Genomic DNA, 56813 nt, shown 5'->3' on the forward strand with positions numbered 1-56813 from the left:
TCGTGACCCCCAGTATGGTGGTGCGCGCCGGCGAGCCGACCGCGAGACAAAGGGCGGCGCATCCAACCGGGAGAACCTGCTTTGAGCCGAGATAACGACAGTTCGTCCTCCGGGTCCGAGGGGTACGGCCCCACGCCCCGCCCCTCGGGAACTGACCCCTTCGCGCGCGACCCGGCGCGAGGGCAGACGTCCGAGCCTTCCGGGGACGGCGCACCAGGAGCAGAAGTGAGTCAGGACGAGCCCAAGACCGAGACCACCCTGACGACCAAGATCAAGATCAACATTCCTGGTTCCCGGCCCATCCCACCCGTGGTGATGCGTACTCGCGTCGACGAGGAGGGCGAGGGCTCCCAGGAGGGCGCCGACCCCACGAAGGCCTCCGGCTCCGCCGCCGAGGAGGAGCCCGGCGAGGGGAACGCCGAGGGGGGCCAGGACTCGTCGCAGCCGGAGATAAGCGACTGGTTCGCCCCCCGGAAGATGCCCACCCGGGCCTCCGAGGCGGAACCGGGCCCCTCCCCGGAGCCGGCCGCCCCGGTCCCGGAACCGCAGGACAGGCCCGGCCTGCCCCGACGGCTGGACGGACGGCCCGGCGAGGAGCCGGCGCCCGAGCCCCCCTCGCGGATCAGCGGGCTCTCACCGAGGGCCGACACCCCGGCGGACGGCTCCCCGGCGTACGGGAGTTGGGGCGCGGACCCGCAGCAGACCGGTGGCGGTGTGGCCCCCGGGGTGCCCGGGGCCTACGACGCCGCCCAGCCCGGGTATCCCTCCGACCCGATGGGATCGGTCGGCGAACCCGGCCCGTCCACCCTGGACTTCGGCACCGGACCCCTGGTCTCCGAGCCCGGCGGTGACTATCCGCCCGCCGAGGAGATGCCGTACGAGGGGCCGTACGGTGCGACGCCCGAGCAACGGCCGGAGTACCCGGGCAGCCCGGAGCCCCCCGGTGGCCGGGTCAGCAGCGACACCCTGGTCAGCGGCATCCCGGCGGTGCCCGGGGAGCCGGAGGACGCGGTGCCGCAGGAGGCCGGGCCGGCCGACGCCGCCCCCGCGTCCGGGCCGCCCGCCGCCCCCGACCGTTCCGAGGGCGGGTCCGCGCCCCGGCCCAAGCGGGGGCGCTCGCTGGGCATGTTGGCCGGCGTCGGCGTGGTGGTCGTCCTGGCCGTCGCCTACGGGGCCGGGCTGATGCTGGACCACGCCGACGTACCGCGCGGCACCACCGCCCTGGGCGTCGACATCGGCGGGCTGGACCAGCGCACCGCCGTCAACCGGCTGGAGGACGTGGCCGACAAGCGGGCCACCGTGCCGCTCACGGTGAGCGCCGAGGGCAAGCGTTCCCCCCTCAAACCCGAGGTGGCGGGGCTGACCCTGGACGCCGAGGAGACGGTGCGCAAGGCCTCCGGGCGGGACTACAACCCGATCTCGGTGATCGGCTCCCTGTTCGGTCAGGAGCGCACCGCGGACCCGGTGGTGACCGTCGACGAGGAGAAGCTCCAGAACGCGCTGGGCAAGGTCGCCTCGGGTGGTGACGCCCAGGACGGCATGGTGAAGTTCGCGAACGGCCGGGCGGTGGGCGTACGGGGCAAGCCGCACCCGGCGGTGGACGTCTCCAGCGCCGCCGCCACCGTGGAGTCGGCGTTCCGGGAGCGGGCCGCGAGTGGGGAGAACGGCGCGGTCAGGCTGCCGATGAAGCAGCGGCAGCCGCAGGTCACCCAAAAGGAGATCGACCGCGCCATCCGGGAGTTCGGCAAGCCGGCGATGTCCGGGCTGGTGACGGTGAAGGCCGGGGACGCCTCCATCCAGTTCAGCCCGCAGAAGTCGTTGCCGAAGTTCCTGTCGATGAAGTCGGTCAACGGCAGGCTGGTGGACTCCTACGACCTGCCGGAGTTGAAGAAGCTGTACGGCTCGACCTTCGACGGGGTCCGGGTGCGGACCGCGAGCGGGACGCGCGGGGTGATGCCCCAGGACGTGGTGAGCGCCCTGCGGGTCGCCCTCAAGGAGACCGATCCGGCCAAGAGGGTCCAGGAGATCCCGCTCAACCCCAACTGACGGCAGCCGCCCGGAGCGTGACCGCGCCCGGGGCCGTACCTCTGACCGGGGTACGGCCCCGGGCGTCGTCGTGGCGGGTCAGTTGAGCCGTGCCCGCGCGCTACGGGCGCGTCGGCGGGCCGCTCCGGCGGCGGCGGGTTCCATGGCGGCGATGGCGTTGGCGTACTCCTCCATCTCGGCTGCGCCGTCCCGGAACTGGCCCCGGTCCACCAGGAGTTGGGCCCGTTCCAGCCGCAGTTGCGCGGGGTGGTGGGGGAGCCGTAGCGCCAGGTCGACCGCCCACAGCTGGACGTCGGAGTGCTCGGGCCGGGCCGCCGCCCAGGCGCGGATGTTGTTCAGTACGCGCAGCACGATCTCCACCGGGTCGGCGGGCAGCAGCAGGCTGGCCGCCGCTCTGGCCGAGGCCCGCTCACGGTCCCCGGTGGCCTCGGACACCAGCAGGTCGACCTCGCCCTCCGGCAGGGGGCGTCCTCCGGCGAAGGGGTCCACCAGCACGTGGTCCCCGTCCGGTTCGCCGACGCCCACCACGAAGTGGCCGGGCAGGGCCACCCCGTACATCGGGGCGCCGGCCCGACGGCCGACCTCCATCCACACCACCGACAGCAGGATGGGCAGGCCCCGGCGTCGGCGGAGCACCTGGTGCAGCAGCGAGGACTCCAGCCGTCGGTAGTCGGCCGGGCGTCCGGCGAAGCCCTCCCGTCGACCGAGCGCCTCGGCCAGTACCCGGGCCCAGTCGGCGGGGGAGCGGTCGCGGCCGTACGGCAGGGAGCCGGCCAGCCGGTCGAGTTCGATCTCGACCGCGTCCATGCCGTGCTGGTCCAGCTCGACGTCGGCCTCCGCGCAGATCAGCAGGCACAGTCGCACCAGGTCGGGCCGCTCGGAGCGGGCCGCCTCGGCGAACAGGTCCTGGTTGTCCATCGTGGCTCCGGTGTCCGGCTCGGTGTTCGGGCTGCTCAGGTCCTGGGTTGCACGCGGTAGTGGTAGCGGTGGTGTTCCACGAAGCCCAGGCCCTCGTACAGGGCCAGTGCCCCCTCATTGTCCGGCTCGACCTGGAGGTAGCCGGTGGTGGCCCCCTCGGACAGGGCGACCCGTGCCAGCGCGGCCATCACCGCCGTGGCCAGTCCGTGCCGTCGCCAGCGGGGGGAGACCTCGACGGCGTTGAACCCGGCCCACCGGCCCTCCACCACACAGCGGCCCCGGGCGGCCGGGGTGCCGTCACCCCGCGCGTCCGGCACGGTGACGAACCACACCGAGGGCCCACCGGTGAGGACGGCGCGGGCCTCGGGGCCGCTGGAGCGGTACCCGGTCAGCCACTCCTCGGTGAGCGCGCGCTCCACCCGTACCCGGGCGTCCTCCGGGGCGTCGGTCAGCGGGGGCAGGGGCGCCAGCGACAGCAGCGCCGCCGCGCGCACCGTCCAGCCCCGGTGCTCCAGCAGGGCGTCCAGGGCGGCGCCCTCGCCCCGGGGGTCGACCACCACCACGGTGCCCGGCAGTCCCCGGGCGTGGTACCAGTCGGCCACCTCGTCGACGGCCCGTTCGACGGGCACCCCGGGGTCGCCGAGGGCCAGCGTGGAGTTGGCCCGCCAGGTGAAGCCGTCGGCCGCCCGCAGCAGCCAGTCGCCCAGGGGTTCGCGGTCCACCGCCGGCCAGCCCCGGGCGGCGATCCGCTCCAGTTCGGCGGTGTCCGTGCCGGGGCCGCCGCGAAGGCGCCGCCCCCGTCGGGTGGCCGGTGGCACCACCTTGGCGGCGACCAGGTCCCGCTCGTCCAGCCGTACCGCCTCTCCGTCCCGACGGGTGACGAGGAGCACACCGTTCTCCCAGGAGGTGAGGTGGCCCAGGGTGTCGGTGAACCGGGCGCCGGGGGTGTCCTCCGGGAGCCGGGTGCGTATCGACACCCGCTTCCCCACGTCGTCGGGCGTGATGCGGACCGAGAGCTGTCCGCCCAGGGCGAATTCCATCCTTGGGTAGCCCCCTCGTTTCGTGTGTGATGCGGGAACGGCGATACTAGACGCGGGCATCGACGACGCCGCGCTCCCGCGCGCCCTGTGGTGGTACCACCTATCGGACCACCGGCCCTGAAGAGGAGGAACGACAGCGTGACCTACGTCATCGCGGAGCCTTGTGTCGACCTGAAGGACAAGGCCTGCATCGAGGAGTGCCCCGTCGACTGCATCTACGAGGGCCAGCGGTGCTTGTACATCCACCCCGACGAATGCGTCGACTGCGGGGCCTGTGAACCCGTCTGCCCCGTGGAAGCGATCTTCTACGAGGACGACACCCCGGAGGAGTGGAAGGACTACTACAAGGCCAACGTGGAGTTCTTCGACGAGTTGGGTTCGCCCGGCGGCGCCAGCAAGCTCGGCCTGATCGAGCGGGACCACCCGTTCGTCGCCGCCCTCCCGCCGATGGGCGACTGAACCGTCCCTCGCGCGTCCCCAGTCCCGTACGGCCGAGGGGTCGTACGGGCACATCCGGCAGGGCCCGGCAGCGGGCCCGGGCCGGTCGGCCGAAGGAAATGAGAACCACGTGCCCCCAGTGACCGAGCGCCTTCCCGTCTTTCCCTGGGACCGGCTGGAGCCGTACAAGAAGACCGCGGCCGGCCACGCGGACGGCATCGTGGACCTCTCCGTGGGCACCCCCGTCGACCCGGTGCCGCCGCTGGTGCGCCAGGCGTTGACCGAGGCCGCCGACAGCCCCGGGTACCCCACCGTGTGGGGCACCCCCGAGCTGCGGGACGCCCTGGTGGAGTGGTGTACGCGCAGGCTGGGCGCGGTCGGGCTGGGGCACCGGGGCGTGCTGCCGGTGGTGGGTTCCAAGGAGCTGGTTGCCTGGCTGCCCACCCAGCTGGGGCTGGGCCCCGGCGACCGGGTGGCCTACCCGGAACTCGCCTACCCCACCTACGAGGTGGGCGCCCGGCTGGCCCGTGCCGAGCCGGTCGCCTACCGCCACCCCACCGAGCTGGACCCCGCCGGCCTGAAGCTGTTGTGGCTCAACTCGCCCTCCAACCCGACCGGTCGGGTCCTGGACCGCGAGGAACTGCGGGAGACCGTGGTGTGGGCCCGCCAGCACGGGGTGCTGGTGGCCAGCGACGAGTGCTACCTGGAGCTGGGCTGGGAGGCGGAGCCGCACTCGGTGCTGAACCCGGAGGTGTGCGGCCCGGACCACAGGGGGCTGGTCACCGTCCACTCGCTGTCCAAGCGCTCCAACCTGGCCGGTTACCGCGCGGCCTTCCTGGCCGGTGACCCCGCCGTCCTGGACGAGCTGCTCCAGATCCGCAAGCACGGCGGGATGATGGTGCCCGCCCCGGTGCAGGCGGCCACCGTCGCGGCCCTGGGCGACGACGAGCACGTGGCCGAGCAGCGCGCCCGGTACGCCGCCCGCCGGTCCGCCCTGCGGGAGGCGCTGGAGAAGCAGGGCTTCCGTGTCGAGCACAGCGAGGCCTCGCTCTACCTGTGGGCCACCCGCGACGAGCCCTGCTGGCACACCGTCGCCGCCCTGGCCTCGCTGGGGGTCCTGGTGGCGCCCGGTGACTTCTACGGCCCGGCCGGGGACCACCACGTACGTATCGCCTTCACCGCCACCGACGAACGGGTACGGGCGGCGGTGCGCCGACTCTCCGAGGAACCGCTCCCCGCCTGAGCGCCCCTCGCGTCCCCCTACGCCAGGGCGCCCGGAGGCCGGTGTACGGAACCGGGCGCGCTCACACCCCCGAAAGCGGAACCCTCGGCGGGGGAGTCGGCCGGCCCGACAGCCCGCCGCCGCCCCACCGGTCACGTCCCCCGCCCTCGGCGCGGGGCCCCTTCCGTCCGAACCCCACACGAGGGGGGCCGGTGTCGGACACGACACCGGCCCCCCTCGTACGGGTCACGTGACAGGTCAGCCACCCAGCGGCAGACCGCCCACCAGCGGGGTGTTGCCGCTGCCGGGCAGCAGGTTGCCGACCTGCCGGGTCGGCTGGCCCTGGGTCTGGCCACCGTCGGCGGGCTGCTGCCCGCCCGACAGCAGTCGCGAAGTGGTGGGCAGCGTCTGGGGGTTGGGCAGCTTGGGGGTGTCCGGCAGGGTGCCCTCGCGGGCCATCTCGCCGACGGCCAGGCCGAGTTCGGTACCGGCGCGGCCGAGGGTCTTGTCCCCGTCCGGGATGTCGATCTTGTTGGCGGTGGGGGTGGCCGGGCCGCTGCCGGGGGTGACGGTGCCGTCGAGGACGCGGACCACCTTGGCTCCGGTCTCCTTGACCCGCTCGGGCAGGTTGCCGTCCAGGGGGGTGGCGTTGCGGTCGAGGTCCTGGGTGCCCTGGTCGACGACCTGCTTGGCGTCCTCACCGAGTCCGCCGGCGGTCTGGCCCAGGCTCCGCGCCTGGTCGACGGTGCCGTCCACGGTGCCGCCCAGGCCCGCGCCGTCCGGGCTGGTCAGGCTGCCCACGCCGGGGGTCTGAGACAGGTCGGCGGCGCTGGCGGCACCCGTGGCTCCGACCACGGAGGCGGCACCGGCGGCCGTCAACAACGCGGCTCGGGCGACCCGGCGGGAGAGGGGGAGGGACATGGCGCTCCTTTGACCAAACAGGTAGACGAAGACTGTGCGCGGGGCCGTGTCCACCGGTGAACGGTGAGGCCTCGGACGCAGTGCCTATCGTTCGGAGCGGTCCCGAGGTTGCGGCGGCGCGGGTAAAGGATTGGCAATGTGCCCTGGGTCAGCGGGGGTTGAGGCTCAGTCGCACCTCGGAACGCCCGGTCCCGCCACCGGTCCGCCAGCCCTCGTCACCCTTCTCCGCGCTCCACACCCGGCCGTCGTAGGCGATCTGCTCCATCCCCAGCGAGGTGGCGTGGGCCACCGCCCAGTGCGCCAACTCCCAGCCCCGTCGGCGGTCAGGGGCGCTCAGCACCACGGTGCGCTCCTCCGCCGAGGTACGCGCGCTCCCCTTGTTCCGCTGCCCCGGGCCGCCCCCCGAGGTCCGCTCCGTACCCTTCCGGGGCACCACCCCCGGGCCGAACTCCCGGGCCAGCTCGGCGCGTACCCGGTCCGGGTCCCCGGGGGTGCGCACCTCCTCGCTGCCCTTGCCGATGGTGCAGCGGACACTGGCCGGACGGCTGCCCCGGAAGGCGGCGGCCAGCGTCCGGGCGTGCGGCTCGTGCTTGGCGTACGCCTCGGGGTGGCCGCTGCGTTGGACCTGCTGGGCCGCCTCGGTCACCGGCAGGTCGGCGTATCCGGGGATCTCCACCAGGTGGTCGTAGAACTTCCCGGAGGCGTAGACCGGGTCACGCACCTGCCGCTTGGTGCCCCAGCCCTGCGAGGGGCGCTGTTGGAACAGGCCGAGCGAGTCGCGGTCCCCGTAGTCGAGGTTGCGCAGCATCGACTCCTGGAGCGCGGTGGCCAGGGCCACGGTCAGCGCCCGTTCGGGCAGCTTCCGGGCGGAGGCCACCGCCGAGATGGTCGCCGCGTGCCGGGCCTGGGCCGGTGACAGCTCGTAGGTCTCGGTACCGTCGCCCCCGCCCACCTCGCAGCGCGGCGGGCCGGGGCGTCCGTCCCCCACGTACTGCACCAGTACGTACGCCCCCACGCCCAGGAGCACCACGGTCGTCACCAACCAGCGCAGCGGTCGGCGCGGTCTTCCCTGTCCAGTCGCGGAGTTCGGCACGCGACAAAGGTAGTGCCAGCGTGCCCACGGCAGCAGACCCAGGCGCCGGTAGGGTGCCGCCCATGCACAGCACCGGACTCGACCTGCGACAGGACGCGGCCACCCTCACCGCGCGACTGGTGGACTTCCCCTCCGAGAGCGGCACCGAGGAGCCCTTGGTGGACGAACTGGAGACGGCCCTGAGGGCGCTGCCCCACCTGACGGTGGACCGGTACGGCAACAACCTGGTGGCCCGCACCCGTCTGGACCGCCCGGAGCGGGTGATCCTCGCCGGTCACGTCGACACCGTCCCCGTGGCGGGCAACCTCCCCTCCCGGCTGGACGAGGACGGGCAGCTGTGGGGCTGCGGCACCTCCGACATGAAGGCGGGAGTCGCGGTACAACTCCGCCTGGCCGCCACGGTGCCCGAACCCAACCGCGACCTGACCTTCGTCTTCTACGACAACGAGGAGGTCGCCGCCCACCTCAACGGACTGGGGCACGTCGCACGGGCCCACCCCGACTGGCTGGCCGGTGACTTCGCGGTGCTGCTGGAACCCTCCAACGGCCAGGTGGAGGGCGGCTGCCAGGGCACTCTGCGGGTGCTGCTGCGCACCACCGGCCAGCGGGCCCACTCGGCCCGTTCCTGGATGGGGGCCAACGCCATCCACGCCGCCCGGCCCGTTCTGGACCGGCTCGCCGGCTACCAGCCGCGCCGTAGGGTCATCGACGGCCTGGAGTACCGCGAGGGGCTCAACGCGGTCCACATCGAGGGCGGGGTGGCCGGCAACGTCATCCCCGACCTGTGCACCGTCACCGTCAACTACCGCTACGCCCCCGACCGTGACGAACAGCAGGCCCTGGACCACGTACGCGAGGTCTTCGCCGACTGCGGGGTCGAGGAGATGATCGTGGACGACAGCTCCGGGGGAGCCCTGCCGGGGCTCTCTCACCCGGCGGCGGTGGCCTTCCTGGAGGCGGTGGGCGGCGAGGCCCACCCCAAGTACGGCTGGACCGACGTCTCCCGGTTCAGCGCCCTGGGCGTCCCGGCCGTCAACTACGGCCCCGGGGACCCCAACCTGGCCCACAAGCGGGACGAGCGGGTGGACACCGCCCTGATCACCCACTGCGAGGAACGGCTGCGCCACTGGCTCACCAGCTGACGGCCCGCCGTCACCGGCCGTGGCGCCCCGGCGGCCACGTAGACTCGACCGACGCGTGCGGGGACGGGGTTCCCATCCCGTCCACCGGCTGTTCACCCGCCGCTCGCGGCGGCGCGAAACGGGTCGGTGACCGTGCGGGGAGTCACCTGGAAGGAGAACCTCAGTGGCCAGCTCCGAGCAGCGCCCCAAGTCCGACGGCGACCGGTCGGCACCCTCCGAGCAGCGACTCGGCCCGGTCGTCCGCAGGCGAGGGCAGGTCCGGTCGGGCACCACCGACCAACGCCTGCTGGACACCACCGGTCCCTCCGACTTCGTCCACCAGGACCCCTGGCGGGTGATGCGGATCCAGTCGGAGTTCATCGAGGGGTTCGGCGCCCTGGCCGAACTCGGGCCGGCGATCAGCGTGTTCGGCTCCGCCCGCACCCGTACCGAGTCGCCGGAGTACGCCACCGGCGTCCTGCTGGGCCGTCGACTGGTGGAGGCCGGTTTCGGGGTGATCACCGGTGGTGGGCCGGGAGCCATGGAGGCGGCCAACAAGGGCGCCCTGGAGGCGGGCGGCACCTCGGTGGGGCTGGGCATCGAGCTGCCCTTCGAACAGGGGATGAACCCCTATGTCGACATCGGCGTCAACTTCCGCTACTTCTTCGTCCGCAAGACCATGTTCGTCAAGTACGCCCAGGGCTTCGTGGTGCTGCCCGGTGGCATGGGCACCCTGGACGAGCTGTTCGAGGCGGTGACCCTGGTGCAGACCGGCAAGGTCACCCGCTTCCCCATCGTGCTGTTCGGCGTGGACTACTGGGGCGGGCTGGTCGACTGGTTGCGGAACGCCGTGGTCGCCGAGGGCAAGGCCTCCGAACGGGACATGGAGCTGTTCCACGTCACCGACGACGTGGACGAGGCGGTCACCCTGGTGACCAAGGAGGTCTCCGGCCAACTGGGCTGAGCCCCCGTTCCCCGGACCCCTCACTCACAGGTCCCTCCCACCCGTGGGAGGGACCTGACGTCTGTCCGGCACCCGCCGGTGCGGTCTGGCACCGCCCGGTTCGCCACCTCCCGACGCCCCGAACTCCCCAGCCCCGAGGGCGGGTCGGGGTGCCGGCTCCCTGGTACACCCGGCTCGCCCGTTCCGTGCTGGGCGGCTTCTGCCGGGGGAGGCCGGGGCGTCGCGGCCCCTGACCGCGTGGCTCCTGCCGCGCCCACGCTCACCGGAGGTCACGGCGACTGCGGCCCGTGACGGTACGGGCCCGTGCCGGCCTCGCCCGTGGGTGGCTGAGGCGGCGTAAGGGGCCGGGGGTGGACCTCGCGCTGGCCGTCGGGCTCGACTTGCAGTCGTGTGGGGGCATCCCCTCGGGCCCGGGTCGCGCCGGTGCTCCTTGTCGGGCGGGTCCGCCTCGTGTGGGGTGCGGCGGCGTGTGGCTCTCGCGGTCCCCCGTGGGGGTGGGCGGTGGGGACGGTGGGTGGTTGACGTTGGTCGCGACGTCGGGGGAGGCCGGGGCATCCCGTCACGGTCACCCGGTGGGGCTCGTACAGTGACCGCCCGGGGGCCGGGGTTCGTGGGCCCACTGGGCCGGGCCGTATCCGGGTGGCCCGGTACGGCGTCGGGTCACGGAACCTCAGGCCAGCCCTCTGCGGGCGACCCTGGGGGGACGGTGCCCGGCGATGGCGGCCACCATCTCCAGCACCTGGCGGGTCTCGGCCACCTCGTGGACCCGGTACACCCGGGCGCCCAGCCAGGCGGAGACCGCCGTGGTGGCCAGGGTTCCCAACAGCCGTTCCTTCACCGGGAGGTCGAGGGTCTCGCCCACGAAGTCCTTGTTGGACAGGGACACCAGCACCGGCCAGCCGGTGGCCGTCATCTCCCCGAGGCGACGGGTGGCCTCCAGGGAGTGCCGGGTCGACTTGCCGAAGTCGTGGCCCGGGTCGATCAGGATGGCGTCCTCGCGTACGCCCAACTCCCGCGCCCGCTCCGCCAGTTGACCGGTCACCCGCAGGATGTCGGCCATCACGTCCGGGTACTCCACCCGGTGGGGCCGGGTACGCGGCCGGGCGCCCCCGGCGTGGGTGCACACCAGCCCCACGTCGTACCGGGCGGCCACCTCGGCCAGCAGCGGGTCCACCCCGCCCCAGGCGTCGTTCAGCAGGTCCGCGCCCACCTCGCACACCGCCTCGCCCACCTCGTGCCGCCAGGTGTCCACACTGATCACCACGTCCGGGTACCGCCGGCGTACCTCGGCCACGAAACCGACCGTCCGCCGCGCCTCCTCCTCGGCGGTCACCTCGGTGCCCGGCCCGGCCTTCACCCCGCCGATGTCCACGATGGCCGCGCCCTCGGCCACCGCCCGCTCCACCCGGTCCAGGGCCGGCTGGTCCTGGAAGGTGGCCCCCTGGTCGTAGAAGGAGTCCGGGGTGCGGTTGACGATCGCCATGATCACCGGCTCCTCGGGGCCGAACTCGCGCCTGCCCAGCCGCAACATCCTCGTGACTCCTCCCGGACCGGCTCGCTCCGACTGCTCCCGGACGTCTGACGAGCCTATCCGGGGTGGCCGGGTGCCGGTCCGGGCAGCCGGCCGGGCGGAGGCCCCGGTCGGCTGACCCCGCTGGACCATCCGGCGCTGCGCTCGCTGGCCCGCTCGATGGGCAGGGCCTTCGAACAGCGGGTGCTGTTCACCCGGGAGGGGGGTTCGGGCCCGGCCGCCGACCTCCAGGACGTACTGGGCGCACCCGTACTCTTCCTCGGCATCTCGGTGCCCTCCGACGGCTGGCACGCGCCGAACGAGAAGTGGGTCGCCGCCGTGGCCGCGAACGGTCCCGGACTTCCGAGGGGCGGCCGGGCGGTGGGCGGTCCATGAAACGATGGGCGGCACGGCATGGGCCGTAGCCCGGCGATGTCGAGGACCGCCCCGTGGACTATGGAGAAGTCGGTGTTCTGGTTTCTGCTGATCTCGTTGGTCGTGGTGGTCGCCGCGATCACCCTCGCCGTGCTGAGCAGCACCGACAGCCGGGGGCCCGGTGTGGCGGGAGGGCTCACCGACGCGGCGGTGGACCAGCTGGACGAGCCCTTGCCCGGCCACCGCCCCATCAGCCGCGCCGACGTGGACACCCTGCGCCTTCCCCTGGCCGTACGGGGCTACCGGATGCAGCAGGTCGACGACGTACTGGACCGGCTGGCGGCCGAGTTGGACGAGCGGGACGCCCGGATCGCCGAGCTGGAGGCCGGGCTGGCCCGCTACCGCAAACAGCGTGGCACCGGCCCCTCCCCACGCTGGCCCGAGGTCACCCCGGCGGAGGCCGCGCCGCAGCCCCCGCTGTGGCCCTCGCCCCAGGACGACCCGTACGGGGTCCAGGAGTTGGAGGACGGGTCGCACGACCGGAGGACACCGTGAACGCGGGACTGACCGCTGGACTGGGGGCCGAGCCGGGACCGGACGGGCGGCTCCGCTGCCGCTGGGGCCTGACCGCCGAGTCCGTGGGCGACTACCGCGAGTACCACGACCATGAGTGGGGACGGCCGGTCCACGGGGACCAGGCACTGTTCGAGCGGCTCTCCCTGGAGGCCTTCCAGTCCGGGCTGTCCTGGCTGACCATCCTCCGCCGGCGGGAGGGGTTCCGCGCCGGGTTCGCCGGCTTCGACATCCCCACCGTCGCCGCGTTCACCGAGGAGGACCGGACGCGGCTGCTGGCCGACCCCGGGATCATCCGCAACCGTTCGAAGGTCGACGCCACCCTGCACAACGCCCGGGTACTGGCCGAGTGGGGGCCCGGCGAGCTGGACGAACTCATCTGGTCCCACGCCCCCGCGCCCCGGCCGGCGCCCCGGCACACCGGCGAGGTACCGGCCCACACCGAGGAGTCCGCCGCCCTCTCCCGCGCGCTGAAGAAGCGCGGGCTGCGCTTCGTCGGCCCCACCACGGCCTACGCGACCATGCAGGCCTGCGGACTGGTCAACGACCACCTCGCCGACTGCTTCGTCCGTACGGCGACGGACGGGCCCGCCGCCTGAGGCGACGGGCCCGGTCGGTCAGCGGGCGACCCGGTTCAGTGGCCCACGTAACGGGGACGTTCCTTCGCCACGAAGGCGTCCACCGCGATCCGGTGGTCCTGGGTGCCGCCCGAGCGGATCTGGAGTTCGGCCTCCTTCTCCAGGGTCTCCGCCAGGGTGTGGTCGGCGGCGTAGGCCAGCGACTCCTTGATGGCGGCGTAGGCCGCGGTCGGCCCCTCGGCCAGGGTGCGGGCCACCGTACGGGCCTCCTCGGCCAGCGCCTCCGGGGCCACCACACGGTTGGCGATGCCCAACTCCCGGGCCTCGTCGGCGTGCACACTGCGCGGGAACATCAACAGCTCGGTCGCCCGGCTGGTGCCCACCAGCCGGGGCAGGGTCCAGGACATCCCCGAGTCGGCGGTCAGCCCGATCGCGGCGAACGCGGTGGTGAAGCTCGCCTTCTCGGACACCACCCGGTAGTCGGCGGCGAAGGCGAACCCGGCCCCCGCCCCGGCGGCGGCGCCGTTGACGGCGGCCACCACCGGCTTGGGCATGGTGGCGATCGCCAGCGCGATGGGGTTGTAGTGCTCGTGCACGGTGCGCAGGGCCTCGCCGCCCTCGGTCTCGTTGAGCCGCCGTACGTGCTCCTTGAGGTCCTGCCCCACGCAGAACCCCCGGCCGTTGCCGGTCAGCAGCACCGCCCGCACCGCCGGGTCCCTGGCCACCTGTTGCAGGGTGTCCCGCAGGGCCTCCTTGAGTTCGGTGTCGAGCGCGTTCATCGCGTCGGGGCGGTTGAGGGTGACGGTGGCCAGTCCCTCGGTCAGTTCGTAGAGCACGGTGTCGGACATGGCGCCCAGCATGACCGAGAACCACGGCGCTCGAAAGACACCCGGCGGACCGGCGCCAGGACCCCCGCGACGGGGTCGCCGATGTGAGGTGCGTCAACCTTTGACGGTCGCGGATGTGAGGGTGATGTGTACAGGTGCCCGCCACAGCGCGGTCGGAACGCCGTACGGGGCGGTTCCGGGACGTTGCGATGCGCAAGTGATGCGAACCGCTGTTGGTCATCGGGTCCCGCCATGCGGGATAATGGCGCAGGAAGCAATGTGTTCGATGCCGGTGACACCGTGCCTGCCATGGGGCCGTCGGCTGCGATGAGCTGGTTTCAGGAAGGGGAACGAGCATGGCGGCCATGAAGCCGCGGACGGGCGACGGCCCGCTCGAGGTGACCAAGGAGGGGCGGGGCATCATCATGCGCGTTCCGCTCGAAGGCGGTGGGCGACTCGTCGTGGAGCTGACCCCGGACGAGGCGACCGCCCTCGGCGAGGAGCTGAAGAAGGCCTGCGGCTGACGGCGTCGGCGACCCCGGGGACGCGGGGCGTCCACGGCGAGACCCACGGCGATCACCTTGACGTACGCGACGTGAGCCCCGGAGTCCACCACTCCGGGGCTTCGTCATGTTCGCTTCGTCGTGTTCTGCGTCATGTTCGGGGTGCCGCGTGCCGGCGACCGCCCGGACCCCTCGTGCCGCGCCCCTACGGGAGGCGGGCGCCCCTCCGACTCAGTCGTCCTCGCGCTTGACCGCGCACAGCAGCCCGTCGCCGCAGGGCAGCAGGGCCGGCAGCAGGGTGGTGCTCTCCCGCACCGTACGCAGCAGTTCGCGCATCTTGAGCACCTCCGCGCTCTGGGCGGTACTGGTGTCCACGGTGCGCCCCTCGGCGAACGTCCCCTCGAAGCAGATCAGCCCGCCGGGCCGCAGCAGCCGCATGGCCTCGCCGAGGTAGTCCAGGTACTCCATGCGGTCGCCGTCGCAGAACACCAGGTCGTAGCCGCCGTCCGCGAGGCGGGGGAGCACCTCCAGGGCGTGACCGGGGATGAAGCGCGCCCGGTTGTGAGCGAAGCCGGCTCCCCGGAAGGCGTGCCGGGCGAACTGCTGCCACTCCGGTTCCACGTCGACGGTGGTGAGCACTCCGTCGGGCCGCATCCCGTGCAGCAGGTGGATCCCGGACACCCCGCACCCGGTGCCGATCTCCGCGACGGCCTTGGCCCCGCAGGTCGCCGCCAGCATTCGGAGGGCGGCACCGGTGCCCGAGGACACCGCGCGTAGACCGGACTCCTGCGCCCGCTCCCGGGCCCAGCGCAGGGCTACGCTCTCGGCGTTCTCGACAAGCTCGGCGCCGTATGCGTCGGCGAATGCCCAGCTTGCCTGCCGGTTGCCGGTAATGACCCTCTCCTGTCCCCGTCGTACACGCCACGGTGACTGTATCGGCTACCCGGGGAACCCGATGATGGGACCGGACGTTGGGGGAGGAGGAATCAGCGGGAATTCAACGGCGGAGGGACACGGGGGTGCTCATGACTCCAGTCGACGGGCTGCGGGAGCGGGCGGGTGCGCCGGCTCACGCGTCGGGGCCTCCAGCCGTTTATGTGGAGCTAACGCCCCAGGTGACTAAGGTGGGGAGTCCACTGGACACCCAAGCTGACAGGGGAGGTGCGGCCAGGACCGGTGACCGGGGGGCGCTCCGCCGTCTCCGTGGGTTGGCGGGCCAGCCGAGATCCGTGACCAACACCGCTGACCGAGTCCACTCCGCCGCATCGACCGCGTCCACGACCGCGACCTTCGACACCGATGCCTCCAGCGCGGCGTGGACTCCTCCCAGCTGGGAGGAGATCGTCAGCACGCACAGCGCCCGGGTGTACCGCCTGGCCTACCGCCTCACCGGTAACCAGCACGACGCCGAGGACCTGACCCAGGAGGTCTTCGTCCGGGTCTTCAGGTCCCTGTCGACCTACACCCCCGGCACCTTCGAGGGCTGGCTGCACCGGATCACCACCAACCTCTTCCTGGACATGGTGCGCCGCAAGCAGCGCATCCGCTTCGACGCCCTGGGCGACGACGCCGCCGAGCGGCTGCCCAGCCGCGAGCCCACCCCCCAACAGCACTTCAACGACACCCACTTCGACGCCGACGTCCAGCAGGCGCTGGACACCCTGGCGCCGGAGTTCCGGGCGGCGGTGGTGCTCTGCGACATCGAGGGCCTGTCCTACGAGGAGATCGCCGCCACGCTCGGCGTCAAGCTGGGCACGGTGCGCAGCCGTATCCACCGTGGCCGCTCCCACCTGCGCAAGGCCCTGCGCCACCGTTCCCCCGAGGCCCGAGCGGAGCAGCGGGTGCCGGCCGAGGCGGTGTCCGCCCTGCCCGGGCCAGCCGCCGGGGAGGTCGGTGCGGAGTGACCGCCTCCGACAGCGGGCTCACGCCCGTGGAGCAGCATCTCGGTGACCGCCTCGCCGCCCTGGTGGACGGCGAGTTGGGTCATGAGGCGAGGGAGCGGGTGCTCGCGCACCTGGCCACCTGTGTGACCTGCAAGGCCGAGGCGGACGCCCAGCGCAGACTCAAGAGCGTGTTCGCGGACACGGCGCCCCCACCACCCTCGGACGGACTGCTGGCCCGGCTCCAGGGGCTCCCCACCTCCGGCGACGGTGAGTCGGGCCCCGGGCAGCCGGGGGAGCCGGCCTCCTCCTGGGACTTCGACTACCTGCGCGGCTCCGAGCCCTCCAGCCGGCGCAGCCTTCTGACCCCGCCCAAGGGCTTCCGTATCCACGAGCCCGAGCCCCGTTCCGGCACCCGGCACCGACGGCTGGCCTTCGCCGCCGCCGGAGCGGTGTCCCTGGCGGCGCTGGCCCTCGGGGGCGGTATGACCTCCGGTGCGGGGGGTCCGGTCGCCGCTGGGCAGGGGGGCGACTCCAACACCAGCGCGGTCCGTTCCAGCAGCTCAGGCGGGGAGGAACGTTCCGACAGGCGTCGGGCGGGCGACCGCAGGCAGCGTGCGGCCCGGGTGGAGAAGGCCTCCGGGCAGTCCGCCAGTCGTCAGTCCGGTACGCCCAGCGCCGTGCTGGGGGGATACTCCCTCACCCCCGGCGTCTACTCCACCAGTACGAGTCCCTTCGTGGAGGGGCCGGGCTCCGACTCCGGTCTGCGACTGGCCACCTCCCAGAAGCGCTCCGGGCAGCGTTCCGGCCAGCAGAGCCTGCTGGGTTCCGAGGAGTCCCGGCCGAGTGTGACCCCGAGTGGCAAGGGCCCTCTGGTGCGAGCCGGGGTGCCGGACTCGGCGGACGGTGAGCGGGCCGAGGGCCTCTGGCGGATACCGCGCCGTTGAGCCGCGTGTGGCTGGGCGTGAAGACCAAGACCTGGTTGAATCCTCGGGTGCCGTCTCGGGTGGCTGACGCCGCGCGAGTCCCGGAGCGTGACCGAGGTCGGTGAAGCTCCCATCCGTTGCGGCGGTCGGCCCAGCTCCGCGTCCGCGGGGCGACGAGCACCTTCCGCGGGGAGAACATGGACAAGGGGAAGACCACCGGAGGCGAGAAGCCGAAGTGGTGGAACCGCTCGCGCCGTGACACGGGCCCGACGTCCACCCCGGAGGCTCCCGGTTCCCCGGCCCCGGACGACGGCACCGCCCAGACCACCCCGCCCCCCGAGCGGCAGCAGTACCCCCCGACCGCCTCCCCCGGGGCCGACGCCCCGCAGGGCGCCGCTCCCCAGCACACCCGCCCCGAGGGGGAGCCGGCACCCGACCCCACCGTGGCCCCCTCGCAGGGCGCCCGTTCCGACCTCGCCGCCCCCTCGGAGGGCGCCGCCGACCACACCGGGGCCGACGCGACCGGGGACGCCGCCCACGACCCGGGGGCTGACCGAACCGAGGCAGTGGCCCACCACACCGGGGCTGACGCGACCGGTGCAGCCGCCGACCACACCGGGGCCGACGCGACCGGGAACGCCCCTGTCGGTTCCCGTACTGCTCCGGGAGGCGGCGGGGCAGACGCCGATCCCGCACGGGAGCACCGTACGGTCGCCAACTCGCGGGAAACGGCCGGCACTTCACCCACCCCGCCGGAAGCCGGCCCCGCCACGCCACCGCCGGACGAGCCCCCGGCCGCCCCCTCCCCGGCGGCGGCCCCCCAACCCGGAGCCGCCCCTCCTCCCGCGCGCCCCGAGGGTGCCCCCGCCACGGTGCCGTCGGAGGGAGCCGACCAGTCCGCACCATCCGAGGGCGCGGGCCGGGTGGGCGCACCGGAAGCCGAGCCCCGGAGCGCCCCACCCGAGACCGGTCCCGAGGCCACACCGTCGCCCTCCCCGGGGAGTACGGCTGAAGCCGGGCCGCCCCCCGACCTGACCACTCCGCTGCACGGGGAGGACCCCTACGGCACCCCGCCCTACGGCGGCCCCGGCCCGTGGGCCCCGGCACCTCTGGTGCAGCACCCCTCCGCCACCCCTCCCCGGGGGGTGCCGACCGGTGCGACTCCGGCCCAGGGCGTCCCCGCCCAGGGTGGCGTCCCCGCCCAGTCGGCCGAGGTGGCCCCGGCGAGTGCCCCGCCTCCCGGGCAGCCCCCGCCGCACCCCGGTACGCCGGCCCCCGGCGCGGCACCCCTGGGCCCGACCCCGGCCACCGTGTGCGCGACCTCGGCCCACGAGTCGACGCCGGCCCACGGGGCGACCCCGGCCGGGGGCACCCCGCTGCCCGGCCCCGCCCAGCGGGCCGCCCACCCCCAGACCGCCCACCCCCACGGCGGGCCCTCCGCCCCGGTGCCCGCCCAGGGCGTGCCCGGGGACGCCAACTGGCCGCACCCGTACGACCCCTGGGCCGACCATCCGGTCGCCCACACCGCCCCGACCCGGGAGCGGTCCCCGCGTGGTCGGCGTCTGGTGCTGGCCGCGTTGGCGCTCACCCTGGTCGCCGGGCTCGCCGGCGGGGTGGTGGGCGTGGCACTGGAGCGGGCCGGCGATCTGGGCGGTATCCACCTGGAGCAGCCGCCCGCCGACAGCAAGCCGCCCGCCCGGGGTTCGGTCGCCGCCATCGCCCAGTCGGTACTCCCGGGGGTGGTGACCCTCCACGTGTCGGGCGCCAAGTCCCAGGGCACCGGCACCGGCTTCGTCCTCGACGACCGGGGGCACATCCTCACCAACAGCCACGTGGTGGACGCGGCCAAGGACGGCGGACAGATCCGGGTCACCTTCCAGGACGGGCAGTCCACCCAGGCGAAGCTGGTCGGACACGACAGCGGGTACGACCTGGCGGTGGTGAAGGTCGACGGGGTCTCGGGGCTCAGGCCCCTTCCGCTGGGCAACTCCGAGGCCGTACGGGTGGGCGATCCGGTGGTGGCCGTCGGTGCCCCCTTCGACCTGGCCGGCACGGTCACCTCGGGGATCATCAGCGCCAAGGAGCGTCCCATCACCGCCGGGGGCGAGCGGGACGCCAGCGATGTCAGCTACGTCAACGCCCTCCAGACCGACGCGCCCATCAACCCCGGCAACTCCGGGGGGCCGCTGTTGGACAGCGGGGGACGGGTGATCGGGATCAACAGCGTGATCCGCTCCGCCGACAGCGGGCGCACTCCCGGTTCGGGCCAGGGCGGCAGCATCGGACTGGGCTTCGCCATCCCCGTGAACCAGGCCAAGCGGGTCGCCGAGGAACTGATCAGCACCGGCAGGGCCACCCATCCGGTGATCGGTGTCCTCCTCGACATGGAGTACGAGGGCGAGGGGGCCAAGGTCGGCGCTCGGAAGAGCGACGGCCCCCCGGTCACTCCCGGTGGTCCCGGTGCCCGCGCGGGGTTGCGGAAGGGCGATGTGATCACCGAGGTGGACGGGGAACGGGTGCGCGACGGTGAGGAGTTGATCGTGAGGATCCGCAGCCACGAGCCGGAGGACAAGCTGCGGCTGCTGGTGCGCCGGGGTGGGAGTGAGCACACGGTCACGGTCACCCTGGGGGCGTCCAGTGAGGAGTGAACGGTTGGCGGGGCGTACGGAAGAGGTGGCCACCTCCCCGTACCCCCTTTCCTGCGGGTACCGTGACCCTGGCCGTGCGGCCGATGGGGCGGGAGTGACCCGTGGTCGTGTTCGGGGTCGGGTAGACGGCCTCCGAGGAAGAGATGAGGGAGCTAGCAGGTGTTCTTCGACATAGGCCCCCTTGAGCTGATCGCGCTGATCATTCTGGCGGTGCTGATCTTCGGGCCGGACAAGCTCCCCAAGGTCATCCAGGACATCTCCCAGTTCATTCGGAAGATCCGGCAGTTCTCCGACAGCGCCAAGGAGGACATCCGCAGCGAACTGGGGCCGGAGTTCAAGGACTTCGAGTTCGAGGACCTCAACCCCAAGAACTTCGCCCGCAAGCACCTGTTGGACGGGGACGACGACCTGGGGCTGAAGGAGATCCGGGAGAGTCTGGACTTCCGCAAGGACATGGACCAGATCGCCGGTGTCTCCAAGGACGACGAACCGGACGAGAAGCCTGCCCGGACCAGCCTCACCAAGAGCGAGGAACCGGACGAGAAGTCCGCTCCTACCAGCCTCACCAAGGCTGGCACCAGCACGCCGTCGCTACGAAAAGGCGACGGTTCCCCGTCCGCCAACGGCGGCCGGCTCACCAAGAGCGAAAGTGCCGGTGCGGAGTCCACGGCGGCCCGACGGGAACCCCCGCCGTATGACGCGGACGCCACCTGACGTTCACCCACAGCAAGAAGCGCCAGTTCACAGCGTTGTGCTGGCGGGGCTTTCCGCTGCCGACCTCCGCTTCACGCTTCGCCCGGCGGGGCGTACGGATTCCTCCAGTGAGACAGTTCTCACGTATCAGGATGCCGTCGGTTCTTCTGCCATGCCCGAAACGTGGGACCGGGATGGCTATCCTCCCTGTGTCCGGGGCCGCCGTTCTCACGGGGGCAGGCCGCCCAAGCGACAGGGCAACGAGGAGGCTCGCGAACATGGAGACGAGGAGTCGGACAGGGGGCCAGGGAGTGCTCGGCGCGCCGAGCACGGCAGCGTCCTTCGCCGGGGTGCCCCACGCACAGCCTTCGGTGGACAGCTACCTGAGGGCCGCCTTTCCCTGGTACGGGCTGGACGAGGCGTTCACCGGGCCGCGTTGGCTGAACCAGGTCGGAGTCGGAGCCGACGGGACCGTGGAGCACGGTTCCGTGGGACACGGGGACGAACCCTCCCTACGGGTGGAGAGCAGTCCCGAGGAACAACGGTTCTGTGTGGTGGTGACGGTCGCCGAACGCCCGGTGCGCCGTAGCGCCGACGGCACCGGGGTGCTGGAGGCCACCACCGTGGGCTCGGCCGCCTGGCTGGCCGGCTCGGGACTGCTGTCCCGCACCTATCCCACGCACATGGACCACAACCTGCGTCAGGACTGGCTGGACCAACAGACCAGCGTGGCCTGGGAGTTGGCGGACGATCTGGAGGGCTCCGGCTGGTCCACGCTCTCCCTGCCGGTGGACGAGGCGCCCACCGACTTCCGCTACCGCGAGTCGGACTACGGCTGGGTGCTGGCCGGCGCCACCGCCGAGGGCGTGCACCTGGGCGCTTACGGCCGGGGGCTGAGCGCCTACGGGCTGGCCTTCTCCGTGGTCGGCGACCTCACCGGGTACCGCCCCAGCCACAGCGGCTGACCGTCGGCTGACAGCGAGGTACGGGTGGGGCCGGCGACCCGGAACGGGTCGCCGGCCCCACCCGTGTCACGTTCAGAACTTGTTGCTGGGGGTCAGCCCCAGGGACATCCCCGACAGTCCCCGCTGACGGCTGGCCAGCTTGTCGGCCACCGAACGGATGGCGGCGCCGGAGGGGGAGTCGGGGTCACTGAGTACCACCGGCTTGCCCTCGTCGCCCCCGGCCCGTAGCCGTACGTCGATGGGGATGGCGCCCAGCACCGGCACCTCGGCGCCGGTGGTACGGGTGAGCCCCTCGGCCACCCGCTGGCCGCCCCCGGTGCCGAAGACGTCGACCATCTCGTCGCAGTGGGGGCAGGGCATCCCCGACATGTTCTCCACGACGCCCACGATCTTCTGGTGGGTCTGCACGGCGATGGAGCCGGCCCGCTCGGCGACCTCGGCGGCGGCCTGCTGGGGGGTGGTGACCACCAGGATCTCCGCGCCGGGCACCAGCTGGGCCACCGAGATGGCGATGTCGCCGGTGCCGGGCGGCAGGTCCAGCAGCAGGACGTCCAGGTCGCCCCAGTAGACGTCGGCCAGGAACTGCTGGAGGGCCCGGTGCAGCATCGGTCCGCGCCACACCACCGGGGCGTTGCCGGGGGTGAACATCCCGATGGAGATCACCTTCACCCCGTTCGCCGAGGGCGGCATGATCATGTCCTCGACCTGGGTGGGCCGCCCGTCGACGCCCAGCATCCGGGGCACCGAGTGGCCGTAGATGTCGGCGTCGACCACGCCGACCTTGAGCCCGTCGGCGGCCAGCGAGGCGGCCAGGTTGACGGTGACCGAGGACTTGCCGACGCCGCCCTTGCCGGAGGCCACGCAGTACACCCGGGTCAGCGAACCGGGCTGGGCGAACGGCACCTCCCGCTCGGTCTTGCCGCCGCGCAGGGAGGCGGCCAGCTCACGGCGCTGTTCGTCGCTCATCACGTCCAGCTCGACGTGCACCGAGCCGACCCCGGGCACCCCCTGGACGGCCTCGGTGACGTTGCGGGTGATGGTGTCGCGCATGGGGCAGCCGGCGACCGTCAGGTAGATCGCGACCGACACCGCCCCGTCAGCGCCGATCTCGATGGATTTCACCATGCCCAGATCGGTGATCGGGCGGTGGATCTCCGGGTCGTTGACCGTCGCCAGGGCGGCGGTGACCGCCTCCTGGGTGACTGCGGACGTGTCGGTAGCCATGCGTCGATGGTACGGCGACGGACACCGGGGTCCGAACGCCCGGTACCCCGGCCGAGGGCGACTTAGCTCACGTCCCGTCGGGCGGGCGGTTCGGGGTCGGCCGGCTCGATGGCGCCGCGCTGCTCCAGTTCCCGCAGCAGGTCCTGGATCTCCGAGCGGATCCAGTCCCGGGTGGCCACCTCGCCCATGCCCATGCGCAGCGAGGCGAGTTCCCGGGTGAGGTACTCGGTGTCGGCGATGCTGCGCTCGTTGCGCTTGCGGTCCTGCTCCAGGTTGACCCGGTCGCGGTCGTCCTGCCGGTTCTGCGCCAGCAGGATCAGTGGGGCGGCGTACGAGGCCTGGAGGGAGAGCATCAGGGTCAGGAAGATGAACGGGTAGCGGTCGAAGCGCAGTTCCACCGGGGCCAGGCTGTTCCAGCTGACCCACCAGATGATCACCACGGTCATCCACACCAGGAAGCGCCCGGTGCCCAGGAACCGGGCGACCCGCTCCGACAGCCGCCCGAAGGCGTCCGGGTCGAAGCTGGGCAGCGGACTGCGGCGCGGGGCTCTGGGGATGTCCAGCCGTACCCGTGAACTCCGGCGCGGGGCCGGGGGGTTGGCTCGTTCGGTGCGTGTGCCGCGGTCCTCGCGCTCAGCCATGTACGGGCTCCCGGTCGGTGAGTTCCCAGCGGTCCTGGGTGCCGTGGGCGGCCGAGTCCCGCCAGTCCTCGGGCAGCAGCCGGTCCAGTACGTCGTCCACGGTGACCGCGCCCAGCAGGTGACCGCCCTCGTCCACGATCGGCGCGGCCACCATGTTGTAGGTGGCCAGGTAGCCGGTGACGGCCGGCAGCGGGGTCTCGGGCGGCAGGGGGCGCAGGTCGGTGTCGACGATGGAGCCGACCAGGGTGGGCGGGGGGTCGCGCAGCAGCCGCTGGAAGTGGATCAGCCCCAGGTACTTGCCGGTCGGTGTCTGGTCCGGGGGCCGGCAGACGTACACCTGCGCGGCCAGGGGCGCGGGCAGGTCCTCGGCCCGCACCCGGGCCAGGGCCTCGGCGACGGTGGCGTCCGGGCCGAGCACGATGGGCTCGGTGGTCATGATGTTGCCGGCGGTGCCCTCCTCGTACGACAGCAGCCGGCGTACCGGCTCCGCGTCGTCCGGCTCCATCAGGGTCAGCAGCCGCTCCTTGTCCTCCTCCGGCAGCTCGGACAGCAGGTCGGCGGCGTCGTCGGGGTCCATGGCCTCCAGCACGGTGGCCGCCCGCTCCTCCTGGAGCTTGCCGAGGATCTCCACCTGGTCGTCCTCGGGGAGTTCCTCCAGTACGTCGGCCAGCCGTTCGTCCTGGAGGGCGGCGGCCACCTCCAGTCGCCGTTTGGCCGACAGGTGGTGCAGGACGTTGGCGAGGTCGGCGGGGCGCAGCTGCTCGAAGGTGGCCAGCAGGTTGGCGGCGCCCTGCTCCTGCTCGTCCACCGAGAAGCCGGTGACCGCCGACCACTCCACGGTCAGGGTCTCCCCGCGTCCACCGACCGAGGGGGTGCCCCGGCGCAGCAGCTTGGGGCGCAGGGCGCCGGACCTCGCCCGGCGGACGAAGACCTTGTCGATCTGCCAGTCGCGGCGGGCCGGGAGCTGGGTGATGCCCACGTCCAGGACGGTGACCACGTCGCCCTCCGGGGCCCGGCCCCCGTCCGGCGTACCGGCTTCCCCCGAGGTGTCCCGGTCCGCCTCGGACCTGTCGGGGTCGACCAGTCGTACCCTGCGGTCCAGCAGTTCGCCGAGGATCAGGGTCTCGCCGGGGCGCTGTTCGAAGCGGCGCATGTTGAGCACCCCGGTGGTGATGACCTGGCCGGACTCGACTCCGGTCACCCGGGTCATGGGCAGGAAGATCCGTCGGCGGGTGACGACCTCCACCACCAGGCCCAGCACTCCGGGGGGCCGTCCGCCGACCCGGAGTACGGCGACCACGTCGCGTACCCGTCCGACCTGGTCGCCGTTGGGGTCGAACACGGCGACGCCGGAGAGATGGGAGACGAAGACGCGGGTGGGGCCTGCGGGCATGGTGGCCTCCTCCTCGCCGAATTGTGGTGGATCACGCGGTATGTGGGGCTAAGGCTAGCTCGCGCTCTACGACTGCCGCCCGAGGCCTCCACCACATGCGCACCCGGAGGCTTGTGGGGCGACCGGTAGGGTGCCGTCATCGCTCCCCCCGCCGTCGATCCTAAGGATGCGCGTACGTGAGTAAGGTGCCCGGTAGTCGAGGTCGAGCGGCCGTGGCCTTAGGCGCCGTGGTGTCGGTGGCCCTGCTCGCCTCGTGCGGCAAGAGCGACCCGAACGAGGGCACCAACGGGGTGGGACGTAAGAGCGCCAAGCAGATCGAGCGGCAGGCCCGGTCCAGCGCCGAGCGGGCCAAGGCGGTGCACCTCTCCGGCAAGGTGCGCAGCGGCAAGCGGGACTACCGGCTGGACATGCGGCTGACGGACACCGGGGCGGTGGGCGAGGTGTCCGCCCAGGGGGGCGAGCGGTTCCAACTGCTGCGGGTGGACCGTGACCTGTACCTCAAGGCGGGTACGGCGTTCTGGGCCCGGCAGCACAAGACCGGCAAGCGGCCCACCAGCGCGGACGTGGCGGCGGCCAGGAAGCTGAACGGGAAGTACGTCAAGGTGCCGCACAAGGACCGGGCGTACCGCCAACTGCGGGGCTTCACCGACATGGAGGTGATGCTCGACGGCGTGCTGGACCTCAACGGGAGCCGGGAGAAGGGCACCTACGGCGAGGTGGACGACACCCGTACCGTCGCCGTGACGGCCGACAAGGGGCACGGCGGGATCATGGAGGTCTCCCTGGAGGGCACCCCGCACCCCCTGCGGGTGGAGCGCGGGGGAGACGCCGGGGTGGTGGTGCTGTCCGACTGGAACAAGCGGCTGACCCTGCGCGCACCGCGCAAGGAGAACGTGGTGGACTACGGCAAGTCCATCTCGGCTGACTGAGGAACCCGGCATGAGCAGACCACCCACCCTTCGGCTTCCCTCCACCGCCCGCCCCGGCCGACTCGCCACCGAGCGCGGGGAGTTCGCCGTGCTGTGGTCCGAGGAGCGGCCGGACGCCGAGCCCCGGTACGGCACCGCCCTGCTGGTGCCGGGCTTCACCGGGAGCAAGGAGGACTTCCTCCCTCTGTTGGAGCCGCTGGCCCGGGCGGGTTTCCGGGTCTGCGCCGTCGACGGCCGGGGGCAGTACCAGAGCGCCGGGCCCCGGGAGGAGTCGGCCTACGCCCAGGAGGAGCTGGTCCGGGACGTACTGGCCCAGACCCGGGCCCTGGGGGGCACCGCGCACCTGTTGGGGCACTCCTTCGGCGGCCAGGTCTGTCGGGCGGCGGTGCTGGCCGACCCGGAGCCCTTCGCCTCGCTGACCCTGCTCAGCTCCGGCCCCGGCGCGGTGCACGCGGACCAGCGGGCCCGGCTGGAGGTGCTGGGGCCCGCGCTGCGGCAGCTGCCGATGGAGAAGATCTGGCAGATGATCTCCCAGATGGACCCCCCGGAGGCGCCCGGCCAGGAGACCCCGGCCGAGGTGCGGGAGTTCCTTCGGGACCGTTGGCTGGGTACCGAACCCGCCCAACTCCTGGCCGCCGGCGCCCAGTTGCTGGTCGAGCCGGACCGTAGCGAGGAACTGTCCGCCAGCGGGGTACCGGTGCACGTGGTCAGCGGGGAGCGGGACTACGCCTGGCCGGTGGAGTCGCTCGCCGACATGGCGAAGCGGCTGGACGCCCCGCACACCGTGATCGAGGGGGCGGAGCACTCGCCCAACGTGGAGCGGCCCGAGGTCACCGCCGAGGCGCTGGCGGACTTCTGGCGCCGGCACGCCGGCTGATCCGGCGGCCGGTTCAGCCGGTGTACGGCCGGGCCCCGGTGGCCCGGGCCACCAGCCGCTGGTACACCTCCGGGTCGGTGGTGTGCTCGCCCAGCTCGCAGGTCTTGCGGCTGCCGTGGTAGTCGCTGGAACCGGTGGCCAGCAGGCCCAACTCCCGGGCCAGGCCGTGGAGTTGGTCGCGGGTGGCCGGGTCGTGGTCCATGTGGTCGGCCTCCACCCCGTCCAGTCCGGCCTCGGCCAGCTCGGCGATGGCCTCCGGCGGTACGCACCGTCCCCGCTTGGTCGCCAGCGGGTGGGCGAAGACCGCGACACCGCCGGCCCCCTTGATCAGCCGCAGCGCCCGGAACGGGTCCAGCTCGTGCTTGGGGACGAAGGCCCGCCCGTCGTCGGCGATCCACTCCCCGGTGAACGCCTCGGAGACGGAGCCCACGGTGCCGGTCTCCACCAGCGCGGTGGCGATGTGGGGGCGCCCGACCGCCCCGTCACCGGCGATCTCGGCGACCCGTTCCCAGGTGATCGGCACCCCCAGCTCCACCAGGCGGGCCACGATGGCCTGCGCCCTGGGGAGCCGGTCGTCCCGCACCAGGTCCCGGGCACGGCGGAACTCCGGCTCCTCGGGGTCGAACAGGTACGCCAGCATGTGCAGGGTGATCCCGTTCCAGCGGCACGACATCTCGGCCCCGGTCACCAGGGTCAGCCCCGGGGGCAGCGCCCGTATCGCCTCCGGGTGACCGGCGACCGTGTCGTGGTCGGTGAGGGCCACCACGTCCAGGCCGGCCCGGGCGGCGCCGCGTACCAGCTCGGCGGGGGAGTCGGTGCCGTCCGAGGCGGTGGAGTGGGTGTGCAGGTCGATGCGCACGGGATACGGCCTCCGGGGTCGACGAGGGGCTGCCGGGGTCTGCTGGCAGCCTACGGGTTGGCCCCCGGTACGCGGTCCCGGGGACGACCGCCGGCATCTGGCGGGCGGTCGGTGACCGGGGAGAGCCGGACTGGTGCCGGGTCGGCCCGGCGAGCGGGAGGTCAGCCCAGGATGCGCGGGGACAGGGCGCCGCAGGGGAGCAGGTCCAACTCGGCGCCGGCGTCCCGGAGGTCGGCCAGCACCAGGTCGTCGTAGAGCAGCAGCCCGGAGGGTTCGGGCCACAGCACCGCCCACAGCCACAGGCCCAGGGCCTCGCCGGCGAAGACGGCGCGATCCTTGGGGGCGCCGTCCACCGGCCACAGCGGGGTGGGCCGGCCGGCGGCGATCACCTTGACCTCGGGCGGGCGGTCCACCCGCATGTGGGCGCCGGGGTCCGGTCCGGGTACTCCGGCGTACCGGGCACCGAGTCCGACGCCCAACTCCTCGGCGATCAGCAGCAGTTCACCGGGGCCGTCCAGCAGTCCGGGGCCGGAGCAGGCGACGGCGGTGGCCCGACCTCCGCTGCGGTCGTCACCGGCGGAGACCACCCCGGTGAACAGCCAGCCGACCGGCAGGGGCCAGGGCATCCACACCGGGACCTGGGCGCGGCTGAGGACCACCCCGAGGGCTTCGACGCTGGGAGGGAGGACAGGCTGGAGAGGGTGCACCACCCCGTGCACCTCGCACTGCCAGGTGTCGGCGAAGAGTCCGGGTGCCCGGACACGGCCACCGCACTTCGGGCAACTCGGTTCGCCCCTCATGAGGTCCCACGGTCCTCCCCTGTCGGCGTCCCGTCAAGGACGATCACTCCGTCGGGGCCCGGGGTGGGCCGACCCCATGTGGGTGCATGTTGCAGTTATTTGCTTCGCTAAGTTAACTTCTTTTCGGGGTGGACGGCCACCCCCGGCGACCGGACGGACGACGGCACCGACGATCCGACAGTGAGGAGCACCACGCCATGACGGTCCACCAGCCAGACCCCCTCGACCAGGGAGCCGGCGCCATCCTGCGGCAACCCGGCGCCGTCTGGGCCACCGCCTCCGCCGCCGTGGTCGCCTTCATGGGCATCGGACTGGTCGACCCGATCCTGCCCTCCATCGCCACCGGCCTGGACGCCTCGCCCAGCCAGGTCTCGCTGCTGTTCACCTCGTACTTCCTCATCACCGCCCTCGCCATGCTGCTCACCGGCTTCGTCTCCAGCCGGATCGGCCCCCGCCGCACCCTGCTGCTGGGCCTCGCCCTGGTCGTGGTGTTCGCCGCCCTCTCCGGCGGCTCCCAGAGCGTTCCCGAACTCGTCGGCTTCCGCGCCGGCTGGGGGCTGGGCAACGCCCTGTTCGTCTCCACCTCGCTGGCGGTGATCGTCGGCGCGGCCTCCGGGGGAAGCGCCGCCGCGATCCTCCTCTACGAGTCCGCCCTCGGCCTCGGCATGGCCTGCGGCCCCCTGCTGGGCGCCCTCCTCGGCGACCTCAGCTGGCGCTACCCCTTCTTCGGCACCGCCGCCCTGATGGCCCTCGGCTTCCTGGCCATCAGCGTCTTCCTCAAGGAGCAACCCCGGCCGGCCCGCCGGGTCTCCCTCGCCGACCCCCTGCGCGCCCTCGGACACCGGGGACTGGCCGCCACCTCGGCCGCCGCCTTCCTCTACAACTACGCCTTCTTCACGGTGCTGGCCTTCACCCCCTTCGTCCTGCGGATGTCCCCCTACCGTTCGGGCGCGGTGTTCTTCGCCTGGGGCGTCCTGCTCGCCGTGTTCTCCGTACTGATCGCCCCACGGCTCCAGGAACGCCTGGGCTCCCTGCGGGTGTTGACGCTCTCCCTGGTGCTGCTCGCCGCCGACCTGCTGCTCATCGGCTACGGCGGCCACACCGCCGCCATTGCCGGTACCGTGCTGTCCGGCGCGCTGATCGGCGTCAACAACACCGTGTTCACCGAACTCGCCCTCGGGGTCAGCGACGCGCCCCGCCCGGTGGCCAGCGCCGGCTACAACTTCGTACGGTGGTTCGCCGCCGCCGCGGCACCCTTCCTCGCGCCCCGCGTCGAGGAGTGGACCAACGCCCGGATGCCCTTCGTCATCGCCGCCGTCACCGCACTGCTCGGCGCGACGGTGGTACGCCTGCGCTCGGCCGACCTGGACCGGCTGGCCCACGAGAAGGCCGCGCCACACCCGGCCGGGTCGACCCCGGCCACCCCGACGCCCGCCACCAGGAGCTGAGCGCCGGCGAGGGGCTCCTCGTGGGGGCGGCGCGGTGGCCGAAGTACGAGGGCCGGGCCCGCCGGGTGTCCTGGGTGCCGGATCGAGGGCCGCCCCGCCCCCTCGCGGCACGCCCCCGTGGGTCTTCGCCTTCACGCCGACCCGGGCGCCGTCAACACCCCGACCCTCCGCGACTGGGGCGAGGGCGAGCTGCTCTGCGCCCGGTCAGCGGAGCGACTGGGCCAGGGCGTTCACCGACCCAGACCCCGCACGGCCCTGGGCTTCGACGACGTGTTCCTCCAGACCGAACGCGCCGAGGTCGGCTTCCCGGCCGGCGCCCACGGCCGGGGCTTCCCCAGCGAGCCAGGCCCGGAGGCGGTGCCGGACCGCCAGGGGTGACGACCAGTCATCGCCCCGGCTGTGCCCGGGGAGCCGGACCGCCGGCCCGGGGGAGCCCGCTCAGACCACCATGACGCGGCGACCGCGGGTGTGACCGGCCTGGCTGTCGATGTGGGCCGCCGCGGCCTCGGCGAGCGGGTACGACCTCTCGACCGGGATGTGGAGCCTTCGCCGGGTGATGAGGTCGACGGCCTCGGCGAGCGCGTCCGGCACACTCCCGGCCGTACCGGAGAACCGGACACCGAACTGCGGCGCGTCGAGATCGGCGATGGAGACCACCTTCCGCGGGTCCCCGGTCAGCTGGACGAGTTCGCGGATGACGCCCGAGCCGGCGAGGTCGAGGGCCGCGTCGACACGGCCGAGCCGCCCGACCCGTTCCACCCAGCCCTCGCCGTACGTCGTGGCGAGGGCGCCCAGGCTCCGTAGGTAGTCCTGGTTCGCGGCCCCGGCGATGCCGATCACCGTGATGCCCCGGTCGCGAGCGATCTGGAGCACCGCCGATCCGACTCCCCCCGAGGCGCCGCTGACCAGCAGCGTCTGTCCGGGCCGCACGTCGACCTCGCGGAGGACGCGCAGCGCGGTCTCCACCACGGAGGGGTACCCGGCGGCCTCTTCGAACGTCAGCCCCTCGGGGATACGGGCCCAGGCCGACAGCACGGCGAACTCGGCGTAGGTGCTGGAGCCCTCGCCGAACACGTGGTCGCCGACCTGGACTCCGTCGACGTCCTCGCCCACCTGGTCCACCACCCCGGCGGCGTCCAGCCCGACTCCGGCGGGCAACTCGGTCGGATGGGCCTTGAGGACCTGACCTTCCCGGACCCTCCAGTCGGCGGGGTTCACGCCCGCCGCCCGCACGGCGATACGCACCTGGCCGGGGCCCGCGTGGGGCTCCTCGGCGTCTATGAGTCGCAGGACGTCTGGACCGCCGAACTCGGCGAAGCTCACTTTTCTCATGCGGGGAAACGTAGCACTAACGGTTAGTGTTTTGCAGTTGCTTCAGTTTCGTATCTGATAGCTTTCGGCGATGACCGTGTCGCCCGGACGTCGTGAGCGTAAGAAGGCCGCGACCCGCGAGAAGATCGCCGGCACCGCCGTGCGGCTCTTCCTGGAGCGTGGGTACGAGGCGGTGGGTATCCGCGAAGTGGCCGCCGAGGCCGACGTGGCCGTCACCACGCTGTTCTCCCACTTCGGCTCCAAGGAGGCCCTGGTCTTCGAGCGGGACGAGGACTTCGAGCAGCGCCTCACGCGGGCGGTCACCGGGCGGGCGCCACACGAGCCGCTCCTCCCGGCGCTGCGCCGCGAGGTCCAGGCCCTGGTGCGCCACTGCACGGGAGACGACGCCGCCCCGATCCGGCGCATGATCGACGAATCGCCCACCCTGCGGAAGTACGAGGAGTCGATGGGGCTGCGCCACGCGGAGGCGCTGGCGGTCGCCCTCACTGCCGACCCCGACCTGCCGCAGACCGCGACGGCGTGCCGGACGCTCGCGAGGTTCGTGATCGACGCCTACGCGCTGGCCCGTGAGGCGGCCGAGCCGGAGGCCACGGTGGACGAGGTCTTCCAGATGATCGAGGCGGCCTGGGAGGTCGCCCGCCCATCCCGAGACGAGTAGCGCTTCACCTGTCCGCCGGGACGGCCCCCGCTACCCCCGGCACGGTGTTCGGCCCCTGACCGTGGGCCGGTCCGTCCTGGGGCCGCCCTCTCCACGGCCAACGCGCGGGCGAGGTCAGAGCCCGGAGGAACGGACCAGGACCGCGGGATGCCGCCGGGTCAGGGCGACTCCCGAACCCACTGACAAGCCGCTCCCCTGAGAGTGGGTCACTACTCCAGCGCCACCGGAGCGCGCCCGGGGTCCCGCAGGTCGGTGCCCCGGGCGAGCCAGCGCTCCTCCAGGGCCGCCGCCCCGTGCACCCGCTTCCAGGCGGCCTCGGTCGGGGTCATCGGCAACAGGGGCAGGAACCGCACCGGCTCCATCGGCTCGGGCAACTCCACGTCCGGCAGCAGCCCACCCGGTTCCGCCACCAGCACCGAGGTGAACGGCGCGCCCCGCCAGAGGGGTTCACCCACGTCCAGCGAGGCACCGGGGCTGACCACCACCCCCTCGACCTGGGGCGAGGCGGCCAGCACCGCCAGGGGGCGCAGCACCGTGTCGACCTCCGCCAGCCGGCCGTGCCCCGGCCCCTCACCCACCCGTACCGTCAACACCAGTTCCGCGCGGGGGCCGCGTACCGGATCGGCCAGTACGGCGGTGGGGTCGGCCATCGGCGCCGCCGACATGCCGAGGGTCACGTAGCGGACCAACTCCCCGTCCAGGTAACGCGCGACCTCGATCCGCTCCGCGCCCAGGAAGGTCACCCCGGCCCTGGCGTCGGGCTCGCCCCACAGCTCGGTCAGCCGGTCCGTCACCCGCCGCAGCACATCGGTCATGCGGTGAGCATAGGGCGGTCGACGCGCGGCGGCGCCGGGTGGTGGGCGGCACGACCGGGGGCCGTACGAGGCGCCTGGGGCGGGGCGAGTCATCAGTTGGTAAAACCCGTTGCGCTCCCCTCGATTTCCCGTTCGGATGGCCGGAGCCACCCCGCACCAGTGCTACGGTTGCAGCCGGTTAGGGCTTGTACGGATATTCCCTCCGGGGACTGACAGGAGGAGGTGGAGCTGGCATGGATCCGAGTCGACCGTGCAGTACCAGCGGCTCTCCCGAACGTCAGTCGTCCACCCGCGTCTGACGCTTCGTTCCCTCCCGATACCGGCGTTCCCGCCGCCCGTTGGCGGCCGTCGCCCAGGGGGTTCGGCCGGGAGAGCGGCCCGCACGCACTCTCCCCCCACCGAGAAGATTCCCGCGTCCGCCGTCCCGTCCGCGCGGTGCCCGCTTTGGTGACCTCCGGCACGCCTTCGTAGGTCCTCATTCCGGGCAGCGCTGCGCCCGTCGACGGCCCGGCCCCCAAGGAGCCCAGCATGTCGATGATCCGCGACCTGCGCGCCGTGGTCCGCCCCTCCCGCCGTCGGGGCAAGCAGTCCCCGTACCACTACGACAACACCCGGAACCTCAAGGCCAGCGCGGTCGTCGACTGCGCCGTCTACAGCTCGGGACGTCGGATCAAGGAGCAGCTCACCCCCGCCGAGGCGCTGCGCCGGGTGCGTGCCGAGGACGGCGACAGCTTCGTGTGGATCGGCCTCCACGAGCCCACCGAGGCCGAGTTCTCCGGCATCGCCACCGAGTACGGGCTGCACCCGCTGGCCGTCGAGGACGCGGTGGTCGCCCACCAGCGGCCCAAGCTGGAGCGGTACGACGACAGCCTGTTCACCGTCCTGAAGACCATCCACTACGTCGAGCACACCGAACTCACCCCCAACAGCGAGGTGGTGGAGACCGGCGAGGTGATGTGCTTCACCGGACGGGACTACATCATCACCGTCCGGCACGGCGGCCAGGGCTCCCTGCGCGCCCTGCGGCACCGGCTGGAGGAGGACCCCGAACTGCTCGCCAAGGGGCCCTCGGCGGTGCTGCACGCCATCGCCGACCAGACCGTGGACGGCTACCTGGCGGTCGCCGACGCCGTGCAGATGGACATCGACGAGGTGGAGATCGAGGTCTTCTCCGAGAACGCCGGCTACGGCAGGCGCGGCGGGGACGCCGGACGCATCTACCAACTCAAGCGCGAGGTACTGGAGTTCAAGCGCGCCGTCTCCCCGCTGATGCGCCCCATGCAGCTGCTCAGCGAGCGGCCCACCCGGCTGATCGACCCCGACATCCAGAACTACTTCCGGGACGTCGCCGACCACCTCACCCGGGTCAACGACCAGGTGCTGGGCTTCGACGACCTGCTGAACTCCATCCTCCAGGCCAACCTCGCCCAGGCCACCGTCGCCCAGAACGAGGACATGCGGAAGATCACCTCCTGGGCGGCCATCTTCGCCGTGCCCACGATGATCGCCGGCATCTACGGGATGAACTTCGACTACATGCCCGAGACCGAGTGGCGCTTCGGCTACCCCGCCGTACTGCTGCTCACCGTCGGGGTCTGCGCCGTCATCCACCGGGGCTTCCGCCGCAACGGCTGGTTGTGACCCGACACCGGAAGCGGCTCCCTGACCCGCCCCGTTCCCCGGACACCCCCTAGTCTGCCTCCATGACACAGCCATCCCCGCCACGGCCGCCCGCCGCCCAGGACCGGTTGCTGGACCGGGCGCTGATCGAGGAGGCCACCAAGAAGTCCGGCTTGGTCTGGGTACGCGGCCCCCAGGGGCCGGCCCGCTCGCTGTGGCACCTGTGGCACGAGGACGCCGTGCTGCTGGTCGGCGGCCCCGGTGAACAGCCCCTGGACGGCCTGGAGTTGACCGACGGCGGCACCGCCGAGGTCAGTGTCCGCAGCAAGGACAAGGGCGGCCGACTGGTGGTGTGGCCGGCCACCGTACGGGAGTTGGCGCCGGACACCGAGGAGTGGCGGGAGGCCGTGGAGCAGTTGCGGGGCAAGCGGCTCAATGCCCCGGACGCCGAGCGGCTGCCCGAGCGCTGGGCCCGCGAGTGCCGGGTGCTCCGACTCCAGCCGGCCGGCCCCTCCACCCAGGCGCCCGGGAGGATGCCGGACGGTTCCGGGTCGGCCGCGCCCAGGCCCACCCCGGTCACCACCCGCCGGGCGATGCCCGCCGGGTTGCCCCGGCTGCTGTTCCGTCGCCGCTCCCGGAGCTGACCGACGCCGTGGTCCGCGCGACCGACCGGGCGGCCACACTTCGGGTGGGTGACCTGGCGCGCCCGTAGGTGGCTGGGGCGGCGGAAGTGTTGGGCTCGACTCGCGGCCGGTCCGGGGAGGCCCCGGGCCGGCGCCACGTGTCCGGCCCGGGCCGTGCTCGGCGGACACCATGGCGTACGACGGTGCCGCCCGACCGATCCGGGCCACCCGGACGACACGAGGGGGGCGTCCCCGGCCGTAGCCGGAGACGCCCCCCTCGTTCGGGTTCACCCGTGCGTCAGCGCGTCAGCTCTCGGAGCCGGTGTTCGCCTCCGCGCCGCCCCGACGGGTACGGCGACGACGGCGGGGCCGGGAACCGGCACCCTCGGCGCCCTGCTCCGGTGCGGGGGTACCGCCCTCGGAGTGCCCGCCGCTGTCCGTGGCGGCGGCGGAGGCCGGACGCCCGGAACGGGACCGGGTACGGCGGCGCCGTGGGCGGGACGGCTCGGCCGCCTTCTCACCCTCGGCACCCTCCGTACGCCCGGACTCGGGGGAGGCGTCGGAGTCCTGGTGCTCCACCGTCACCCCGCCACGGGTACGGCGACGCTGCCGGTTCGTCCGCTGGGGGCGTTCCCGCTCCCGCTCGCGGTCTCGACCCCGGGAGCCACGGCCACTCCGGGAGGAGGAGCGGCCACCCGGCTCGCCCAGGTCCTCGACCTCCTCGGCGGCCAGCCCGGCCCGGGTCCGCTCGGCGCGCGGCAGCACGCCCTTGGTCCCCTCCGGGATGTTCAGCGCCTCGTACAGGTGCGGGGAGGTGGAGTAGGTCTCCTCCAGCTCGTGGAAGTCCAGCCCCAGCGCCTTGTTGATCAGCTGCCAGCGGGGGATGTCGTCCCAGTCGACCAGGGTCACCGCGATGCCGGTGTTGCCGGCCCGGCCGGTGCGGCCGATGCGGTGCAGGTAGGTCTTCTCGTCCTCGGGCGTCTGGTAGTTGATGACGTGGGTGACGCCCTCGACGTCGATGCCCCGGGCGGCGACGTCGGTGCACACCAGCACGTCCACCTTGCCGTTGCGGAAGGCCCGGAGCGCCTGTTCCCGGGCACCCTGGCCCAGGTCGCCGTGGACCGAGCCGGAGGCGAAGCCCCGACGGGACAACTGGTCGGCGACGTCGGCGGCGGTGCGCTTGGTGCGGCAGAAGATCATCGCCAGCCCGCGTCCCTCGGCCTGGAGGATGCGCGCCACCATCTCGGGCTTGTCCATCGAGTGGGCCCGGAAGACGTGCTGGGTGGTGTTGGCGACGGTCAGGCCCTCGTCGTCCGGCACCGCGGCACGGATGTGGGTGGGCTGGCTCATGTAGCGGCGGGCCAGCGAGATGACCTGTCCCGGCATGGTCGCCGAGAACAGCATGGTCTGCCGCTTGGCCGGCAGCATCTGGACGATCTTCTCGACGTCCGGCAGGAAGCCGAGGTCCAGCATCTCGTCGGCCTCGTCCAGCACCAGGGTGCGGATCTCGGAGAGCCGAAGCTTGCGTTGGCCGGCCAGGTCCAGCAGTCGACCCGGGGTGCCGACGACCACGTCGACGCCCTTCCTGAGGGCCTCGACCTGCGGTTCGTAGGCACGCCCGCCGTAGATCGACAGCACGCGGACGTTACGTACCTTGCCGGCGGTCAGCAGGTCGTTGCTGACCTGGTTGCACAGCTCACGGGTCGGGACGACCACCAGCGCCTGGGGCGCGTCGCTGAGCTGCTCGGGAGTGGCCCGACCCGACTCGACGTCGGCGGGCACGGTCACGGACTCCAGGACCGGCAGACCGAAACCGAGGGTCTTGCCGGTACCGGTCTTCGCCTGGCCGATCACGTCGGTGCCGGCGAGAGCGACCGGGAGGGTCATCTCCTGGATGGGAAACGGTGTGGTGATGCCGACGGCCTCCAGGGCCTCGGCTGTCTCGGGAAGAATCCCCAGATCTCGAAACGTCGTGGACAGGATGCTTGCCTCTTCTGTGTGTCGCGAGACGGACACGGCCTCCGGCTCCCTGACGGAAGTCTCACGGCGAAGCGAGCGGAAGGGTCGACCGCTCCGTGGGCGGGCCTGGCCGGCCTGCCGCTACGGTGCGGGACCACTAGCTCTCGCTCAAGCGCCGTCTCGCGCGAGCGGTCCCCTGGTACGTGGCGCACATCCCTGGGGACGCGCGCTCCCCGCGAAAGGGGCGGTCTGGTCGGAGCCGATCGGGCCACCGACCGGGCATCCGCAATCATGCGTGGACCCACCATGGTCCGATGGGCCTCTAGCACTGTACCCCGGGATCCGGTGTTTGGGGGTGGGTCGCGCACTGTGCGAGCGGTCACGTACCGGCCGGCACCCCCGGGACGCCGATCGCCCTCCCGTCACCGTCCGGCGGGGTGACCGGCGGGTCGGTCCGGGGTGGGGGCCGGCTATCGTGACGGGTCATGGACACCCCTGACGAGACCGTTGACCAAGCCTCCGAGGAGCCGGACCAGGGCGGTACCGCCCCTCGTATCGCCGGACTGAACTGGGCGGAGGCGTCGAAGGAGCCGCAGTACCGGGCGGCGGTGGTGGACCTGCTCGGCGCGCTGGCCTACGGCGAACTGGCCGCCTTCGAGCGGCTGGCGGAGGACGCCAAGATGGCCCCGAGCCTGGCGGACAAGGCGGAACTGGCGGCCATGGCCTCGGCGGAGTTCCACCACTTCGAGCAGTTGCGGGACCGGCTGCGGGCCATCGACGTACAGCCGACCGAGGCGATGGAGCCGTTCGCGGGGCCGCTGGACGAGTTCCACCGGCAGACCGCCCCCTCGGACTGGCTGGAGGGGCTGATCAAGGCATACGTCGGTGACTCCATCGCCTCCGACTTCTACCGCGAGGTGGCCAGCCGGCTGGACTCCGACACCAGGAGCCTGGTGCTGTCCGTGCTGGACGACACCGGTCACTCCAGCTTTGCCGTCGCCAAGGTGCGTACGGCCATCGAGGAGGACCCCAGGGTGGGCGGCCGGCTGGCCCTGTGGGCCCGACGGCTGATGGGGGAGGCCCTGTCGCAGGCGCAGCGGGTGGTCGCCGACCGGGACGCGCTGTCCACCATGCTGGTCGGCGGGGTGGCCGACGGCTTCGACCTGGCCGAGGTCGGCCGGATGTTCTCCCGTATCACCGAGGCCCACACCAAGCGGATGGCGGCGCTGGGCCTGGCCGCCTGACACACCTCCGGGCTCCCTCAAGGGGAGCCCGGACAGCCGGGGTTGGGCCCACCGTGGCGCGCGGCGTACGCGGGCGAGAGGGGCTCCCGCGCGTCGGCCGGCCTCGGCGGTGCTCCGTGAAGGGCGCTCTAACGGGCCGGGGGTGGTGTCATGCCGCCCCGGAAGGATCGGCCCACCGAGTCGCTCAGGGTCAGCGACAGCAGGGCCAGGCCCACGCCGAGAGCCACCGCGAAGGTGGCGAGGTGGTGGCCGGGACCGAGCACCACCCGGGTGATCAGCCCACCCAGCAGGGTGCCGAGGGTGCCGGTGGCGAGGGTCAGTGAGGGCTGGGGGAACCGTCCGGGCAGTCGCCACAGCGAGAGGGTCGACAGGGCGAGGCCGAGGAGCAGTGATCCCAGCGCTTCCCAGAACATGTGACCTCCAGACGCGGGTGTCCACGAAGGTGGTTCGCCTCCGTCGTACCCCCGTGTCCGCGCGGGTAACCCCGGACGGAGTACCGCGCTCGGCTCTCCGGTGGCGGATCGGCCGTGAACGTGCGAGGGGCGGAGACGCGTCACGCGTCTCCGCCCCTCGCGGTGTGGCTGTCCGCCGGATCAGAGGGCTCCGAAGCCCACCTTGCGGCTGGCGGCCTCACCGATCTCCACGTAGGCGAGCCGGTCGGACGGGACCAGCACCCGGCGGCCGTTCTCGTCCACCAGGCTCAGAAGCGGCTCCTTGCCGCTGAGCGCCGACGACACCGCGCTCTCGATCTCGTCGGCAGCCTGCGTGCTCTCCAGCACGATCTCGCGAGGAGCGTGCTGCACGCCGATCTTGACCTCCACGGCTATGTTCCCTCCGACGGTTCAGATCCCATGGCGCCCAGCCAGGGAGAATGCGCGGGCCAACCGCGCCGTACGGATCACAGGTTAGCCCGCGCGGGTCGTCACCGGAGGTGTCAGCCCGCACGCCCGGAGCGAACACGCCGCCCGTACGGGGCGGTTCGACGGCTGTTCGGTGGCCCTTCGGTGGCCGTTCGCCGCCTCAGCCCTGGAGGGGGAAGCCGGCGATGCCCCGCCAGGACAGCGAGGAGATCAGCTTGGAGGCGGCGTCCCGGGGGATGGGCTGCCCGGAGCTGAGCCAGTAGCGGGCGGTGATCTGGGCCATCCCGCACAGCCCGACGGCCAGCAGCATGGACTGTGCGGGCGGCAGGTTGGTGTCCTCGGTGATGACCTCGCTGACGGCCTCGGCGCAGTCCAGGCTGACCTGGTCCACCCGGTCCCGTACGGCCGGCTCGTTGGTGAGGTCGGACTCGAAGACCAGGCGGAAGGCGCCGCCCTCGTCCTCGACGTAGGCGAAGTAGGCGTCCATGGTGGCCGCCACCCGCTGCTTGTTGTCCGAGGTGGACTCCAGGGCGTTGCGGACCGCCTGGTTCAGGGCCTCGCAGTGCTGGTCGAGCAGGGCCAGGTAGAGGTCCAGCTTGCCGGGGAAGTGCTGGTACAGCACCGGCTTGCTGACTCCGGCGCGCTCGGCGATGTCGTCCATGGCCGCGGCGTGGTAGCCGGCGCGTACGAACACCTCCTGGGCCGCGCCCAGAAGTTGGTTGCGCCGTGCGCGCCGCGGCAGCCGGGTGCCGCGGGGGCGCGCCTCTGTCTGCTCGGTGGCTGTCACGCTGCCTCCCTGGGGGTCCCCCTGGTGAGCCAGGGTGAGTTGTGCGATGTGGGGTTCATACTTCGGTGCCCATCGTACTTTTGGGTAACTCCACTGTGGGGTCCACGGAACCGAATTCACCGCGGCGAACGGTGAAGGAATCGTGCTGGCGGTCCGCGAGTGGTGCGCCGGTGAGGGGGCCGGTGGCCCCGCAGCTCACCGGTAGTCCTCCTCGTCGTCCTCCACGACCCGGGTCTGCTCCCACGCGTCGGCCGGGTCCACCGCTTCTCCCACGCGACCGGTCATCGGGGCGTCGCGCTGCTGGAGCAGCTCGATCCGCTGCTCGGCGGCGTCGGCCTCCGGCGTCTCGAAGCCGGGGCCCTCGTCCTCGTAGCGGTCCTCGAAGGTCTCGGTCGGCTCGGTGGGGTCGACTGGCATAGCGGCACCTCTCTCCCGTGGGGTGTCCGAGCGGGCTGCGGGTTTCCCCTGCTTCGAGCCTACGACCCGTCTCGGAGCCGTGCGTCAACACGTCTGCCCAGAGAGCGCCCGGTCCCAACCCCCGTTTTCGACAGCTTCCACCGCGTCCTGACGGGGGACGTTCCGGCCGTTCCCGGCGATGTGAGTGCGCCCACAAGCCAGAGGGCGTGATCGTCTCGTAACATTGCCCCATGCCACCCTCCCCCTCCCCCTCGACCGGACCCGGCCTGCCCCGCACCGCCAAGGCGCCGCACCTCGTCGGCGCCCACACCCGGGAGGGGGAGACCCTCACCAGCGTCTCCCTGCCCCCGCTCGACCTGGCGGTACGGGCCAGACCGCCACGGCGCGAGGGCCTCGCCCCCGCGCTGCTGGTGCACGGACTGGGCGGCTCCTCCCAGAACTGGTCGAAGCTGATGGCCGAACTGGACGGGGAACTGGACTGCGAGGCGGTGGACCTGCCCGGCTTCGGTGACTCCCCGCCCCCGCCGAACCGCGACTACACCCTCACCGGCCACACCCGCGCCGTCATCCGCTACCTCGACGCCAGCCGTCGGGGACCGGTCCACCTGTTCGGCAACTCCATGGGCGGCGCAGTCGCCACCAAGGTCGCCGCCGCCCGGCCGGACCTGGTGCGCACCCTCACCCTGGTCTCTCCCGCCCTGCCGGAGTGGACCCCGCAGCGCACCGCCGTCCCCACCGCGCTGCTCGCGGTGCCCGGGGTGGTGGACCTGTTCACCCGGCTCACCCGGCACTGGACGGCCGAACAGCGGGCCCGCTCGGTGCTCGGCCTGTGCTACGGCGACCCCGCCCGGGTCACCCCCGAGGAACTCGCCCTCGCGGTGCGGGAGAGCGAACGGCGCCTGGAGCGGCCCCACTTCTGGGAGGCCCTGGCCGGTTCGGCACGCGGCATCGTCGACTCCTACACCCTGCTGGGCCGGCACTCCGGCTGGCGGCTGGCCACCCGGGTCAAGGCGCCCACCCTGCTGGTGTACGGCGGCCGGGACCAGCTGGTCAGGGCACGCAACGCCCGTAGGGCGGCCCGGGCCTTCGGGGTCTCCCGCACCTTGTTCCTGCCCGAGGCCGGGCACGTGGCGATGATGGAGTACCCGGAGCTGGTGGCCCAGGCGGCCAGGGAACTGATCCACGACGAGGCGGAGTTGACTGTGCCCGCGTCACGCGGTAACCCTGCCCCAACGGTGCGCGACGACGGCGGGCGCCGCGATCTCCTCACTGAGGCGACGGCCCATCCCGCCGCCAAGGACATCACCACCGACGCGGGCGGGAGCTGACGGGAAACGTGGGACGCCACAGTCGCCGACGAGGCGAATCCAGCGCACGTCCACAGCCGAGCGACGCCCCCTCGACCTCCGGTACCCCGACCTCCCCCGGAACCGCGACCCGACCGGCCGCCCCCTCCCGGCCCTCCGCCCCACGTCAGCCCGGCGCCGCGCCCCGTCCCCCGTACGGGTACGTTCCCCGGCCCGGGTCGGGGGACCGCGCCGGCGGCCACCCCGAGCACCGGGAACCGGGAGGGGCCTGGGGCGCCCCCGGGAGCTGGACCAGTGGCCAGGACACCGGGGTGGGCGCCCCGTTGGTCGGCCAGCAGTCCGGTGGCGGGCCCCGGCAGGAGTATCTGGACGCCTTCGACGACTCCCGCTTCGGCACCGGTTCGACCTCCTGGACCGACCCCGACGAGGACGTCTTCGCCAAGGGCGCCCCCGACAGCCGGGTCCCCGGACCGCGTGGCGCCGAGCCGCCCCCCGACGACCCCGACGAGGAGCCGGCGGACACCCCCGCCCCGCAGCCCGAGCCCAAGGTGCTCGACACCGGCCAGCGGGGACGGCGTAGCCGGGCGTTCACCGGGGTGGCCGCCGCGGCGGTGACCACGGTGCTGTTGATGGTGGTGGCCGGACAGGTCACCGGACTGAACGGCTCCGACAAGCGGGACGACGGCCCACTGGCCGGCCCCACGCGGGCCGACCGGGGCGAGGCGGGGGAGGCGTCCCGCTCCCGGGGCCGCCCCAAGGGGCCGCCGCAGTTGCCGGCCGACAATCCCAAGGCCGACTACCAGGACCGTATGGCCACCCAGTTCGCCCTGGACCCGGACTCCACCGGCACCGGGAAGTTCCGTGCCGTGGCGGGGCACCAGAAGGCACCCGGCTCGGGCCCGGTCCTGCGCTACCGGGTGGACGTCGAGGGCGGTGTCCCCCTGAACGGCGAGCTGTTCGCCAAGGCGGTGCACAAGACCCTGAACGACAAGCGCAGTTGGGCCCACGGTGGTGCGCACGCCTTCGAGCGGGTCTCCAAGGGGCGGGCCGACTTCGTGATCACCCTGGCCAGTCCGGCCGGTACGGCGACCTGGTGCGCCAAGTCGGGCCTGGACACCACCCAGGACAACGTCTCCTGTGACTCGGCGTCCACCGAACGCGTCATGATCAACGGGTACCGCTGGGCCCAGGGCGCCCCCACCTTCGGCAAGGCCCGGATGCACGCCTACCGACAGATGCTGATCAACCACGAGGTGGGCCACCGGCTGGGGTACGGCCACGAGTCCTGCCCCAAGGACGGGGCGCTGGCTCCGGTGATGATGCAGCAGACCAAGTTCCTCCGTACCGGGGACCGCAACTGCCGGCCCAACGCCTGGCCGCACCCCTGACCCGGACCGGCCGCACCCCTGCTCCGCGCCCTCGCGGTGGGTGAGGGCGGGGAACCGTTCACGACTGGCGACTGACGGCCGCCGGTCCACGACCGGTCGATGGTGGCGCACGCCAACGGTCAACTCCCGGGGAAGTCACGACCTTTCACCCGTTCTGATGGTGCGACGGACAACCGTCCATCCACCGGGTGGGGTACGTGCTTACCGTCTCCGCGACATGTTCCACATCCGCGCCCCGCCGATGTGGACGAGCCGGAAGACGGATCGGGGGTAAGTCCGTGCGCGTTGCGCTGCTTACGGAGGGTGGCTACCCGTTCGCCAGTGGTGAGTCGCTGGTCTGGAGCGACCGGCTGATGCGCGGACTGGAGGGGCACGACTTCGCGGTGTACGCGCTGAGTCGCAGCGAGCGCCAGGAGCAGACCGGCTGGTGCCCGCTCCCGGAGAACGTCAGCCAGGTGCGCACCGCCCCGCTGTGGGGCCCGGTGCCCCCCGAGGTGGGCCGGCCCGTCCACGGCCGTGTCCGGTACGGACGCCGGGAGCGGCGCCGGTTCGCCGACTGCTACGCGGAGTTGGCCGCCGCCATCTGCTCGGTACGCCCACCGCCCGGCACCGACGGACCGCCGGGCAGCCCGCCCCGGGGGAGGGAACGGGACGACACCTGGCGGCCCAGCGCCCTGGCGGAACGTTTCGCGAACGGACTGTACGGGCTCGCCGAACTCGCCCTGGAAACCGGCGGGTTGCCCCAGGCGCTCCGCTCGGAACGGGCGCTGCACCTGCTGGAGACCACCTGCCGCACCCCCGGGGTGCCGCACCCGGTGCACGCCGCCCGGGTCAGCGACCTGCTGGCGGTGGCCGAACGACTGGAACGGGCACTGCGCCCGCTGTCCCTGGACTGGTACGAGGAGGACGGCCTCGGTTCGGCCGACATCTGCCACACCGTGGGCGCCGGCCCCGCCGCCCTGGGCGCCCTGCTCGCCAAGCGCCGGTACGGCACCCCCGTGCTGCTGACCGAGTACGGGGTACGGCTGCGCGAGCACTACCTGGTCAGCGCCGCCTCGGCCCGTGCCCCCCGCTCCGCCCGTGCCCCGGTCCGCGCCCTGCTCGGCGCCTTCCAACGGCTGCTGGCCCAGGAGGCGTACGCCCAGGCCCAGTTGATCACCCCCGGCACCGGTCACGCCCGTCGATGGCAGCGCCAGGCCGGGGCCGCGCGGGAACGCCTGCGCACCGTCTACCCCGGGGTGGCCCCCCAGTCGTTCGCCGCCCTGGGTGAGCGGACCGACAGCGGCCGACCCGGCGCGGAACCGGCCGAACCCACCCTGGTGTGGGTGGGCCGTTTCGAACCCGACCGGGACCTGGCCACCCTGCTGTACGCCTTCGCCGAACTGCGCCTGGAACACCCCGAGGCCCGCCTCCGGCTGGTCGGCACCTCCCCCTTCCCCGGCCCCGAACAGCGCCGCTACCGCGCGCACCTGCGGGAACTGGCGGCCATGCTGCTCGGGCCGGCCGCCTCGCCCACCACCGCCGGCGGGGTCACCTTCGAGGAGGTCGGCCAGGGTGAGGCCCGTACCCTCGCCGACGCCTACGCCGCCGGCTCGGTGTTCGTCCACCCCGGCGCCTCCGAGGACTTCCCGGTCAGCCTGGTGCGGGCGATGTTCTGCGGGCGGGCCGTCGTCGCCACCGACGTCGGAGCGGTACGCGAGGTGGTCGGCGGCACCGCCCTGCTGGCGCCCCCCGGCGACCCGCACGCCCTCGCCGAACACTGCGCCGCCCTGCTGCGCCACCCCGCGCGCCGGGCCCGGCTGGGCGCGGCGGCCCGTACCCGGGCCCTGGAACTGTTCACCGTGGAGCGCAACCTCGGCACCTTCCACGGGATCTACCTGGAGCTGATGTCCCACAGCCCGGTACGCCGCGACGACCCGGCCTCCCGGCAGGCCCACCCCGGGGCGCTGCCCTTCGCCCGCCCCGCCGAGTCGCATCTGCCCGGCCGCTGGGCCGGACCAGGCCGTGCCGCCGCCACCTCCGCGGCGGCCATGTCCGGGCACCGCCCCACCCCGGCCGCCGCACGGGACGGGCAGTGCCGGGCCGCCCTCGCGGCCCTCTCCCACCGAGCGGGCCACGGTGCGTCCCCGAGCGCGCCCCACGGACTGGAGGAAGCGTGAGGTCACCCGGACAGACCGAGACACCGAACTCCTCACCCTCCTGGGCGGAGGACGACCCCGGGCCGCCCCCCGAGTGGACCCCGGCGCGGACCTCGGCCGACCCGGTGCAGGGGATGCTGCGCCGGCACCGGCAGCTGTGCGAGCGCGCGGTGGACCCCTGGGAGATCGCGGCCGGACTGGAGGCGGCCGGCGTCGGCGAACGGACCGTGCACCGGCTGCGGCACCGCGACGTGTTCACCCTCGCCGAGGAGCTGTACGCCCGCCGTACCCCGGAGCCCGCCCCGACCGAGCAGGCGCCGGCCCCACCCGCGCCCGCCCCGGACCGGCCGGCCCCGGCGTGGTGGACGCCCTGCGCACCGCTGGCGGCGGCCGGTGGCGCGTGGCTGTGGTGGACCCGTTCCCTGGACTGGCCGTTACGGCTGGCACTGGGCGCCCCGCTGGCGCTGGCCCTGCTGTGGGCGCTGGACCGGCTGGCCCGTGAGCTGGCCCTGCCGGCCGGCGCGCGTCGCTGGGCCCTGTGGTCCCTGTGCGGGGCGGCGATGGCCCCCCTGCTGGGCGGCGGGCCCCAACTGGCCTGGGCGGCGGCCCCGTTGGGCCTGGCCCTGGCCGTGGGGCCGGCCCGCTGGCTGTGGTGGCGGTTCGTCCGGCTGGCCGCCCACGAGTTGGCCGGCAGCCGACGGCTGGCCGACTTCACCTCCCGTACCCGGCTCCTGCTCGCCCTGTCCGTGGGGTTGGCCGTGCTGGCCGGTGCGCTGGCCGCCGCCCTGGCCTGCCTGGCGCTGGGGTGGCCGGGGTCGGCGGTGTGGGCGTCGACGGCCGCGCTCGCCGGAGCCCTGGCCCTGGTCCCCCCGCTGACCCTCTACCAGGTCCACCCCCCCGTACTGCGGGCCCTGCGGCTGGCCGGTGCCGCCCAGGTGCTGGTGGTGGCGCTGGCCGTACTGGAGTGGCTGGTGCGCAGGTGGGGCGACCGTCCCGAGGGGCTGATCCCCTCGTCCTGGCCGTCCCCGCTGGGGCCGCCGGTGCGGCTGCTCGTCGGGGAGGGCGCCGGTCCGGTCTGGGCCTCGGCCGTGGTCCACGCCGCCCTGGCGCTGTTCCTCGCCGGGTGCGCCCTGCGGTCGGTGACCGTCGCCCACGTCCACCACCGTGACTCCTCCTGACTTCCTGACCCCCGAACCCCGGGTCCGACCCCGTTCCACCCCGTCCGTCACCACTCTTCGAGGAGCGATCCCTTGCCCCGCCTGACCGCCCGTCCACCACGCCGACCCCTGGCCGGCGCGTCACACGCCCGCCCCACCTCCGCGCCACGAGAGGAGACCCGCCGATGAGGGTGCTGCTGCTGGGAGCCAACGGCTTTCTGGGACGCTACGTCGCCGAACGCCTGTTGGCCGATCCCGCCGTCCAACTCACCACCCTGGGACGGCACGACGACGCCGACGTCCGCTTCGACCTGTCCACCGGAAGCCCCGGGGCCCTCTCCCGCTTCCTGGACGCGGTACACCCCGGGGTGGTGATCAACTGCGCCGGAGCCATCCGCGCCAACGCCCGGGACCTGACCCGCCACAACACGGTCGCGACCGCCACCGTCTGTGAGGCGCTGCGCCGCAGTGGCTGCGGCGCCCGGCTGGTGCACCTCGGCTGTGGCGCGGAGTACGGGCCGTCCCCGTCCGGCTCCTCCACCGGGGAGGACGCCCTGCCCCGGCCGGGCGGCCCGTACGGGGTGAGCAAACTGGCCGCCACCGAGCTGGTGTTGGGCTCCGGCCTGGACGCCGTGGTGCTGCGGGTGTTCTCCCCGGTGGGTTCCGGTACGCCGGCCGGGTCCCCCCTCGGGCGGTTGGCCGAGGCGATGCGCCGGGTGATGCAACACGGCGACGGTGACCTCCGGTTGGGCGGCCTCGCCGTGCAACGGGACTTCGTCGACGTACAGGACATCGCCCGGGCGGTGCACGCCGCCTCCCTGTCCGCCGCCCAGGGCGTGATCAACATCGGTTCGGGGCGGGCGGTGAAACTGCGCGAGGCGGCGGCGATGCTGGCCCGGGTGGCCGGCTTCAACGGCGCGCTGCACGAGATGGAGCCGCCGAGCCCGGGCAGCCGGATGATCCCCCAGCAGGCCACCGACTCCCCGGGCAGTCCCGGCGCCCAGCCCGCGCCCACCCACGCCCCCTATCCCGACGGTTGCGGCATCTGGCAGCAGGCCGACGTCCGTACCGCCCGGGACCGGTTGGGGTGGCGGCCACGCATCGGACTGGAGGAGTCGCTGGCGGACATCTGGATGGAGGCCGCGTGTCGCATCTGATCTCGCCCGGCCCCGTCTCGGCGGTGCACGCGGCGGACGGCCGGCTGGGGTTCGGGGTGCCGGGGTACGCCCACCCCATGCTGGCGCCCACCGAGTGGGCTGAGGTGTCCCGCCCGGGGGTACCGCTGCACTGGGTGGTGCTCAACGTCGACGGGGGGCCGGGCGACCGGCCCGACCCGTACTGGCACGCGGTGGCCCACCAGTTGCGGACCGGCCGGGAGAACCCGCCCGCCCTGCTGGGCCACCTGGACCTGGGGCGGGGCGCCCGGCCGCTGTCGGCCCTGCTGGCCGACGCCTGCCGCTACCGCGACTGGTACCGGGTGGACGGCTTCTACCTCGGCGACTGCCCGACCCAACGGGTGTGGCTGGGGGAGGTGAAGGCCCTGGCCGAGGCGGTGCGGGCACTGTACGAGGACCACGTGCGGCTGGTGCTGGGCCACGGCCGGCACCCCGACCCCGGGTACCTGGACGTGGGGGACCAGCTGGTGACCTTCCGGGGCCCCTGGTCGGAGTACCGCTGGTCACAGGTGGCCCGATGGACCGCCGACCACCTCCCGGAACGGTTCTGCCACCTGGTCCACGGGGTGCCGCCCACCCATCTGTCCGAGGCGCTCCGGGTGGCCCGCTGGCAGGGCGCCGGCACCGTCTACCTCACCGACCGCACCGCCTGGGACGGCGCCGACCCCTGGGAGTCGCTGCCCGGCTACTGGGACGAACTCGTCTCGATGGTCGGAACCGGTGTCTCGGAATGAGATAGCGCGTGGCAGTGTTACGGAAGACGCCCCTGCTCCCGGGCGGGGGCCTTCCCCCACAGCGGGGGATGCCGACGTCCGCCCCAGACCCAACGGAGTCCCCGTGTCGCTGCCACCCCTGGTCGAGCCGGCCGCAGAACTCACCGTCGACGAGGTCCGTAGGTACTCCCGCCACCTGATCATCCCGGACGTGGGGATGGACGGTCAGAAGCGGCTGAAGAACGCCAAGGTGCTGTGTGTGGGCGCCGGTGGCCTCGGTTCACCGGCCCTGATGTACCTGGCCGCCGCCGGGGTGGGCACCCTGGGCATCGTGGAGTTCGACGAGGTCGACGAGTCCAACCTCCAACGGCAGATCATCCACAGCCAGTCCGACATCGGGCGTCCCAAGGCGGAGTCCGCCCGGGACACCGTGCTGGGCATCAACCCCCACACCCGGGTCGTCCTCCACCAGGAGCGGCTGGACTCCTCCAACGTGATGGAGATGTTCGCCGACTACGACCTGATCCTGGACGGCACCGACAACTTCGCCACCCGGTACCTGGTCAACGACGCCTGCGTGCTGCTGGGCAAGCCCTACGTGTGGGGCTCCATCTACCGCTTCGACGGCCAGGCCTCGGTGTTCTGGGCCGAGCACGGCCCCTGCTACCGCTGCCTGTACCCCGAGCCCCCGCCGCCCGGCATGGTGCCCAGCTGCGCCGAGGGCGGCGTCCTCGGGGTGCTGTGCTCCTCGGTCGGTTCCATCCAGGTCACCGAGGCGATCAAGCTGCTCGCCGGAGTGGGCGACCCCCTGCTGGGCCGGCTGATGATCTACGACGCCCTGGAGATGACCTACCGCCAGGTCAAGGTCCGCAAGGACCCCGAGTGCGCGGTCTGCGGCAAGAACCCCACGGTCACCGAGCTGATCGACTACGAGGCGTTCTGCGGTGTGGTCTCGGACGAGGCTCAGGAGGCCGCCGCCGACTCCACCATCACCCCCACCCAGCTCAAGCAGTGGGTGGACTCCGGGGAGAACGTGGAGATCATCGACGTACGGGAGCCCAACGAGTACGAGATCGTCTCCATCCCGGGCGCCAAGCTGATCCCCAAGAACGAGTTCCTGATGGGCAACGCCCTCCAGGACCTGCCCCAGGACAAGAAGATCGTCCTGCACTGCAAGACGGGTGTCCGATCCGCGGAAGTGCTGGCGGTGTTGAAGAACGCCGGCTTCGCCGACGCGGTCCACGTCGGCGGCGGCGTCATCGGCTGGGTCCACCAGATCGAACCCGACAAGCCCGTCTACTGATCACCGCTGCCCCGGGGTGCCACCGCGACGCGGGCGGCACCCCGGCAGTGTGTCCGGCTCCCTCGTGGGTTCCGCGCCCGGCCGCCGGGCGGCCTCCGCCAACCGTGGCTGCCGGGCTCCCCGCTCACCGGGCTCTCGGGGCCCGGCCGTACCCCGGAACCCGGGCGAGGGGTCACCGCCCGGTGCCGCAGGTCGTGCCGTCCCGGGGAAGCCGGCCGGTCAGCAGGTACCGCTCGACGTGCTGGCGGACACAGGGGTCGCCGGCACTCCAGGCGCCGTGCCCCTCCCCCTGGTACGTCAGTTGCCGCGTCCGCTGGTTGCCGAGGGCCTGCCGCATGTGGTCGGTGCCCGGGTACGGGGTGGCCGGGTCACCGGTGGTCCCCACCAGCAGGACCGGGCCGGCCGAGGGGGCGGACACCACGGGCTGGTCGCTGTCCGAGGGGGTCGGCCAGCCCTCGCAGCGGGCCCCGGACCAGGCGGCCGTCGGGCCGAACAGCGGCGCCTGTCGGGCGAACGCCGAGGCCGTGGACCGCAGCTTCGCCAGGTCCGGCCGGCTGGTGGAGTCGGCGCAGCCGACCGCCACCATCGCCGCCGCGCCGTGGTCGTAACTCCCCTGTGGGCCGCGCCCGTTGAGCAGGTCCGCCAGCCGCAGCAGGGGTCTGCCGTCGCCCGCCCGCGCCCTCGCCAGCGCGTGGGTCAGCGGGCCCCACAGGTCCTTGCCGTACAGGCCCTGGGCGAGGCCGTCCCGGGCCAGGGAGGCGGTCAGCCTCCGGCCTCCGGGTACCGGCAGGGGGCGGTCCTCCAGGTGCCGCAGCAGTGCGGCCACCCGCTGTCGGGCCCGCCCGGGATCCTCGCCCAGGGGGCAGGCGACCCGTCGCCCGGCGCAGTCCCGCAACGCGTGGTCCAGGGCCTGTTCGAAGCCCCGGGCCTGGGCCAGGGAACCGGCGGCCGGGCCCAGCGTCGGGTCGACCACCCCGTCCCACACGGTGCGCCCGGTGTGCTGGGGGAACAGGTGGGCGTAGACGGCGCCCAGCAGGCTGCCGTAGGAGAAACCGAGGTAGTGCAGCTTCCGTTGGCCCAGTGCCCGGCGTAACAGGTCCAGGTCGCGGGCGGTGTTGGCGGTGGTCAGGTGCGGTAGCAGCGAGGCGTCGGAGCGGTGCCGGCAGGCGGCGGCGAACCGCCGTTGCCCCTCCAGCAGTCGTCGGGCCTCCCGAGCGGTGTCCGGGCTGCCGTCGAAGGACAGGTGCCGGTCCATGGCGCGGTCGGTGAGACAGCGCACGCCCCGGCTGGCGCCCACCCCCCGGGGGTCGAAGCTGACCAGGTCGTACCGTCGGTGCAGCCGCGTGTAGGCGTCGCCCGTCGCGGGCAGGGTGGCCACCCCGGAGGCGCCGGGGCCACCGAAGTTGACCACCAGGGCCGGGCGGTGGGCTCGCCCCTCGGCCGACCCGGCCCTCGCCCGGACGACCCGCATCGGCAGGGTGGCGCCGTGGGGGCGGGCGTAGTCCACCGGCACCCGTACCGTGGCGCACTCCCAGCGGGTGCCGTCCGGGAGGGGCCGGGGCCTGCCCTGGCCCTCGGAGGGGGAGCACCCGCCCCAGTCGGGTCGCTGCCCGGTCAGCGCGCCGGGTAGCGACCCCGGTGGTGACCCGGACGGCGCGCCCTGGTCGTCACCGCTGGCCGGCGCCTGTTCCAGACCGCACCCGAGGGTCAGCGCCAGCAGCAGCCACACCGCTGACGCCCGGGCCAGCGGGTGGCGCTGTGTCAGGTGCGGTCGGCGCATCGAACCTCCGTTGCCGTGATCCACTCCAGCCTGGGGTCCGTCGGTCGGCCGCGCCCGCCGTGCGGGGCGTACGGGTGGACCGCGCCCCTCGCCGGCTGTGGCCGTCGGGCCGGGCCCCCGGGGTGACCCGCGGCCCCGGGATGCCCGGGGTGGAGGAGAGGGATGGCCACCCGTACGGGGACAATGGGCGACGTGCGTTATCGCGTCCTCGGTACCACCCAGGCCCTTCGCCCCGACGGCGACGTTCTGAACGTCGGCGGGCCCCGTCTGCGCACCCTGCTCACCGCGCTCGCCCTCCGCCCCGGCCGTACCGTCCCGGTGACCACCCTGGTGGACGAGGTGTGGGGCGCCGACCTCCCCGCCGACGCCCCGGCCGCCCTCCAGGCGCTGGTGGGGCGACTGCGCCGCGCCCTCGGCCCGGAGCACGTCGCCTCCGTCAACGGCGGCTACCAACTGTGCGCCGAGGCCGACCAGATCGACGTCCACCGCTTCGAGCGCCTCGCCCGCGAGGGCGCCCGCGCCCTCGCCGACGGCGACCCCGACAAGGCGGCGCCGCTACTGGCCGAGGCCCTGGACCTGTGGCGGGAACCGGCCCTGGCCGACCTGCCGGACCGTGACCTGTGGGCACCGCGCTGGGAGGCGCTGCGCGAGGAGGCCGCCCGGCACCGGCTGGCCGCCTCGGTGGCCCTCGGGGACGCCGAGTGGGCGTTGCCGGAACTGACCGCCCTGTGCGAGGCCCGCCCGCTGGACGAGCCCTTGCAGGCGCTGAGGCTGCGGGCCCTGCGGGACACCGGCCGTACCGCCGCCGCCCTGGCGGACTACGAACGGCTGCGCCGGGAGCTGCTCGATCGACTCGGCACCGACCCGGGGGCCGAACTCCGGGCGCTGCACCAGGAGTTGCTGCGGGCCGAGGCCCCCGTCGAGGCGCCCCTGGACGTCGGCGCCCCGCCGCCGGGCAACCTGCGGGCCCGGTTGACGTCCTTCGTGGGGCGGCAGGACGACCTGCGCGCGGTACGGGAGGACCTGGGGCGGGCCCGGCTGGTGACCCTGCTGGGCCCCGGGGGAGCGGGCAAGACCCGGTTGTCCCAGGAGGTCGCCGACGGGCTGGTGGAGGCGCCGGCGGACGGGGTGTGGCTGGTCGAACTCGCCCCGGTGGACGACCCGGAGGCGGTGCCGGGCGCGGTGCTCAGCGCCCTGGGCGCACGGGACGCGGTACTGCGCGGCGCCGGCGCGGAGGAACTGCGGGCGGCCACCGAGCGGCAGGGGCAGGCGCCGCTGAACCACCTGATCGAGCACTGCGCCACCCGGCGGATGCTGCTGATCCTGGACAACTGCGAGCACCTGGTCACGGAGGTGGCCCGGCTGGTGGAGTCGCTGTTGGAGCACTGTCCCCGGTTGACGGTGCTGGCCACCAGTCGCGAACCCCTGGGCGTACCGGGGGAGTTGGTGCGGCCGGTCGAGCCCCTGCCGGAGCCGATGGCGCTACGGCTGTGGGCCGAGCGGGGCGCCCAGGCGCGCCCGGGGTTCCGGGTGGAGGAGGACGTGGCGGCGGCCACCGAACTGGTGCGGCGGCTGGACGGGTTGCCGCTGGCCATCGAACTGGCCGCCGCCCGGCTGCGGATGCTCACCCCCCGGCAGATCGCCGACCGGCTGGACGACCGTTTCCGGCTGCTGTCCAGCGGGGCGCCGCGTAGCGCGCTGCCCCGCCAGCAGACCCTGCGCTCGGTGGTCGACTGGTCCTGGGACCTGCTGGACGAGGACGAGCGGCGGGCACTGCGCCGGCTGTCGGTGTTCGCCGGCGGCTGTGACCTGGAGGCGGCCGAGTCGGTGTGCGGGGCGGGTGCCCTGGAGCTGCTGGGCTCGCTGGTGGACAAGTCGCTGGTGGTGGCCGACCCCTCGGGGGCGGGCGGCAGGATGCGCTACCGGCTGCTGGAGACGGTCGCCGAGTACGCCTCGGAGCGGCTGCGGGAGGCCGACGACCGGGTCGAGGCCGAGCGCGCCCACCTGGTCCACTACCGCGAGATGGCCCGCACCACCGACCCGCTGCTGCGCGGTTCCGGGCAGCAGGCGGCCAACGAGCGGTTCGCCGAGGAGTACGAGAACCTCCGTACCGCCCTGCGGCGTGCCGTGGAGTGGCGGGACGAGCAGGAGGCGCTGTGCCTGGTGCTGTCCCTGTGCCTGTACTGGCTGATGCGCGACCTGCGGTTCGACGCCCGCCACTGGTCGCGGGAGGTCGGGGCGCTGGGCCCGGACCCGTTCGCCGCCCCGCTGCGCCGGGCCGAGCCGCTGTACGAGCGGTGTACCGACCATCCTCCGCCGATGCGCGGGGAGGTGCTGTGGGAGGCCCGGCGCGGGGTGCACCTGAACCACATGGCCTGTATGAACGTCGAGTTGGAGAGCTGGCGTTCGGGCACGGCCCGGGCGCGGCTGGAGCGGATGGCCCGGGCTTACGACTCCGACATGCCCCAGATCTGCTGGCCGCCGAGCAACGTGTGGTTCTTCTCGGTGCTGGTGCAGGGCGACTTCGACCGGCTGCAGGAGATCATGGACGGCAGCATCGCCACCAGCCGACGGCTGGGCCTGGACTGGGAGTTGGCGACCCTGCTCCAGCTGCGGGCCAACCTGTTGGCCAACCGCACCGACTGGGCCGGTGACGCGGTACGGGACGCGGAGGAGTCCCTGGCCGTCTTCCTGCGGCTGGACAACCCCTGGGGCGCGGCCGAGGCGCTGTCGGCCCGGGGTGAGGCCCACGAGTGGGAGGGCCAGTTCGAGCGGGCGGCCCGCGACTACCGGCAGGCCATCGAGGCCTCCCGCAGCCTCGGGGCGGAGATCCAGGTCGCGGTGCTGCGGGCCCGGTTGGGCAACGTGCTGTTCGAGACCGGCCAGGAGGAACGGGGCGAGGCGCTGCTGCGCGAGGTGGTCAACCAGCGGTATGGGGTGGTCAGCGAGGTGATGCCGGTGGCCCGGCTGTTCCTCGCCACCCACCTCGGCTACCAGGGGCGCACCGCCGAGGCCCGCGAGGAGATGAGGCGGTTGGAGGGCGAGTTCCCCGACTCGTCCTCGCTGCTGTTCGAGGGGTTCACCCTCGGCATCCTGGCCTGGCTGGATGTCCTGGACGGGGAGGTCACCTCCAGCCTGGAGCTGGCCCGCCGGGCGGCGCTGTCCGCCGAGGACCCGGTGTCCCGGCTGATGGCGCCCCACATGGCGGCGGTCCACCTGTCGGTGGGCGCCCTGGGACTGGCCCGGCTGGGGGTGCCGGAGCGGGTGGTGGACGGGGCCCGGGTGCTGGGCGCCGTGGACGCCCGGTTGCCGCCCGGTCACTACCGCAGCCGCAGCGAGCGGAGGCTGCGGTCCCAGGCCGAGGAGGAGGTACGGGCCCGACTGGACCCGGACGCCTACCGCGCCGCCTACGCCGAGGGCGGCGGCCTGACCGTGGGCCAGGCCGCCGCCCTGTTGTGACCCCGGGGGTCCGGTTCAGCTCTTGGTGCGGAACTTGTGGATGGCCACCGGGGCCACCAGCACCGTCAGTCCCACCGTCCAGCCCAGGGTCATCGCCACGTCCCGGGCCACCGCGCCCCCGGTCATCAGCCCCCGGGAGGCGTCCGCCAGCGCGGACAGCGGGTTGTAGTCGGTGAAGGTCCGCAGCCAGCCGGGCATCGACTCCGGCGGGGCGAAGATCGAGGAGCCGAACTGGAGCGGCATCAGCACCAGGAAGCCCATCGACTGGATGGCCTGGGCGCTGTTCATCACCACGCCCATGGTGATGAAGATCCACATCAGCGAGGTGCCGAACAGGGTCGCCAGCGCGATGGCCAGGAACATCCCGGGCACGTTGGACACCGACAGGCCCAGGGAGAAGCCCACCGCCAGCAGGATGGCGGTGGCCACCAGCATCCGGCCGACCTCCACCACGATCTTGGCGATCAGTACCGAGGAGCGCGCGATCGGCAGCGAACGGAACCGGTCCATCACCCCGGTCTGGAAGTCCTGGTTGAAGCCGGTGCCCACGCCCATGGCCAGGTTGAGGCCCATCATGGCCATCAGCCCGGGCACCACGTAGCTGACGTACTCGTCCCGCCGGTCCGCGCCGGCGATGGCCCCGCCGAAGACGAACACGAACAGCAGGGTCAGCACGATCGGCATCAGCACCGCGTCGAACATCGACTCCGGGTCCTTGCGGATCCACAGCAGGTTGCGGCGTACCAGCGCGCCGATGTGCCGTAGCTGGGCGCGCGGCCCGATACGGGCGTCCACCGTCGAGACGTCCACCGGCCCCGTGGGGTGCGGGTCGGCGCTGGGGGTCAGGGTGCTCATACGGCCACCTCCATCGGCTCGGCGGGTTCCTCGGCCGGGGTCGCGCGGTGGCCGGTCAGGGACAGGAACACCTCGTCCAGGCTGGGCAGTTCGGTGTGGATGTCGGACAGGGGGACCCGGCGTTCGGCCAGGACGGCGACCACCGCGGTGAGCTGCTCGTCGCTGAGGATCGGCACCAGCAGGGTCCGCTTGGGCTCGTCGACGGTCACCCGGGGCAGTCCGGTCAGGCCGCTCTCGTCCAGGTACCGCGCGGTGGTCCGCAACTGTTCCGGGTCGTCGATCCGCACCCGCAGGGTCCGGCCGCCGACCTGGGCCTTCAGCTCCCCGATCCCCCCGCCGGCGATCACCCGGCCGGCGTCGACCACGGTCAGGGCGTGGGCGAGCTGCTCGGCCTCCTCCATGTACTGGGTGGTGAGCAGTACGGTCACCCCGTCCCCGACCAGTCGGCGGACCTCCTGCCACACCTCGTTGCGGGTGTGCGGGTCCAGGCCGGTGGTCGGCTCGTCCAGGAACAGCACCGAGGGCCGGCCGATCATGGAGGCGGCCAGGTCCAGCCGGCGGCGCATCCCGCCCGAGTAGGTGCCGGCGACCCTGCGGGCGGCGTCGGTGAGCCCGAAGCGCTCCAGCAACGTGTCCGCCCGTCGCCGGGCCTCCCGTCGGGGGAGGTCCAGCAGCCGTCCGATGAGGTAGAGGTTCTCCCAGCCGGACAGTTTCTCGTCCACCGAGGCGTACTGCCCGGTCAGGCCGATCACCTTGCGCAGCTGCACCGGCTGCCGTACCACGTCGAAGCCGGCCACCAGGGCCGATCCGGCGTCCGGCCGCAGCAGGGTGGACAGGCAGCGCACCAGGGTGGTCTTGCCCGCCCCGTTGGGGCCCAGCACCCCGTGCACCGTGCCCTCGGGCACGTCCAGGTCGACCCCGTCCAGGGCCTTGGTCTCCCCGAAGTGCTTGACCAGCCCCCGTACGGTGACCGCCGAACCGGGGGAGGGGTTCTCGAATCGCGTCATGGGGCCACCCTCGCAGCGTTCACCGACAGGGCACCGACAGCCGGCCGACAGTCGCCGACAGCCGTGACGGTTCGCCGACGGCCCGGGCCCCGGCCCGGTCGGCGGCTCACTGCCGGGTGTGGTGCCCCAGCCAGCGGCCCCGCAGGGTGAACAGCACCAGCCCGGCCAGTACCAGCAGCAGCAGCGACAGCGCGGTGGCCCCGGCCGGGTCGTTCTGCAACAGCATGAACACCTCCAGCGGCAGGGTGCGGGTGACACCGGGCAGGTTGCCGGCGAAGGTGATGGTGGCACCGAACTCGCCCAGGGCCCGCGCCCAGCACAGCACCGACCCGGCCAGCAGGGCGGGCAGCACCATCGGCAGGGTCACCGACCAGAAGGTGCGCAGCGGCCCGGCGCCCATGGTGGCCGCCGCCTCCTCGTACCGGGGGTCGACCCCGACCAGGGCGCCCTCCAGACTGATCACCAGGAACGGCAGTGACACGAAGGTGGCCGCGACCACCGCCGCCGCCGTGGTGAAGGGGAGGGAGACGCCCACGGCCTCCAGGGGCCCGCTCAGCACGCCCCGTCGGCCGAAGCCCTGGAAGAGGGCCACCCCGGCCACGGTGGGCGGCAGCACCATCGGCAGCATCACCAGCGCGCGGACCAGGGACCGGCCCCGGAAGGTGCCCCGGGCCAGCAGCCACGCCAGCGGTACGCCCAGCAGCAGCGACAGCAGCAGCGCCCAGCCGGAGACCAGCAGCGACAGGCCCAGGGCCTGGAGCACCTCGGGGTCGGTGAGCCGTCGTACCAGGCTGGACCAGGGCG

The 56813-nt window shown here is 73.3% G+C and carries 51 protein-coding genes and 2 pseudogenes (1 of these 53 running past the window's edge); 30 read left to right on the forward strand and 23 right to left on the reverse strand.

Translation table 11 applies throughout. From position 1 onward, the window contains the following. Positions 1-225: 225 nt before the first annotated feature. A complete protein-coding gene (locus ABZT14_RS06310) occupies positions 226-2046 on the forward strand; it encodes a hypothetical protein (RefSeq protein ID WP_356297837.1) in 1821 nt (606 codons plus the stop codon). 78 nt (positions 2047-2124) lie between these two features. Here the strand turns inward: ABZT14_RS06310 and ABZT14_RS06315 are convergent, their stop codons facing one another. Both ABZT14_RS06315 and ABZT14_RS06320 read right to left on the reverse strand, forming a co-directional pair. Then, positions 2125-2964: a transglutaminase-like domain-containing protein gene (locus ABZT14_RS06315; protein WP_356297839.1), complete on the reverse strand. Its 840-nt coding sequence runs from the start codon at positions 2962-2964 to the stop codon at positions 2125-2127. Positions 2965-2999: 35 nt separating this feature from the next. Next, a complete protein-coding gene (locus ABZT14_RS06320) occupies positions 3000-4004 on the reverse strand; it encodes a GNAT family N-acetyltransferase (protein ID WP_356297841.1) in 1005 nt (334 codons plus the stop codon). Positions 4005-4142: 138 nt separating this feature from the next. Here ABZT14_RS06320 and fdxA point away from each other — a divergent pair, with 138 nt between their 5' ends. Together fdxA and dapC are read left to right on the forward strand one after the other, a co-directional pair. Further along, on the forward strand, positions 4143-4463 hold the full coding sequence (gene fdxA, locus ABZT14_RS06325; RefSeq protein WP_356297843.1) for a ferredoxin: 321 nt from the start codon (positions 4143-4145) through the stop codon (positions 4461-4463). 109 nt (positions 4464-4572) lie between these two features. Next, a complete protein-coding gene (gene dapC / locus ABZT14_RS06330; protein ID WP_356297845.1) occupies positions 4573-5685 on the forward strand; it encodes a succinyldiaminopimelate transaminase in 1113 nt (370 codons plus the stop codon). 726 nt (positions 5686-6411) lie between these two features. Here dapC and ABZT14_RS06335 read toward each other — a convergent pair. Both ABZT14_RS06335 and ABZT14_RS06340 read right to left on the reverse strand, forming a co-directional pair. Then, positions 6412-6585 (reverse strand): annotated as a pseudogene (locus tag ABZT14_RS06335) (ATP-binding protein); the annotation flags it as partial. A gap of 148 nt (positions 6586-6733) precedes the next feature. Then, positions 6734-7678 (reverse strand): hypothetical protein, encoded by a 945-nt coding sequence (locus ABZT14_RS06340; protein ID WP_356297847.1) that lies wholly within the window; start codon positions 7676-7678, stop codon positions 6734-6736. A gap of 62 nt (positions 7679-7740) precedes the next feature. On the opposite strand from ABZT14_RS06340, the gene dapE reads away from it, so the two are divergent. Together dapE and ABZT14_RS06350 are read left to right on the forward strand one after the other, a co-directional pair. Beyond that, positions 7741-8820: a succinyl-diaminopimelate desuccinylase gene (gene dapE, locus ABZT14_RS06345; protein WP_356297849.1), complete on the forward strand. Its 1080-nt coding sequence runs from the start codon at positions 7741-7743 to the stop codon at positions 8818-8820. Between the two features lie 163 nt (positions 8821-8983). Beyond that, entirely contained in the window at positions 8984-9763 is a 780-nt protein-coding gene (locus ABZT14_RS06350) for a TIGR00730 family Rossman fold protein (RefSeq protein ID WP_356297851.1), read from the forward strand. Positions 9764-10433: 670 nt separating this feature from the next. On the opposite strand, the gene folP is transcribed toward ABZT14_RS06350, so the two are convergent. Beyond that, complete coding sequence (gene folP, locus ABZT14_RS06355; RefSeq protein WP_356297853.1) at positions 10434-11294, reverse strand: dihydropteroate synthase; 861 nt, start codon at positions 11292-11294, stop codon at positions 10434-10436. Between the two features lie 114 nt (positions 11295-11408). On the opposite strand from folP, the pseudogene ABZT14_RS06360 reads away from it, so the two are divergent. The 3 genes and pseudogenes from ABZT14_RS06360 to ABZT14_RS06370 form a co-directional block, all read left to right on the forward strand. Continuing rightward, positions 11409-11600: pseudogene (locus ABZT14_RS06360) on the forward strand (peptidase M20); the annotation flags it as partial. 141 nt (positions 11601-11741) lie between these two features. Continuing rightward, positions 11742-12203, forward strand: a complete 462-nt coding sequence (locus ABZT14_RS06365; protein WP_356297855.1) for a DivIVA domain-containing protein — start codon at positions 11742-11744, stop codon at positions 12201-12203. 8 nt (positions 12204-12211) lie between these two features. Continuing rightward, positions 12212-12820, forward strand: a complete 609-nt coding sequence (locus tag ABZT14_RS06370; RefSeq protein ID WP_356298541.1) for a DNA-3-methyladenine glycosylase I — start codon at positions 12212-12214, stop codon at positions 12818-12820. Between the two features lie 35 nt (positions 12821-12855). Here ABZT14_RS06370 and ABZT14_RS06375 read toward each other — a convergent pair whose 3' ends face one another. Next, the gene (locus ABZT14_RS06375) at positions 12856-13647 is read right to left on the reverse strand and encodes an enoyl-CoA hydratase-related protein (RefSeq protein WP_356297857.1); all 792 of its coding nucleotides are present in this window, start codon (positions 13645-13647) and stop codon (positions 12856-12858) included. A 335-nt stretch (positions 13648-13982) separates the two neighbouring features. Between ABZT14_RS06375 and ABZT14_RS06380 the strand changes: the two genes are divergently transcribed. Then, positions 13983-14150 (forward strand): DUF3117 domain-containing protein, encoded by a 168-nt coding sequence (locus ABZT14_RS06380; RefSeq protein WP_356297859.1) that lies wholly within the window; start codon positions 13983-13985, stop codon positions 14148-14150. A 210-nt stretch (positions 14151-14360) separates the two neighbouring features. Here ABZT14_RS06380 and ABZT14_RS06385 read toward each other — a convergent pair whose 3' ends face one another. Beyond that, on the reverse strand, positions 14361-15065 hold the full coding sequence (locus ABZT14_RS06385; RefSeq protein WP_356298542.1) for an O-methyltransferase: 705 nt from the start codon (positions 15063-15065) through the stop codon (positions 14361-14363). A 200-nt stretch (positions 15066-15265) separates the two neighbouring features. On the opposite strand from ABZT14_RS06385, the gene sigE reads away from it, so the two are divergent. The 5 genes from sigE (at position 15266) to ABZT14_RS06410 (ending at position 21241) form a co-directional block, all read left to right on the forward strand. Further along, positions 15266-16033 (forward strand): RNA polymerase sigma factor SigE, encoded by a 768-nt coding sequence (sigE, locus tag ABZT14_RS06390; protein WP_356298544.1) that lies wholly within the window; start codon positions 15266-15268, stop codon positions 16031-16033. Next, on the forward strand, positions 16030-16956 hold the full coding sequence (locus ABZT14_RS06395) for a zf-HC2 domain-containing protein (RefSeq protein ID WP_356297861.1): 927 nt from the start codon (positions 16030-16032) through the stop codon (positions 16954-16956). Before sigE ends, ABZT14_RS06395 begins: the two co-directional genes overlap by 4 nt. 176 nt (positions 16957-17132) lie before the next feature. Further along, positions 17133-19583, forward strand: coding sequence for a trypsin-like peptidase domain-containing protein (locus tag ABZT14_RS06400; protein WP_356297863.1), 2451 nt, complete (start codon positions 17133-17135; stop codon positions 19581-19583). Between the two features lie 159 nt (positions 19584-19742). Next, positions 19743-20297 (forward strand): sec-independent translocase, encoded by a 555-nt coding sequence (locus tag ABZT14_RS06405; protein WP_356297866.1) that lies wholly within the window; start codon positions 19743-19745, stop codon positions 20295-20297. Between the two features lie 257 nt (positions 20298-20554). Continuing rightward, a complete protein-coding gene (locus tag ABZT14_RS06410; protein ID WP_356297868.1) occupies positions 20555-21241 on the forward strand; it encodes a hypothetical protein in 687 nt (228 codons plus the stop codon). A 72-nt stretch (positions 21242-21313) separates the two neighbouring features. Here the strand turns inward: ABZT14_RS06410 and ABZT14_RS06415 are convergent, their stop codons facing one another. The 3 genes from ABZT14_RS06415 to ABZT14_RS06425 form a co-directional block, all read right to left on the reverse strand. Next, positions 21314-22465: an Mrp/NBP35 family ATP-binding protein gene (locus ABZT14_RS06415; protein WP_356297870.1), complete on the reverse strand. Its 1152-nt coding sequence runs from the start codon at positions 22463-22465 to the stop codon at positions 21314-21316. Between the two features lie 62 nt (positions 22466-22527). Next, positions 22528-23106: a DUF1003 domain-containing protein gene (locus ABZT14_RS06420; protein WP_356297872.1), complete on the reverse strand. Its 579-nt coding sequence runs from the start codon at positions 23104-23106 to the stop codon at positions 22528-22530. After that, positions 23099-24499 (reverse strand): CBS domain-containing protein, encoded by a 1401-nt coding sequence (locus ABZT14_RS06425; protein ID WP_356297874.1) that lies wholly within the window; start codon positions 24497-24499, stop codon positions 23099-23101. The genes ABZT14_RS06420 and ABZT14_RS06425 overlap by 8 nt, the downstream gene beginning before the upstream one ends. Positions 24500-24711: 212 nt before the next feature. Here ABZT14_RS06425 and ABZT14_RS06430 point away from each other — a divergent pair, with 212 nt between their 5' ends. Beyond that, positions 24712-25428 (forward strand): hypothetical protein, encoded by a 717-nt coding sequence (locus ABZT14_RS06430; RefSeq protein WP_356297876.1) that lies wholly within the window; start codon positions 24712-24714, stop codon positions 25426-25428. Positions 25429-25438: 10 nt separating this feature from the next. After that, on the forward strand, positions 25439-26305 hold the full coding sequence (locus ABZT14_RS06435; protein WP_356297878.1) for an alpha/beta hydrolase: 867 nt from the start codon (positions 25439-25441) through the stop codon (positions 26303-26305). 13 nt (positions 26306-26318) lie between these two features. Here ABZT14_RS06435 and ABZT14_RS06440 read toward each other — a convergent pair whose 3' ends face one another. Further along, positions 26319-27164, reverse strand: coding sequence for a PHP domain-containing protein (locus ABZT14_RS06440; protein ID WP_356297880.1), 846 nt, complete (start codon positions 27162-27164; stop codon positions 26319-26321). A gap of 161 nt (positions 27165-27325) precedes the next feature. After that, a complete protein-coding gene (locus ABZT14_RS06445; RefSeq protein WP_356297882.1) occupies positions 27326-27964 on the reverse strand; it encodes a DUF6758 family protein in 639 nt (212 codons plus the stop codon). A 197-nt stretch (positions 27965-28161) separates the two neighbouring features. Between ABZT14_RS06445 and ABZT14_RS06450 the strand changes: the two genes are divergently transcribed. After that, entirely contained in the window at positions 28162-29412 is a 1251-nt protein-coding gene (locus ABZT14_RS06450; RefSeq protein ID WP_356297884.1) for an MFS transporter, read from the forward strand. Positions 29413-29529: 117 nt separating this feature from the next. Continuing rightward, positions 29530-29790, forward strand: coding sequence for a hypothetical protein (locus ABZT14_RS06455; protein WP_356297886.1), 261 nt, complete (start codon positions 29530-29532; stop codon positions 29788-29790). A 60-nt stretch (positions 29791-29850) separates the two neighbouring features. On the opposite strand, the gene ABZT14_RS06460 is transcribed toward ABZT14_RS06455, so the two are convergent. Next, on the reverse strand, positions 29851-30744 hold the full coding sequence (locus tag ABZT14_RS06460) for an NADP-dependent oxidoreductase (RefSeq protein WP_356297887.1): 894 nt from the start codon (positions 30742-30744) through the stop codon (positions 29851-29853). 70 nt (positions 30745-30814) lie between these two features. Between ABZT14_RS06460 and ABZT14_RS06465 the strand changes: the two genes are divergently transcribed. Beyond that, complete coding sequence (locus ABZT14_RS06465; protein ID WP_356297889.1) at positions 30815-31402, forward strand: helix-turn-helix domain-containing protein; 588 nt, start codon at positions 30815-30817, stop codon at positions 31400-31402. A gap of 209 nt (positions 31403-31611) precedes the next feature. On the opposite strand, the gene ABZT14_RS06470 is transcribed toward ABZT14_RS06465, so the two are convergent. After that, positions 31612-32217, reverse strand: a complete 606-nt coding sequence (locus ABZT14_RS06470) for a suppressor of fused domain protein (protein WP_356297891.1) — start codon at positions 32215-32217, stop codon at positions 31612-31614. A gap of 528 nt (positions 32218-32745) precedes the next feature. On the opposite strand from ABZT14_RS06470, the gene ABZT14_RS06475 reads away from it, so the two are divergent. After that, positions 32746-33858: a magnesium and cobalt transport protein CorA gene (locus ABZT14_RS06475; RefSeq protein WP_356297893.1), complete on the forward strand. Its 1113-nt coding sequence runs from the start codon at positions 32746-32748 to the stop codon at positions 33856-33858. 62 nt (positions 33859-33920) lie between these two features. Next, positions 33921-34481 (forward strand): hypothetical protein, encoded by a 561-nt coding sequence (locus ABZT14_RS06480; RefSeq protein WP_356297895.1) that lies wholly within the window; start codon positions 33921-33923, stop codon positions 34479-34481. Positions 34482-34766: 285 nt separating this feature from the next. Here the strand turns inward: ABZT14_RS06480 and ABZT14_RS06485 are convergent, their stop codons facing one another. Beyond that, positions 34767-36347, reverse strand: coding sequence for a DEAD/DEAH box helicase (locus ABZT14_RS06485; protein ID WP_356297897.1), 1581 nt, complete (start codon positions 36345-36347; stop codon positions 34767-34769). A gap of 557 nt (positions 36348-36904) precedes the next feature. Between ABZT14_RS06485 and ABZT14_RS06490 the strand changes: the two genes are divergently transcribed. After that, positions 36905-37663 (forward strand): ferritin-like fold-containing protein, encoded by a 759-nt coding sequence (locus ABZT14_RS06490; protein WP_356297899.1) that lies wholly within the window; start codon positions 36905-36907, stop codon positions 37661-37663. Positions 37664-37791: 128 nt separating this feature from the next. Here ABZT14_RS06490 and ABZT14_RS06495 read toward each other — a convergent pair whose 3' ends face one another. The 4 genes from ABZT14_RS06495 to ABZT14_RS06510 all read right to left on the reverse strand — a co-directional run bounded on the left by ABZT14_RS06495 (position 37792) and on the right by ABZT14_RS06510 (position 39727). Then, on the reverse strand, positions 37792-38076 hold the full coding sequence (locus ABZT14_RS06495) for a hypothetical protein (protein ID WP_356297901.1): 285 nt from the start codon (positions 38074-38076) through the stop codon (positions 37792-37794). Positions 38077-38256: 180 nt separating this feature from the next. Further along, positions 38257-38484 carry a DUF3107 domain-containing protein gene (locus tag ABZT14_RS06500; protein WP_356297903.1) on the reverse strand — a complete coding sequence of 76 codons (228 nt, stop codon included), beginning with the start codon at positions 38482-38484 and terminating at the stop codon, positions 38257-38259. 199 nt (positions 38485-38683) lie between these two features. Continuing rightward, positions 38684-39310, reverse strand: coding sequence for a TetR/AcrR family transcriptional regulator (locus ABZT14_RS06505; protein WP_356297905.1), 627 nt, complete (start codon positions 39308-39310; stop codon positions 38684-38686). A 195-nt stretch (positions 39311-39505) separates the two neighbouring features. Then, positions 39506-39727, reverse strand: a complete 222-nt coding sequence (locus ABZT14_RS06510) for a hypothetical protein (RefSeq protein WP_356297907.1) — start codon at positions 39725-39727, stop codon at positions 39506-39508. Between the two features lie 230 nt (positions 39728-39957). Here ABZT14_RS06510 and ABZT14_RS06515 point away from each other — a divergent pair, with 230 nt between their 5' ends. From ABZT14_RS06515 to moeZ, 7 genes are all read left to right on the forward strand, one after another. Then, on the forward strand, positions 39958-41055 hold the full coding sequence (locus ABZT14_RS06515) for an alpha/beta hydrolase (RefSeq protein WP_356297909.1): 1098 nt from the start codon (positions 39958-39960) through the stop codon (positions 41053-41055). 290 nt (positions 41056-41345) lie between these two features. Beyond that, a complete protein-coding gene (locus ABZT14_RS06520; RefSeq protein ID WP_356297911.1) occupies positions 41346-42422 on the forward strand; it encodes a DUF3152 domain-containing protein in 1077 nt (358 codons plus the stop codon). A 278-nt stretch (positions 42423-42700) separates the two neighbouring features. Continuing rightward, positions 42701-44581 (forward strand): DUF3492 domain-containing protein, encoded by a 1881-nt coding sequence (locus tag ABZT14_RS06525; RefSeq protein ID WP_356297913.1) that lies wholly within the window; start codon positions 42701-42703, stop codon positions 44579-44581. Further along, positions 44578-45738 (forward strand): hypothetical protein, encoded by a 1161-nt coding sequence (locus ABZT14_RS06530; RefSeq protein ID WP_356297915.1) that lies wholly within the window; start codon positions 44578-44580, stop codon positions 45736-45738. The genes ABZT14_RS06525 and ABZT14_RS06530 overlap by 4 nt, the downstream gene beginning before the upstream one ends. Positions 45739-45902: 164 nt before the next feature. Further along, positions 45903-46874, forward strand: a complete 972-nt coding sequence (locus ABZT14_RS06535) for an NAD-dependent epimerase/dehydratase family protein (RefSeq protein WP_356297917.1) — start codon at positions 45903-45905, stop codon at positions 46872-46874. Then, complete coding sequence (locus ABZT14_RS06540) at positions 46871-47626, forward strand: spherulation-specific family 4 protein (RefSeq protein WP_356298546.1); 756 nt, start codon at positions 46871-46873, stop codon at positions 47624-47626. Before ABZT14_RS06535 ends, ABZT14_RS06540 begins: the two co-directional genes overlap by 4 nt. A gap of 103 nt (positions 47627-47729) precedes the next feature. Continuing rightward, positions 47730-48908 carry an adenylyltransferase/sulfurtransferase MoeZ gene (gene moeZ / locus ABZT14_RS06545; protein ID WP_356297919.1) on the forward strand — a complete coding sequence of 393 codons (1179 nt, stop codon included), beginning with the start codon at positions 47730-47732 and terminating at the stop codon, positions 48906-48908. Between the two features lie 172 nt (positions 48909-49080). On the opposite strand, the gene ABZT14_RS06550 is transcribed toward moeZ, so the two are convergent. After that, a complete protein-coding gene (locus tag ABZT14_RS06550) occupies positions 49081-50688 on the reverse strand; it encodes an alpha/beta hydrolase (RefSeq protein WP_356297921.1) in 1608 nt (535 codons plus the stop codon). A gap of 183 nt (positions 50689-50871) precedes the next feature. Here ABZT14_RS06550 and ABZT14_RS06555 point away from each other — a divergent pair, with 183 nt between their 5' ends. Further along, positions 50872-54147 (forward strand): BTAD domain-containing putative transcriptional regulator, encoded by a 3276-nt coding sequence (locus ABZT14_RS06555; RefSeq protein WP_356298547.1) that lies wholly within the window; start codon positions 50872-50874, stop codon positions 54145-54147. A 15-nt stretch (positions 54148-54162) separates the two neighbouring features. On the opposite strand, the gene ABZT14_RS06560 is transcribed toward ABZT14_RS06555, so the two are convergent. From ABZT14_RS06560 to ABZT14_RS06570, 3 genes are all read right to left on the reverse strand, one after another. Beyond that, a complete protein-coding gene (locus tag ABZT14_RS06560) occupies positions 54163-55002 on the reverse strand; it encodes an ABC transporter permease (RefSeq protein WP_356297923.1) in 840 nt (279 codons plus the stop codon). Further along, positions 54999-56009 carry an ATP-binding cassette domain-containing protein gene (locus ABZT14_RS06565; protein ID WP_356297925.1) on the reverse strand — a complete coding sequence of 337 codons (1011 nt, stop codon included), beginning with the start codon at positions 56007-56009 and terminating at the stop codon, positions 54999-55001. The genes ABZT14_RS06560 and ABZT14_RS06565 overlap by 4 nt, the downstream gene beginning before the upstream one ends. Before the next feature lie 106 nt (positions 56010-56115). Then, positions 56116-56813, reverse strand: partial view of an ABC transporter permease gene (locus ABZT14_RS06570; protein WP_356297927.1) — the 3' portion only. The gene runs 118 nt beyond the window's last position; 698 of the gene's 816 nt are visible here — the last part of the coding sequence; its start codon lies off the right edge, out of view — the gene reads right to left on this strand; the stop codon is at positions 56116-56118.

The organism is Streptomyces sp. NPDC005438 (assembly GCF_040606315.1).
Lineage (GTDB): Bacteria > Actinomycetota > Actinomycetes > Streptomycetales > Streptomycetaceae > Streptomyces.

Excerpts from the sequence above, each read along its gene's own strand:
- ABZT14_RS06315 (WP_356297839.1), bottom strand. The coding sequence starts at position 2,964 with ATGGACAACCAGGACCTGTTCGCCGAGGCGGCCCGCTCCGAGCGGCCC.
- ABZT14_RS06320 (WP_356297841.1), bottom strand. The coding sequence starts at position 4,004 with ATGGAATTCGCCCTGGGCGGACAGCTCTCGGTCCGCATCACGCCCGAC.
- dapE (WP_356297849.1), top strand. The coding sequence starts at position 7,741 with ATGCACAGCACCGGACTCGACCTGCGACAGGACGCGGCCACCCTCACC.
- folP (WP_356297853.1), bottom strand. The coding sequence starts at position 11,294 with ATGTTGCGGCTGGGCAGGCGCGAGTTCGGCCCCGAGGAGCCGGTGATC.
- ABZT14_RS06375 (WP_356297857.1), bottom strand. The coding sequence starts at position 13,647 with ATGTCCGACACCGTGCTCTACGAACTGACCGAGGGACTGGCCACCGTC.
- ABZT14_RS06380 (WP_356297859.1), top strand. The coding sequence starts at position 13,983 with ATGGCGGCCATGAAGCCGCGGACGGGCGACGGCCCGCTCGAGGTGACC.
- ABZT14_RS06400 (WP_356297863.1), top strand. The coding sequence starts at position 17,133 with ATGGACAAGGGGAAGACCACCGGAGGCGAGAAGCCGAAGTGGTGGAAC.
- ABZT14_RS06410 (WP_356297868.1), top strand. The coding sequence starts at position 20,555 with ATGGAGACGAGGAGTCGGACAGGGGGCCAGGGAGTGCTCGGCGCGCCG.
- ABZT14_RS06415 (WP_356297870.1), bottom strand. The coding sequence starts at position 22,465 with ATGGCTACCGACACGTCCGCAGTCACCCAGGAGGCGGTCACCGCCGCC.
- ABZT14_RS06420 (WP_356297872.1), bottom strand. The coding sequence starts at position 23,106 with ATGGCTGAGCGCGAGGACCGCGGCACACGCACCGAACGAGCCAACCCC.
- ABZT14_RS06425 (WP_356297874.1), bottom strand. The coding sequence starts at position 24,499 with ATGCCCGCAGGCCCCACCCGCGTCTTCGTCTCCCATCTCTCCGGCGTC.
- ABZT14_RS06435 (WP_356297878.1), top strand. The coding sequence starts at position 25,439 with ATGAGCAGACCACCCACCCTTCGGCTTCCCTCCACCGCCCGCCCCGGC.
- ABZT14_RS06445 (WP_356297882.1), bottom strand. The coding sequence starts at position 27,964 with ATGAGGGGCGAACCGAGTTGCCCGAAGTGCGGTGGCCGTGTCCGGGCA.
- ABZT14_RS06450 (WP_356297884.1), top strand. The coding sequence starts at position 28,162 with ATGACGGTCCACCAGCCAGACCCCCTCGACCAGGGAGCCGGCGCCATC.
- ABZT14_RS06460 (WP_356297887.1), bottom strand. The coding sequence starts at position 30,744 with ATGAGAAAAGTGAGCTTCGCCGAGTTCGGCGGTCCAGACGTCCTGCGA.
- ABZT14_RS06465 (WP_356297889.1), top strand. The coding sequence starts at position 30,815 with ATGACCGTGTCGCCCGGACGTCGTGAGCGTAAGAAGGCCGCGACCCGC.
- ABZT14_RS06470 (WP_356297891.1), bottom strand. The coding sequence starts at position 32,217 with ATGACCGATGTGCTGCGGCGGGTGACGGACCGGCTGACCGAGCTGTGG.
- ABZT14_RS06475 (WP_356297893.1), top strand. The coding sequence starts at position 32,746 with ATGTCGATGATCCGCGACCTGCGCGCCGTGGTCCGCCCCTCCCGCCGT.
- ABZT14_RS06480 (WP_356297895.1), top strand. The coding sequence starts at position 33,921 with ATGACACAGCCATCCCCGCCACGGCCGCCCGCCGCCCAGGACCGGTTG.
- ABZT14_RS06485 (WP_356297897.1), bottom strand. The coding sequence starts at position 36,347 with ATGACCCTCCCGGTCGCTCTCGCCGGCACCGACGTGATCGGCCAGGCG.
- ABZT14_RS06490 (WP_356297899.1), top strand. The coding sequence starts at position 36,905 with ATGGACACCCCTGACGAGACCGTTGACCAAGCCTCCGAGGAGCCGGAC.
- ABZT14_RS06495 (WP_356297901.1), bottom strand. The coding sequence starts at position 38,076 with ATGTTCTGGGAAGCGCTGGGATCACTGCTCCTCGGCCTCGCCCTGTCG.
- ABZT14_RS06510 (WP_356297907.1), bottom strand. The coding sequence starts at position 39,727 with ATGCCAGTCGACCCCACCGAGCCGACCGAGACCTTCGAGGACCGCTAC.
- ABZT14_RS06515 (WP_356297909.1), top strand. The coding sequence starts at position 39,958 with ATGCCACCCTCCCCCTCCCCCTCGACCGGACCCGGCCTGCCCCGCACC.
- ABZT14_RS06535 (WP_356297917.1), top strand. The coding sequence starts at position 45,903 with ATGAGGGTGCTGCTGCTGGGAGCCAACGGCTTTCTGGGACGCTACGTC.
- ABZT14_RS06550 (WP_356297921.1), bottom strand. The coding sequence starts at position 50,688 with ATGCGCCGACCGCACCTGACACAGCGCCACCCGCTGGCCCGGGCGTCA.
- ABZT14_RS06555 (WP_356298547.1), top strand. The coding sequence starts at position 50,872 with ATGGGCGACGTGCGTTATCGCGTCCTCGGTACCACCCAGGCCCTTCGC.
- ABZT14_RS06560 (WP_356297923.1), bottom strand. The coding sequence starts at position 55,002 with ATGAGCACCCTGACCCCCAGCGCCGACCCGCACCCCACGGGGCCGGTG.
- ABZT14_RS06565 (WP_356297925.1), bottom strand. The coding sequence starts at position 56,009 with ATGACGCGATTCGAGAACCCCTCCCCCGGTTCGGCGGTCACCGTACGG.